At 68.1% G+C, this 47,262-nt stretch carries 44 protein-coding genes (1 of these 44 cut by a window edge); 14 read left to right on the forward strand and 30 right to left on the reverse strand.

Features of this window, described 5'->3' with window-relative positions; translation table 11 throughout:
- A protein-coding gene (locus ACMZPQ_RS10425) for a putative Ig domain-containing protein (RefSeq protein ID WP_312645548.1) crosses the window boundary here: on the reverse strand, positions 1–3,323 show its 5' portion. 2,233 nt of this gene lie to the left of the window's left edge; only the first 3,323 of its 5,556 coding nucleotides appear in the window; its start codon is at positions 3,321–3,323; the stop codon falls past the left edge of the window.
- 311 nt (positions 3,324–3,634) lie between these two features.
- Between ACMZPQ_RS10425 and ACMZPQ_RS10430 the strand changes: the two genes are divergently transcribed.
- From ACMZPQ_RS10430 to ACMZPQ_RS10445, 4 genes are read left to right on the forward strand one after another with little or no spacing between them, the layout of a single operon-like run.
- Positions 3,635–4,138: a tail fiber protein gene (locus ACMZPQ_RS10430; RefSeq protein WP_197580510.1), complete on the forward strand. Its 504-nt coding sequence runs from the start codon at positions 3,635–3,637 to the stop codon at positions 4,136–4,138.
- A 14-nt stretch (positions 4,139–4,152) separates the two neighbouring features.
- Complete coding sequence (locus ACMZPQ_RS10435; protein ID WP_197580509.1) at positions 4,153–4,683, forward strand: tail fiber protein; 531 nt, start codon at positions 4,153–4,155, stop codon at positions 4,681–4,683.
- A 30-nt stretch (positions 4,684–4,713) separates the two neighbouring features.
- Complete coding sequence (locus tag ACMZPQ_RS10440; RefSeq protein ID WP_197580508.1) at positions 4,714–5,247, forward strand: tail fiber protein; 534 nt, start codon at positions 4,714–4,716, stop codon at positions 5,245–5,247.
- Between the two features lie 14 nt (positions 5,248–5,261).
- Positions 5,262–5,801, forward strand: a complete 540-nt coding sequence (locus ACMZPQ_RS10445; protein ID WP_312645543.1) for a GNAT family N-acetyltransferase — start codon at positions 5,262–5,264, stop codon at positions 5,799–5,801.
- Here ACMZPQ_RS10445 and ACMZPQ_RS10450 read toward each other — a convergent pair.
- The gene (locus ACMZPQ_RS10450) at positions 5,794–6,087 is read right to left on the reverse strand and encodes a DUF6916 family protein (protein ID WP_197580506.1); all 294 of its coding nucleotides are present in this window, start codon (positions 6,085–6,087) and stop codon (positions 5,794–5,796) included. The two genes, ACMZPQ_RS10445 and ACMZPQ_RS10450, sit on opposite strands and share 8 nt — an antisense overlap.
- Positions 6,088–6,221: 134 nt before the next feature.
- Here ACMZPQ_RS10450 and ACMZPQ_RS10455 point away from each other — a divergent pair, with 134 nt between their 5' ends.
- Positions 6,222–6,683, forward strand: coding sequence for a YybH family protein (locus ACMZPQ_RS10455; protein ID WP_197580505.1), 462 nt, complete (start codon positions 6,222–6,224; stop codon positions 6,681–6,683).
- A 149-nt stretch (positions 6,684–6,832) separates the two neighbouring features.
- On the opposite strand, the gene ACMZPQ_RS10460 is transcribed toward ACMZPQ_RS10455, so the two are convergent.
- The 5 genes from ACMZPQ_RS10460 to ACMZPQ_RS10480 all read right to left on the reverse strand — a co-directional run bounded on the left by ACMZPQ_RS10460 (position 6,833) and on the right by ACMZPQ_RS10480 (position 9,917).
- On the reverse strand, positions 6,833–7,858 hold the full coding sequence (locus ACMZPQ_RS10460; RefSeq protein WP_005407597.1) for an NAD(P)H-dependent glycerol-3-phosphate dehydrogenase: 1,026 nt from the start codon (positions 7,856–7,858) through the stop codon (positions 6,833–6,835).
- Positions 7,859–7,878: 20 nt separating this feature from the next.
- Complete coding sequence (secB, locus tag ACMZPQ_RS10465; protein ID WP_004153553.1) at positions 7,879–8,397, reverse strand: protein-export chaperone SecB; 519 nt, start codon at positions 8,395–8,397, stop codon at positions 7,879–7,881.
- A 99-nt stretch (positions 8,398–8,496) separates the two neighbouring features.
- Positions 8,497–8,934 carry a rhodanese-like domain-containing protein gene (locus tag ACMZPQ_RS10470; RefSeq protein ID WP_019661923.1) on the reverse strand — a complete coding sequence of 146 codons (438 nt, stop codon included), beginning with the start codon at positions 8,932–8,934 and terminating at the stop codon, positions 8,497–8,499.
- Between the two features lie 57 nt (positions 8,935–8,991).
- Complete coding sequence (locus tag ACMZPQ_RS10475; protein WP_197580503.1) at positions 8,992–9,417, reverse strand: hypothetical protein; 426 nt, start codon at positions 9,415–9,417, stop codon at positions 8,992–8,994.
- A 32-nt stretch (positions 9,418–9,449) separates the two neighbouring features.
- Entirely contained in the window at positions 9,450–9,917 is a 468-nt protein-coding gene (locus ACMZPQ_RS10480; protein ID WP_100441133.1) for a YiiD C-terminal domain-containing protein, read from the reverse strand.
- Between the two features lie 35 nt (positions 9,918–9,952).
- On the opposite strand from ACMZPQ_RS10480, the gene ACMZPQ_RS10485 reads away from it, so the two are divergent.
- The 3 genes from ACMZPQ_RS10485 to ACMZPQ_RS10495 all read left to right on the forward strand — a co-directional run bounded on the left by ACMZPQ_RS10485 (position 9,953) and on the right by ACMZPQ_RS10495 (position 13,145).
- The gene (locus tag ACMZPQ_RS10485) at positions 9,953–10,762 is read left to right on the forward strand and encodes a uroporphyrinogen-III synthase (protein ID WP_197580502.1); all 810 of its coding nucleotides are present in this window, start codon (positions 9,953–9,955) and stop codon (positions 10,760–10,762) included.
- A gap of 103 nt (positions 10,763–10,865) precedes the next feature.
- Complete coding sequence (locus ACMZPQ_RS10490) at positions 10,866–11,843, forward strand: uroporphyrinogen-III C-methyltransferase (RefSeq protein ID WP_197580501.1); 978 nt, start codon at positions 10,866–10,868, stop codon at positions 11,841–11,843.
- 6 nt (positions 11,844–11,849) lie between these two features.
- Complete coding sequence (locus ACMZPQ_RS10495) at positions 11,850–13,145, forward strand: heme biosynthesis HemY N-terminal domain-containing protein (RefSeq protein ID WP_197580500.1); 1,296 nt, start codon at positions 11,850–11,852, stop codon at positions 13,143–13,145.
- Between the two features lie 106 nt (positions 13,146–13,251).
- Here the strand turns inward: ACMZPQ_RS10495 and ACMZPQ_RS10500 are convergent, their stop codons facing one another.
- Positions 13,252–14,547, reverse strand: coding sequence for an acetyl-CoA C-acetyltransferase (locus ACMZPQ_RS10500; protein ID WP_087944925.1), 1,296 nt, complete (start codon positions 14,545–14,547; stop codon positions 13,252–13,254).
- A gap of 93 nt (positions 14,548–14,640) precedes the next feature.
- Here ACMZPQ_RS10500 and ACMZPQ_RS10505 point away from each other — a divergent pair, with 93 nt between their 5' ends.
- Positions 14,641–15,528: a hypothetical protein gene (locus tag ACMZPQ_RS10505; protein WP_197580499.1), complete on the forward strand. Its 888-nt coding sequence runs from the start codon at positions 14,641–14,643 to the stop codon at positions 15,526–15,528.
- Between the two features lie 83 nt (positions 15,529–15,611).
- Here ACMZPQ_RS10505 and ACMZPQ_RS10510 read toward each other — a convergent pair whose 3' ends face one another.
- The 11 genes from ACMZPQ_RS10510 to glnA all read right to left on the reverse strand — a co-directional run bounded on the left by ACMZPQ_RS10510 (position 15,612) and on the right by glnA (position 28,004).
- Positions 15,612–16,238, reverse strand: coding sequence for a superoxide dismutase family protein (locus tag ACMZPQ_RS10510; protein ID WP_197580498.1), 627 nt, complete (start codon positions 16,236–16,238; stop codon positions 15,612–15,614).
- 31 nt (positions 16,239–16,269) lie between these two features.
- A complete protein-coding gene (locus tag ACMZPQ_RS10515) occupies positions 16,270–16,839 on the reverse strand; it encodes a superoxide dismutase family protein (protein ID WP_197580497.1) in 570 nt (189 codons plus the stop codon).
- A gap of 93 nt (positions 16,840–16,932) precedes the next feature.
- Positions 16,933–18,381, reverse strand: coding sequence for a nitrogen regulation protein NR(I) (gene ntrC, locus ACMZPQ_RS10520; protein WP_197580496.1), 1,449 nt, complete (start codon positions 18,379–18,381; stop codon positions 16,933–16,935).
- On the reverse strand, positions 18,374–19,435 hold the full coding sequence (locus tag ACMZPQ_RS10525) for an ATP-binding protein (protein WP_197580495.1): 1,062 nt from the start codon (positions 19,433–19,435) through the stop codon (positions 18,374–18,376). Before ACMZPQ_RS10525 ends, ntrC begins: the two co-directional genes overlap by 8 nt.
- A gap of 76 nt (positions 19,436–19,511) precedes the next feature.
- Positions 19,512–21,557: a TonB-dependent receptor domain-containing protein gene (locus ACMZPQ_RS10530; RefSeq protein WP_197580494.1), complete on the reverse strand. Its 2,046-nt coding sequence runs from the start codon at positions 21,555–21,557 to the stop codon at positions 19,512–19,514.
- Between the two features lie 138 nt (positions 21,558–21,695).
- A complete protein-coding gene (locus ACMZPQ_RS10535) occupies positions 21,696–21,989 on the reverse strand; it encodes a hypothetical protein (protein ID WP_197580493.1) in 294 nt (97 codons plus the stop codon).
- A gap of 108 nt (positions 21,990–22,097) precedes the next feature.
- Entirely contained in the window at positions 22,098–23,264 is a 1,167-nt protein-coding gene (gene mltA / locus ACMZPQ_RS10540) for an MltA domain-containing protein (protein WP_197580492.1), read from the reverse strand.
- 67 nt (positions 23,265–23,331) lie between these two features.
- Positions 23,332–24,078, reverse strand: coding sequence for an N-acetylmuramoyl-L-alanine amidase (locus tag ACMZPQ_RS10545; RefSeq protein WP_197580491.1), 747 nt, complete (start codon positions 24,076–24,078; stop codon positions 23,332–23,334).
- Positions 24,079–24,463: 385 nt separating this feature from the next.
- Complete coding sequence (locus ACMZPQ_RS10550) at positions 24,464–25,891, reverse strand: ammonium transporter (RefSeq protein ID WP_197580490.1); 1,428 nt, start codon at positions 25,889–25,891, stop codon at positions 24,464–24,466.
- A gap of 22 nt (positions 25,892–25,913) precedes the next feature.
- Complete coding sequence (locus tag ACMZPQ_RS10555; RefSeq protein ID WP_004134334.1) at positions 25,914–26,252, reverse strand: P-II family nitrogen regulator; 339 nt, start codon at positions 26,250–26,252, stop codon at positions 25,914–25,916.
- A gap of 342 nt (positions 26,253–26,594) precedes the next feature.
- The gene (glnA, locus tag ACMZPQ_RS10560; RefSeq protein WP_197580489.1) at positions 26,595–28,004 is read right to left on the reverse strand and encodes a type I glutamate--ammonia ligase; all 1,410 of its coding nucleotides are present in this window, start codon (positions 28,002–28,004) and stop codon (positions 26,595–26,597) included.
- 223 nt (positions 28,005–28,227) lie between these two features.
- On the opposite strand from glnA, the gene ACMZPQ_RS10565 reads away from it, so the two are divergent.
- The 3 genes from ACMZPQ_RS10565 to ACMZPQ_RS10575 all read left to right on the forward strand — a co-directional run bounded on the left by ACMZPQ_RS10565 (position 28,228) and on the right by ACMZPQ_RS10575 (position 30,551).
- The gene (locus tag ACMZPQ_RS10565; protein WP_197580488.1) at positions 28,228–29,022 is read left to right on the forward strand and encodes an undecaprenyl-diphosphate phosphatase; all 795 of its coding nucleotides are present in this window, start codon (positions 28,228–28,230) and stop codon (positions 29,020–29,022) included.
- Positions 29,023–29,095: 73 nt separating this feature from the next.
- A complete protein-coding gene (locus ACMZPQ_RS10570) occupies positions 29,096–29,920 on the forward strand; it encodes an META domain-containing protein (protein WP_197580487.1) in 825 nt (274 codons plus the stop codon).
- A 166-nt stretch (positions 29,921–30,086) separates the two neighbouring features.
- Positions 30,087–30,551, forward strand: coding sequence for an META domain-containing protein (locus ACMZPQ_RS10575; protein WP_197580486.1), 465 nt, complete (start codon positions 30,087–30,089; stop codon positions 30,549–30,551).
- 124 nt (positions 30,552–30,675) lie between these two features.
- On the opposite strand, the gene ACMZPQ_RS10580 is transcribed toward ACMZPQ_RS10575, so the two are convergent.
- The 9 genes from ACMZPQ_RS10580 to ACMZPQ_RS10620 form a co-directional block, all read right to left on the reverse strand.
- The gene (locus tag ACMZPQ_RS10580) at positions 30,676–31,287 is read right to left on the reverse strand and encodes a YbhB/YbcL family Raf kinase inhibitor-like protein (protein WP_197580485.1); all 612 of its coding nucleotides are present in this window, start codon (positions 31,285–31,287) and stop codon (positions 30,676–30,678) included.
- A gap of 10 nt (positions 31,288–31,297) precedes the next feature.
- Entirely contained in the window at positions 31,298–33,367 is a 2,070-nt protein-coding gene (locus ACMZPQ_RS10585) for a tetratricopeptide repeat protein (protein ID WP_197580484.1), read from the reverse strand.
- 56 nt (positions 33,368–33,423) lie between these two features.
- Entirely contained in the window at positions 33,424–34,413 is a 990-nt protein-coding gene (locus ACMZPQ_RS10590; RefSeq protein WP_197580531.1) for a YheT family hydrolase, read from the reverse strand.
- A gap of 52 nt (positions 34,414–34,465) precedes the next feature.
- Entirely contained in the window at positions 34,466–35,257 is a 792-nt protein-coding gene (locus ACMZPQ_RS10595; RefSeq protein WP_197580483.1) for a 1-acyl-sn-glycerol-3-phosphate acyltransferase, read from the reverse strand.
- Between the two features lie 120 nt (positions 35,258–35,377).
- Positions 35,378–35,812 (reverse strand): hotdog fold thioesterase, encoded by a 435-nt coding sequence (locus tag ACMZPQ_RS10600; protein WP_197580482.1) that lies wholly within the window; start codon positions 35,810–35,812, stop codon positions 35,378–35,380.
- Between the two features lie 10 nt (positions 35,813–35,822).
- The gene (locus ACMZPQ_RS10605) at positions 35,823–37,874 is read right to left on the reverse strand and encodes a phospholipase D-like domain-containing protein (protein WP_197580481.1); all 2,052 of its coding nucleotides are present in this window, start codon (positions 37,872–37,874) and stop codon (positions 35,823–35,825) included.
- Positions 37,871–38,488 (reverse strand): YceI family protein, encoded by a 618-nt coding sequence (locus tag ACMZPQ_RS10610; protein WP_197580480.1) that lies wholly within the window; start codon positions 38,486–38,488, stop codon positions 37,871–37,873. The genes ACMZPQ_RS10605 and ACMZPQ_RS10610 overlap by 4 nt, the downstream gene beginning before the upstream one ends.
- Positions 38,489–38,492: 4 nt before the next feature.
- Complete coding sequence (locus ACMZPQ_RS10615; RefSeq protein WP_197580479.1) at positions 38,493–38,969, reverse strand: SixA phosphatase family protein; 477 nt, start codon at positions 38,967–38,969, stop codon at positions 38,493–38,495.
- A gap of 48 nt (positions 38,970–39,017) precedes the next feature.
- The gene (locus ACMZPQ_RS10620; RefSeq protein WP_197580478.1) at positions 39,018–39,647 is read right to left on the reverse strand and encodes a nucleotide-binding protein; all 630 of its coding nucleotides are present in this window, start codon (positions 39,645–39,647) and stop codon (positions 39,018–39,020) included.
- Positions 39,648–39,770: 123 nt separating this feature from the next.
- Here ACMZPQ_RS10620 and ACMZPQ_RS10625 point away from each other — a divergent pair, with 123 nt between their 5' ends.
- The gene (locus ACMZPQ_RS10625; protein ID WP_197580477.1) at positions 39,771–41,255 is read left to right on the forward strand and encodes an AAA family ATPase; all 1,485 of its coding nucleotides are present in this window, start codon (positions 39,771–39,773) and stop codon (positions 41,253–41,255) included.
- Between the two features lie 566 nt (positions 41,256–41,821).
- On the opposite strand, the gene ACMZPQ_RS10630 is transcribed toward ACMZPQ_RS10625, so the two are convergent.
- Positions 41,822–42,457 (reverse strand): tetratricopeptide repeat protein, encoded by a 636-nt coding sequence (locus ACMZPQ_RS10630; protein ID WP_197582673.1) that lies wholly within the window; start codon positions 42,455–42,457, stop codon positions 41,822–41,824.
- A 172-nt stretch (positions 42,458–42,629) separates the two neighbouring features.
- Here ACMZPQ_RS10630 and ACMZPQ_RS10635 point away from each other — a divergent pair, with 172 nt between their 5' ends.
- Positions 42,630–46,316 carry an indolepyruvate ferredoxin oxidoreductase family protein gene (locus tag ACMZPQ_RS10635; protein WP_197582674.1) on the forward strand — a complete coding sequence of 1,229 codons (3,687 nt, stop codon included), beginning with the start codon at positions 42,630–42,632 and terminating at the stop codon, positions 46,314–46,316.
- A 36-nt stretch (positions 46,317–46,352) separates the two neighbouring features.
- Here the strand turns inward: ACMZPQ_RS10635 and ACMZPQ_RS10640 are convergent, their stop codons facing one another.
- Entirely contained in the window at positions 46,353–46,967 is a 615-nt protein-coding gene (locus ACMZPQ_RS10640; protein ID WP_197582675.1) for a DUF938 domain-containing protein, read from the reverse strand.
- Between the last annotated feature and the right edge of the window lie 295 nt (positions 46,968–47,262).

Below are 47,262 nucleotides of genomic sequence, written 5' to 3' on the forward strand. Positions count from 1 at the left end.
CTGCCGGTGAAGCTGAAGCCATCCGTCGCCAGCACGGTGAAGGCATAGCTGCCGGCCGTGGTGGGCGTACCGCTGATCACGCCGCTACTGCTCAGCGCGATGCCCGCGGGCAGCGTACCCGTGCTAAGGCTGAAGGTGTAGGCGCCATTGCCGCCGCTGGCAGTCAATGTCTGGGTGTAGGCGATGCTGCCGGTTGCAGCAGGCAGGGTGGCCGGCGTGATCGCGATCGTCGGCGCGTTGACGGTGAAGGTGTAGGGCTGGCTGCCGGTGAAGCCGAGGCTGTCGGTAGCCGTGATGGTAAAGGCAGAGCTGCCTGCGCCGGTCGGGGTGCCGGACAGGACGCCTGCACCGCTCAGGCTGATCCCCGGCGGCAGCGCGCCCGCGGACACGCTGAAGCTGTAGCTGCCGACACCGCCGCTGGCACTGACCGACTGCAGGTACGCCCCGCCACCGGTCGCCGCTGGCAGCGTCGACGGCGTCAGCGAGATGGTCGGCGCGTTGACGGTCAGCGAATACGACTGGCTTGCGCTGAACGGTGCGCCGGTACCCGTACTGCTGTCGGTCGCCCGCACGGTGAAGGTGAAGTTGCCGGCCTGGGTCGGCGTGCCGGACAGCACGCCGCCGCTGGACAGCGCCATGCCCACTGGCAGCGCACCACTCTGCAGCACGTAGGTGTAGCCGGGCGTACCGCCGCTTGCGGAGAAGCTGTGGCTGTACGCGGTGCCGGCACTGGCATTGGCCAGGCTCGCCGCAGGCAGCACCACGACAGCGCCACCGACGGTACCCGAGTAAGCCTGGCTGCCACTGAACCCGCCGTTGTCGGTCGCCCTGACGGTGAAGTTGTAGGAGCCCGCCTGGGTGGGCGTGCCACTGATCACCCCGCTCACCGTGTTCAAGGACACGCCTGCAGGCACTGCGCCTGCGACGATGGCGTAGCTGTAGGCCGGCTGCCCGCCGCTGGCCACCAGGGTCTGGTTGAAGGCAGTGCCCACTGACATCGCAGGCAGGCTCGCAGGTGTCAGCGTGATGGTCGGCGCCGCCACGGCCAGTGTGTAGCTGCCGGTGACGGAGAACGGGGCACCGGTACCACTGGAGCTATCGGTAGCGGTCACGCTGAAGTTGAAGGGGCCGGCCGCGGTCGGCGTGCCCGACAGGCTGCCGCTTGGCGCCAGGCTGACGCCGGGCGGCAATGCGCCCGAAGTGATCGCGTAACTGTAGGGCGCCGTGCCGTTGGCGGCGGTAAAGCCGATGCTGCCCAGCGCGGTGCCGGCCGTCGCATTGAGCGTGGCACCCGAGGCCGGTGACAGCGTCAACGTTGGCGCAGTCACGGTGAGGGAATAGGCCCGACTGCCGGTGTACGGGCCGGTGCCGGTACTGCTGTCGGTGGCGGTCAACGTGACGTTGTAGGTGCCACTGCCCGTAGCCGTGCCGGTGATCACGCCGGCACTCGACAGGCTCAGGCCGGGAGGCAGCGAACCGGCGGTCACTGCATAGCTGTAGCTGCCGGTACCGCCGGATGCAGTCACGGTCTGCGAGTAGACCGAGGCAACGGCTGCGTTGGGCAGCGTGGGCGGCGCGATCGAGATCGTCGGCGCGTTCACGGTCAGTGTCAGCGGCGTGCTGGTGGTACTGAAGGGACCGGAGCCACCGCTGCTGTCGGTAGCAGTAACCGTGAAGTTGAAGGTGCCGCCTGCGGTGGGCGTACCTGCCAGGCTGCCGTTGCTGGCCAGGGTGACACCGGCCGGCAGGCTGCCCGAGGCGATCGAATAGGCATAGGGCGCGGTGCCGCCCGTTGCGCTGGCCAACGAGCCACTGTACGCGGTACCGACCGTTGCGGCCGCCGGATTAGCCGGTGCATAGAGGAGCGTGGGGGCAGCGATGTTCAGCGTCAGCGTGCCGCTGGTGGCGCTGAACGGCCCGGCGCCGGTGCTGCTGTCGGTCGCCCGCACGGTGAAGTTGAAGGTGCCGTTGGCGGTCGGCGTGCCGGTCAGGGCGCCGTTGCTGGCCAGTGTCAGGCCGGCCGGCAAGCTGCCCGAGGCGAGCGCGTAGCTGTACGGCGTGGTGCCGCCACTGGCACCGGCCAGCGACTGGCTGTACGCCACGCCGACGGTGCCTGCGGGAGGGCTGGTAGGGGTGTAGGTAACGGTGGGCGGCGAGACGGTGATGGTCACGGTTGCCGGTGCCGATGTGCCGCCGGCATTCGTGGCGGTATAGGTGAAGCTGTCCGCCCCTGCGAAGCCGGGCGTGGGGGTGTAGGTGATCGATGTTCCCGATGCGGTCGCGGTACCGTGCGTGGCCTGCGTGCCGACCGCAACCGAGGCGGGAACGCCGCCGGTGATGTTCAGGGTGATGGGATTGTTGGTGCTGCCATAGGCAACTGTCGCGCTGACCGGATTGGCGACCGGCGGCACCACGTTCTGGACGTTGATCGACAGGCTGGTTGCCGAGAAGAACGGCGACGGCGTGCTGCTGTCGGTGACGCGCACGCTGAAGTTCTTGTTGCCGAGCACGGTCGGCGTACCACTGATCGTGCCATTGCTGGCCAGCGTCAGGCCGGTCGGCAGCGTCGTGCCGCCATCCAGCGCATAGGTATACGGCCCGTTGCCACCACTGGCGGCGAGGCTGAAGGAGTACGGCGTATTGATGACCGCGGCAGGCGGAACGTTGGTCACGCTGATGGTCGGTGCCGCGATGGAAATCGAATAGCTGGCGATGCCGGTGAGCGGCACGCCGGCACTGTCGGTGGCGGTGACCGAGAACGAGTACGCGCCCTGCGTGGTGGGCGTACCGGACAGGACGCCACCGGTACTCAACGTCACCCCGGCTGGTAGTGCGCCGGACGTGACGGCGTAGCTGTAAGGCGCGGTTCCGCCGGTGGCCACGAACGTGGTGGAGGGATACGGCGTGCCCACCGTTCCGCCGGGAACGGTGGCCGGTGAAATCGAGATCGGCGACGTGGCCGCCTGGATGTACAGGTTGACGATGACGTTGTTGCTGCCGGAGCCATCATCGAAGGCAAAGCTGTCGGTGGTGCTGCCATTGCCGCTGTGGGTGTAGCTGATTTTCGAGCCCGCGTGGTTGGTGACGGTGGCAGTACCGTTGCTGGCCTGCGTGGTCACGTTGCCGATGCCGAAGCCGGCCTGGCAGGAGGTGACATCGATGATGATCGACGTTCCTGCCGGCATGGGCGAGGCAGCGCTCGCGTTGGGGGGAATGAACGGTGTGCACGCTGCGCTGGCGATGCCAGGCAATGCCAGCATGACCAACCATAGCAACAGCACGCCCAGCGGACCGGGAATGCTGCGGCCGAGTCCAAGGCGCATCGCGCCGCGATGCATCGACTCTGCGTACCCCATGTTGTGCCCCCTGCAACCCGGCATCATGCCGGGCAATACGACGGTGATAGCCGCCGTGGCCCGTGAACGAGCAGCCCCGGTACCGGACTTTCCCCACCGGCAATTACCTGCCCATGCCTGGCGGTCCTGCCACCCTGAATCCTTCAGCCCCTTGGGGGCAGCAAGCGGCATATTCTGAAACAAATGCAGCACCACTTGTCAAGGCACCAGTTAATGCGCCAGAGTTAACCGGCCGGCCAGGGGCTGGGTGCCGGCGCCAAAAACCCAAGGGGATCCGTATGTCGCAGGCTTTTCTCGGGCAGATAATGCCCGTGGCATTCAGTTTTGCGCCCAAATACTTCGCCCTGTGCAATGGGCAGACACTCCCCATCGCACAGAACCAAGCGCTTTTCTCGTTGCTCACCACGATCTACGGCGGTGACGGCACGACCACGTTCCAGTTGCCCGACCTGCGCAGCCGGACCCCGATCGGTTCCAACAACGGCACCGACATGGGCCAGAAAGGGGGGGCGGAAACGGTGACCCTGCAGGTCAACCAGATTCCGCCGCATACGCATTCCTTCGCTGGCACGACCGCCACTGCAACCTCGCGCATTCCCACCGGCAACGTACTGCTCGGCGCAACCGGCACGCAGAACGTCTATGGCGCTTCGGGAGGCAGGCAGGTCGCGCTCAATGTGCTGGACAACGCCGGACAATCGCAGGCGCACGCGAACATGCAGCCCTACCTGGCGCTGAATTTCTGCATCGCGCTCAGCGGCATCTTCCCTTCGCGCAACTGACCGGAGCTCCTGCCATGTCGCAACCCTATGTTGGCGAAGTCCGCATGTTTCCCTACAACTTCGCTCCGCTGGGCTGGCTGGACTGCGATGGCAGCCTGCAGTCCATCGACGAGTACGACGTGTTGTACAACCTGATCGGCACCACCTACGGCGGCGATGGCGTCAACACGTTCGCATTGCCTGACTTGAGCGGCCGCATCCCGGTGCAGCAGGGCACAGGTACCGGGCTGGGCACTTACGTGCTTGGGCAGAAGGCCGGTACCGAGAAGGTCACCTTGGCCGCCGGACAGCTGCCCGCGCACAGCCACGCGTTCAACGCGGTGGACTCGGCCGCCAGTGCCGCAACGCCCGCCAACACGCTGCAGCTGGGTTCGGTCAGTGGTGACACGATCTACACCACCAGCACCACCGGCATCGCAAGCGGCACCCTGGCGCCGGCGGCAGTGGGTTCTGCCGGTGGCAACCAGCCGCATGACAACACGATGCCGACCCTGACCGTGCGCTACTGCATCTCCGTCTTCGGCATCTATCCCTCGCAGGGCTGACGATCATCGATCGTCCACAAGGAACCCATCATGAGCGATCCCTTTATTGGCGAGATCCAGATGTTCGGCTTCAACTTCGCGCCGGCGCGCTGGGCAATGTGCCAGGGACAGTTGGTGCCGCTCCAACAGAACGTCGCCCTGTTCTCGCTGCTCGGCACCACCTTTGGTGGAAATGGCACATCCAACTTCCAGCTGCCCAACTTCATCGGCAACACCCCGGGGGGCCAGGGCAGCGGCCCGGGGCTGTCACCGCGCGTGATGGGTGAAACCTACGGAAGCCCGAGCGTCACGCTGCTTCCCAACCAGATTCCTGCGCACAGCCATGCCGCCCGAATCTACAACCAGCCAGAGCCCACCCTGCGTACCGGCATCCCTGCCCAGGGCGATGCCCTGATCACACCGGAGTCGGCGACCATCCTGGCTGTCAACGCCACGGCCAACAGCCCCTATCCGCCGGTCACCGTCGGCACGGCCGGTAATGGAGACGCGCATGAGAACCGACAGCCCTATCTCACGCTGAACTTCTGCATCTGCCTGCAAGGCATTTTTCCTTCGCGGCCGTAGCAATGTTCGCGCAGTTGAGCTTTCCGCCTGCGCAGGCGACGTGGCTGCCGGCGGCGGAACAGCCGCTGCCGGCAGGTGTGTGCTGGCGTGAAGCCCGGCAGGATGACCTGCCGTTCTTCCGCCAGCTGTTTGCCGAAACACGCGCCGCGGACTTCGCGGCACTGCCGTGGCCGGATGTGCAGTTCCAGGCGTTCCTGGACAGCCAGTTCGCCCTGCAGCACCTGCACTACACCACGCACTACGCGCCCGCGCATTTCCTGCTGATCGAGCAGGCCGGCCTGCCCGCTGGCCGCCTGTACCTGCACGACGACGGGCACGAGATGACAATCATCGATATCGTGCTGGCCGATGCGGTACGCGGCCTTGGGATCGGTTCAAGCCTGCTGCGCGTGGTACAGGCCACCGCACGTCGCGATGGCCTGGCGGGCATCGTGCTGCACGTTGAAAAGCGCAATGCAGCGGCACAACGGCTTTACCAGCGCCTGCATTTCACTGTTGAAGCCGACACCGGCAGTCACCTGCGGATGCGCTGGGCGGCGGCGGCGGTCAGTTGAACAGCGCCTGGTAGATGAAGCCGGTCCGATCACGCGCGATCGGCACCAGGAAAATGCCGAACTCGCCGAGCCCGTGGTGGCGCATGGTGTAGGTGCGCTGCGGGAACAGCACTGCCGATTCATTGCGGAACAGCAACGAGAACGGCGCGCGCACCTGGCCCGTGATGCGCGGATCAGCCAGCGGCGCGGCCTCCACCAGCACGAAGGGCACGCCGGTGTTCTCGATGTCGGCGTTGAATGTTTCGTTGAGATGACCTGCGAACTGGTCCAGCTGGAAAAAGTGCATGTGTCCCCTCCCCCGGTTGCTGTCGAGCATGCCGAAGCGGACGCGCGCTTTCAACGGGGTCGGCGTCGATGCCTGCCGCGTGCCGATGGGAGATACTCGCCTTCCGCGCACCAGCGCGCCAAAGGACTGAGCCCATGCGTATCTGCCTGCTGCTTTTCGCACTGTCCGGCCCGCTGCTGGCAACCGCGAGCCCACCCCCGGTACCGGCCGCCACCCGCCTGCCCGATACCGACCTGCCCGCACCACTGGATCGCGTGCTGCGCGACTACGAGCAGGCGTGGCGCAGCGGGGATGCCAAGGCACTGGCCGCGCTCTTCGCCGAGGATGGCTTTGTACTGCAGAGCAACCAGCCAGCGGTGCGCGGGCGCAGTGCGATCCAGGCCGCGTATGCCGGCCAGGGCAGCAGCCCGTTGCGGTTGCGTGCGCTGGCCTACGCCGTTGAGGAAAACACGGGCTACATCATCGGTGCGTACCGCTACGGCAACAACGTGGGCGATACCGGCAAGTTCACGCTCACACTGAAACGCGCGGGCGATGGGCCGTGGATGATTTTCTCGGACATGGACAACGGCAACGCGCCGCCACGGGCGCGGTGATCGGGCGTTGCGGCACATCCACGCCATGCGTGGATATGCAGCGCGCGTGATGCCAAGCAAGCTTGGCACCCACCAGGGCCTGTCTCCGCCCGGCACCCGCAGGGTACTCCCTGATGCAAAAACCCCGGCGCGTGGCCGGGGTTTTCGATTCACTTGAACAGCGTGTCCGGATATTCCGGTTTCTGTTCCCGCGCCAGCAGCGCGCGCAGGCCTTCTTCCGGGGTCTGCTCACCGTGCAGCACGGCACGCACGCGGTCGGAGATCGGCAGGTCGATGCCATGGCGGCGTGCCTGTCGCATCACTTCGTCGGCGGTCTGCACCGACTCGACCACCTGGCCGATTTCGCGCACGGCATCCTGCAGCGTCTGGCCACGGCCCAGGGCCAGGCCCAGGCGGCGGTTGCGCGACAGGTCGCCGGTGCAGGTCAGCACCAGATCGCCGAGGCCAGCCAGGCCCATCAGCGTTTCCGGCTTGGCGCCGATCGCAGCGGCCAGGCGCAGCATCTCGTTGAGGCCCCGGGTGATCAGGCCGGCACGGGCGTTGAGGCCCAGCTGCATGCCATCGGCCACGCCGGTAGCCACGGCCAGCACGTTCTTCATCGCACCGCCCAGCTCGGCACCGACCATGTCGTCGCCGGTGTAGGCGCGGAACGCCGGGCCGTGCATGGCCTCGGCCACCGTCTGCGCGAACTCGGGCACGTCGCCGTGCACGGTGATCGCGGTCGGCAGGCCCTGGGTCACTTCCTTGGCGAACGACGGCCCGGTGACGACGGCCAGCGGCACGTCCTCACCCAGCACTTCGCGCGCCACTTCATGCAGGAAGCGGCCCGAACCGGGTTCGAAGCCCTTGGTGGCCCAGGCCACGCCGGCACCGGCCGGACGCAGCGGCGCCAGCGCACGCACGGTTTCACCGAATGCGTGCGACGGGGTCACCACCAGGATCCAGGCCGCGCCTTCCACCGCCGACGCGAGGTCGGTAGTGGCACGCAGGCTGTCCGGCAGCGGAATGCCCGGCAGGTAACGCGGGTTCTCGTGGCGCTGGTCGATGGCTTCGACCACGGCCGCGTCGCGCCCCCACAGCACGGTCGGGTGACCGTGCCGTGCGAGCAGGCTGGCCAGCGCGGTTCCCCAGGAACCGGCGCCGAGCACGGCGATCTTGTCAGCGGTAGTGCTCATCCGTGACGTCGCAGCAGGGATCAGGCGTTGCCGGCCGGCTCGGAGTCAGCCAGCGACGGTGCGTCGCCCTGCTCCTGGCGCTGGCGCAGGGTTTCCGCGTACAGGCCTTCGAAGTTGATCGGCTGCAGGAAGAACGGCGGGAAGCCGCCGGCCTGGATCAGGTCGCTGACCAGCTGGCGCACGTACGGGAACAGGATGTTCGGGCACTGGGTGCCGAGCAGCACGTCGATCGACTGCGGGTCCAGGCCAACCAGGCCGAACACGCCGGCCTGCTTCACTTCGGCCACGTAGGCGGTGCGCTCACCGGCCTGGCAGGTCAGGGTCACGGCCAGCACGACTTCGAAGGCGTTCTCACCCAGGCGCTGCACCTGCTGGTTCAGATTCAGCTGCAGCTCCGGCTGCACCTGGTCATTGAAGATGGTCGGTGCGTTCGGCGACTCGAAGGAGACGTCCTTGACGTAGATCTTCTCGACGGTGAAAGCGGGGCCGGTAGCGGCATCGACCGGCGCAGCGGCGCCGTTGGTGATCTCTTCGGACATTTCCAGTAACTCCAATGAATGCAATGAAAACGAGGGTCGAACTACTGCGATGGGGGCGGTATCAGGCCCATACAAGGCCAGATCCGCCACCTGCGACGATCAGTTGCGGCCCTTGACCAGCGGCAGCTCGGCCTGCTGCCAGGCAGGAATGCCGCCGTCGAGCACGTAGACCTTCTCGAAGCCGGCCTTCTTCAGCGCCTTGGCGGCGGTTTCGGAGGCATTGCCGCTGCGGCACACCAGCACCACCGGCGACTGCCTGGCGTTGGCCACCAGCTTGTTGTCCGGACCAAAGGCACTCGCCTGGGCGTTGCGGCTGCCGGCAATGTGGCCCTTCTCGAAGTCGCCGCTGGCCGACAGGTCGACCACCACCGTGCCACCCGCGTTGATCAGCTGGGTCAGTTCGGCGGGCTTGATGCCCTTGAAGCCCCGGAACAGGCGGCGGATCTCGGTGACGATGATGGCCACGGTCAGGCCGACCAGGGCCGCGGACAGCATCGGGTTTCGGCCTGCGAAGGCCAGCAACTCTTCGTAATTCACTCAGGTCACGGGTCGATTAAGCGGGCGCCGATTGTCGCACAAGCCGGACGCGGCCCGTCACTGCCCCTTCCACAGGTCCGGCAGGCCTGCGGTCTGCCACCAGCGCTTGGCCTCCGGGTCCCAGCGCCAGCGTTCGACCACCACCACGGTGCGCTCGGCCTGGGTGTTCTGGTTGATCACCCCGATTTCGACCCGGCGTTCGACCTGGCCGCCATCCAGCGCGGCGCTGCTGCGCTCGCGGTAGGACGACACGCGCAGCTGCGCGTAGCGGTTGAGCTCGAATTCGGTGGGCGGCTTTTCCTTGCGCTGCTTCGGGTCGAGATAGCCGATGGCATCGTCCATGCTGCCCCAACGGATGGTGGCGCCATACGCTATCTGGGTCTCTTCCAGCAGCTTGCGCTGCTTGCGGCTGAGGTCGTCAGCCGAGGCCACGGCGCTGGCCAGCAGCAGGGAGCAGATCAGGAACTGGATGAGGCGGCGCATCGGTGGTTTCCCCAGAACGTCAGCCTGCCATCCTACCCTTTGGCGAAGGCAACGAAGCGACCACTGAACTCGGCAGCGGGCTTGCCATCGGCACCGGGCTGGGTGGCGATGATGCTGATGCGGGCCTTGCGGCGCTGGCGGAAGGTATTCAGGAAGGCATCCCAGCCGCTGGCCTCGGCCGCTTCGGCATGGGCGTGCAGGTCTTCGTAGACCGGGGCCAGGTAGCGCAGGTTGCTGTCGGCCACGTAGACCTCGGCATCGTGGCCGGCCAGGCGCAGGCGCAGGCTGACCAGCGCCCAGCCGGACAGGGTCAGCACCGAGGCCAGGCTGCCGCCAAAGGCGTTGCCCTTGTCGTTGACGTTGGCCGCCAGCGGCGCGGTGATGCGCAGCACGCCGTCGGCATAGCCATCGAGGCGGATCTGCATGGCGCGCACCGCGGGCATGCAGTCCAGCACGTCCTGCAGGGCGGCCAGCGAGGAAGTCAGGGCATCAACGGACATCGGAGCAGCGACCACGACAACGAAGGGCCCGCATAATGCAGGCAATGGCCGACCATACGATACCCACTGGCGCCGCCGGTTCCGAAGCGGGCTGGACCTTCATTTCGCTGCGTCCGCAGGGCCAGCATGCGGCCTTGCGCCGCGCCGTTGCTGGGCTGGGCGGGCATCTGCTGGCGCTGTCGCCCTGGCGCCTGCAGCGCCTGCACGGCACGCCGGTGGTGCGCCAGCTGCAACGCGCGCTGAACTGCGATCGGGTGGTGTTCACCAGCCCCGCAGCGGTGGCGGCGGCGGCCTCCCTGCTGCCACTGGTGGCGGCCCAGCGCAGCCCGTGGCTGACCGTGGGCGAAGGCACCGCGCGTGCATTGCAGGCGCAGGGTGTCGTCGAGGTGCATGCGCCGCAACGGATGGACAGCGAAGGCCTGCTGGCGCTGCCGATACTGGCCGAGGTGCAGGGCCTGCGCATCGGGCTGGTCACCGCGCCCGGGGGCCGTGGCCTGATTGCCACGCAGCTGGAGGCGGCGGGTGCCACGATTGAACGTGCCGACGTCTACCGGCGCCGCCTGCTGCGCCTGCCGCCGCGCGCACTGGCACGGCTGCCGCATTCAGCGCATCCGTGGCTGCTGGCGGTGAGCAGTGGCGAGGCGCTGCAGCATTTCTGGCAGCAGTTGGCTCCGCCCCTGCAGCGGCGCCTGCAGGCACATGCCATCGCCGTGGTGGCCAGTGATCGGCTCGGCGAACAGGCACGCAGCCTGGGCCTGCAGCGCGTGGTACGTGCCGCCGGGCCGACCAGCGCACAACTGGTGGCCGCTGCACACGCCACGCTCACCGTCCCGGCAGCGACCTGAACAGGGACGGGCATCACGCTTGCCGCTGTCGTCGGCAGCAGTGATGCTGTGCATAACGCGGCCTGCCGGTACCGACTGGTGACACGGCCGACAAGGAAGCCTGATGAACGAGACCCCGCCCGTTTCCCCACCCCGCCGACCCGTGCGTTGGCTGCTGCCGCTTGCTGGCGTGGTCGTGCTGGGTGCGGGCGGCTATGCCGGCTGGTACCTCTGGCACCAGCAGCAGGATGAACAGCACGCGCAGGCGCAGACGACGGCCGTGCAGCTGCAGGGACTGCAGGCCACGCTGGACGCACTGCGCCGTGACCAGCGCGCGACCAGCCAGCGCCTGCAGGACGCGGCCACCACCAACCGGGTGCTGCGCGACGAGATGCTCGGCCTCTCGCAGCGCAGTGCGCTGCTGGAAGAGAACCTGGCCAAGCTGGCCGACAGTGCCAACCAGGGCCGGCAGGCGGTGCAGCGCGACGAGGCCGAATTGCTGCTGACCCAGGCCGCGCAGCGCCTGAACTACGCCGACGATGTGGACGGCGCGCGCCGCTTGTATGCGCAGGCCGCCACTGCGCTGGCCGACCTGCCCGACAGCGACGGCCTGAACCTGCGCCAGGCGCTGGTGCAGGAGCGCGATGCACTGGATGCGCTGGGCGCGGGCCCGCGCGCGCAGTCGCTGCAGCGCCTGGATGCATTGGCCAAGGCCTTGCAGGGGCTGCCTTCGCAGGTGACCGGCAGCGCCGTGGCCGGCACCGCCAAACCCTGGTGGCAGGCCACGCTGGCACCGTTCGTGGATATCACCCCGAGCCGCCAGAACGGCCCGCTGACCGCTGCCGAACGCCGCAACGCCGACGATGCATTGCAGCTGGAACTGACCCTGGCGCGCGCCGCGATCGAGCGTGGCGACCGCACGGGCCGCGATACCGCATTGGAACGCGTGGAGCATTGGGCACAGCGGCGCTGGCCGGATTCACCAGCCCTGCGCGCGCAACGTGCTGAACTGAAGGCCTTGCGCGAGCTTCCGCTGCAGGCCAGCAACAGCGTTCTTGGCAGCACCCTGCAGCAACTGCGCACCCAGACCGACCGGAGGTAATCCCGCATGAAACCCCTGCAATCCCTGGTCGTACTGTTGCTGGCCGTGGCCATCGGCGTGGTCGCCGCGCAATGGCTTGGCACCGATGACCTCAACCGCTACGGCGAAGTGACCCTGCGCTATGGCGGCTACGACTACCACAGCAATCTGCCGAAGGTGGCACTGCTGACGGTGATCACGGTGTTGGTGCTGTGGCTGCTGTGGAGCCTGATTGCCGCACCGTTCCGTGCCTGGGGCCGCTATCGCCGCAAGCAGGGCCGGGTGCGCCTGATCGACGGCCTGCAGGCCTACGAGCACGGTCAGTGGCAGCGTGCCGAGAAGCTGCTGGACGGTGCCGCCAAGGACCCGGAAGTGAGTGGCGTGGCGCTGGCCAACGCGGTGCGCAGTGCGCAGGCGCGCGCCGATGGCCCCGCCGGTGAAGCGCTACTGCAGCGCCTGGGCGAAAGCGATGCCACGCTGCAGGCGCTGCTGCGCGCCGAACAACTGCTGGCCCGCGATCTGCCGGTGGATGCGATCAACGTGCTGGACGCGGCGGCCATCCAGCCGCTGCCACCACGCGGCCTGTGGCTGCGCACCGAAGCGCTGGCACAGGCCGGGCGCGCCCACGAGGCCTACGGCCAGCTGGGCGCACTGCGCCAGAGCAAGGTGCTGCCGGCCGACGCCAACAGTGAACTGGAAGCGCGCCTGGCCGCACAGGCGCTGCTGGAAGCGGCCGACGTCAATGCGTTGGCCGCGCAGTGGGAGGCCACCCCGAAGGCGCTGCGGCCGACCCCGGATGTGGTCGGCGCGTATGCCAGCCGCGCCGTGGTGCTGAACTGGGATGAGCCGGCACTGCTGGCGCTGGAACAGGCGCTGGACCATCGCTGGGACGACGAACTGGTGGCGCTGTATGGCCGCCTGCCGGCCGAGCGCCTGGCCACCCGCCAGGCCAACCTGGCCCGTTGGCGCAACGTACATGACGGCTCGGCCGCGCTGCGCCTCGCACAGGGCCGCGTGGCGCTGGCCCAGCAGCAGTGGGATGCCGCCGATACGTTCCTGCACGAGGCCATCGCTGCTGGCGCCGGGGCACCGGCGTGGGAAGCGCTCGGTGAACTGTTCGCGCAGCGTGGCGAACACGCGCTGGCTGCGCAGTGCCTGGCCAATGCCCTGCGCCTGCAGCGCGGCGAGAACAGCCTGGAACTGGTGCGCGGCATCGAAGCGCCGCCGCGGGCGACGGTGGAAGAGCAGCCGATCGTGGCGCAGCCACCGGTCTATGACGCCAACGAAGAACGAGACGAATTCGGCAACCCGCGCTTGCCCTGATCGCCGATGACGCGTGCCGACCAACGGTCGGCACCCACCGAAGCAAAAAAACGCCGCCCATCGGGCGGCTTTTTTTTAGGTAGATCCACGCCATGCGTGGATGCGATCAGCGTTCGACGATCGCCACCACGCCCATGCCGCCAGCGGTGCAGATCGAGACCAGCGCGCGGCCACCGCCGCGTTCGGCCAGCTGCTTGGCGGCGGTGGCGATCACGCGTGCGCCGGTGGCGGCGAACGGGTGGCCGGTGGCCAGCGATGAACCCAGCAGGTTGATCTTGTCCGGGTCGATGCGGCCCAGCGGTGCATCCAGGCCCAGGCGGTTGCGGCAGTAATCCTCGCTCTCCCACGCACGCAGCGTACACAGCACCTGGGCGGCGAAGGCTTCGTGGATCTCGTAGATGTCGAAGTCCTGCAGGGTCAGGCCATTGCGCTTGAGCATTTCCGGCACGGCGATGGTCGGCGCCATCAGCAGGCCCTCGCCATGCACGAAGTCCACCGCCGCCACGTGCGCATCGCGCAGGTAGGCCTGCGGCTCGTGGCCGTGCGCGCGCGCCCACTCTTCGCTGGCCAGCAGCACCGCAGCGGCACCGTCGGTCAGCGGGGTGGAATTGGCCGCAGTCAGGGTGCCACGGCCGGACACCTTGTCGAACGCCGGCTTCAGCGTGGCCAGCTTTTCCAGCGAGGTATCCGGGCGCAGGATGTTGTCACGCTCGACGCCACGGAACGGTGCGATCAGGTCGTTGAAGAAGCCACGCTCATAGGCGGCAGCCAGCTTCTTGTGCGAGGACACCGCCCATTCGTCCTGCGAGTCGCGCGAGATGTTCCATTCCTTGGCCATGTCCTCGCAGTGGTCGCCCATGCTCTTGCCGGTACGCGGCTCGGCCACGCCCGGGAATTCAGGCTTCAGTTCGGACAACTTGAAGCCGGAGGTGAGCGCGCGGATCTTGTCGCCGGTGCTCTTGGCGCGGTTGGCAGCCAGCAGGCGTGCGCGCAGCTTCTTGCCGTAGACGATCGGCACGTCGGAGGTGGTGTCCGAACCACCGCCGATGCCCGATTCGATCTGGCCCAGCGCGATCTTGTTGGCGACGGTGATGATGCTGTCCAGCGAGGTGCCGCAGGCGCGCTGCAGGGTGATGCCCGGCGTCAGCGGCGACAGGCCGGAGGACAGCGTGGCTTCGCGGCCCAGGTTCCAGTCGCTGGAGTGCTTGATCACCGCACCCATCGCCACTTCACCCAGCTGCTGGCCGTGCAGGCCGAAACGTTCGACCAGCGCACCCAGCGTACGGACCGACATGCCGAGGTTGCCGACATCCGAATACGCGGTGTTCTGGCGGCAGAACGGAATGCGGACGCCACCGAGGATGGCGACGGGACGAGCGTTGGGCATGGAGATACCTGGCATGGATGAGGGTGTCTGCAACATGGCCTGCACGACGGAGCAGGCATAATGGAGCCAAGTGTAGCTGCCGCCCTGTGATGGGCCAACCGTGGAACCATGAGCAAACCCGACCCTGCGATGAATGCCCTTGGCGTGCTGGCCCTGGAACTGGCCGGCGGCGAAATCCCCCGCCAGGGGGTACTCAGCGCCGAACAGGCCGGTGAACTGGCCGAACGCGTCGGCCGCGACCTGTCCAAGCTGGTGCCGCAGGTGGCCGAGCTGGACCTGGTGTTCGCCGGCGCCCATTTCGACCCGGCCGAAGTGCTGCGCCCGGGCTGGCCGATCCATCGCCGCCTGGAAGAACTGCAGATGCGTGCGCCGGGCCGCAACCAGGGCCCGCGCCTGCTGGCGTTCGGCACCGATGCCAACGGCGACGTACCGCTGCCGTTCCAGGCCGATGCCAGCCTGGTGGGCGGTGGCCTGCGCGTGGTGCCGTTCCTGCTGACCGGCAGCGACGTGGCCACCACCAACGCAGTCGCCAATGCGCTGGAAGAAACGCTGCTGGCCAACGGCATGGCGCATGCCGACACCGCACTGATGGCGCAGAACACCTTCGGTGCGCGCATCGAGCACGCGCGCTATTTCACCGTGAACGACCTGGCCGCGATGATGTCGATGCAGTACGACAACCAGGGCCTGGCCGCGCTGTGGCCGCTGATCGAAACCGCGATCATGGCCCCGGGCGAGGACGAGTGGCTCAATGCCGCGCCCGAGCCGCTGCTGCGCTACACCCATGGCGAGGCACGCATGGCGCTGTTCGACCCGGCCGGCTGGTGCGCGCACTACGACCACGGCAAGAACGATTGTGACCGCCTGAAGGGCATCTACGAGCAGTTCCTGATGCGCCAGCGACAGATGGCCGCGGTGCTGGAAGCACACGGCGTGCCGGTGCTGTTCGTGCACTGCGAGGCCGGGCAGGACGCGCGCGAGCTGCTGGCGCGCTGATCCGGGGGGCCTGTTGGTAGTGCCGGCCGCTCAGGAAAAACGCCGGCAAACGCCGGCGTTTTCCATTTCCGGCAAGGCTGTCCTTACGGCGCCTTCTTGATCACCGCACACGCCAGGCGTGCACCGGCATTGCCGGTCGGCTGGGTCTTGTAGTCGTCCGCATCGGCGTGGACGATCAGGCCGCGGCCGATGATGTCGAAGTCATCACCCTTGCCGATGTTGACGTTGCTCGACACCGGGCCGTCGACGGTGGCCACGCCCTTGTCGTCGGCCTTGATGTTGGGCATGTCGCCGCCGTGGTGCGGATCGGTGGCCACATTGCCGTGATCCTGGTGGCCCGGGTTGAAGTGGCCGCCGGCGCTCATGCCATCCGGCGCGCTGCAGTCGCCCTTCTCATGGATATGGAAGCCGTGCTCGCTGCCCGGCTTCAGGCCGGTGATCTGGCCGGTCACGTGGACCTTGCCGTCGACCACCTTGAAAGTGACGCTGCCCTTGGCCTCGTTGCCCTGGGTCGGTGCCAGTTCAGCGGTGGCCGAGGCCTCGGCCGCGGGTGCAGCTGCCGGTGCCGGGGTGGCCGCCGGTTCGGTGGTAGCGCCCTCGGCCGGAGCGGCCGGCGGGGTTTCAGCCTGCGGCGCGGCGGGCTGCTGGCCGCAGGCCGCCAGGCCCAGCGCGGTGATGGCGGCGAACAGCGAAGTGTGGATCAGACGCATGCAATCTCTCCCTGGATGAAGCCTGCAGTGATCAGCGGACAACCCGGATCACGCCACAGGCAATGCGGACGCCGGCATTGCCGGCGGGCTGGCTGCGATAGTCGTCGGCGTTGGCATGCACGACCAGTGCACGTCCGGCGATATCGGTGGCGGCGCCTCCGCCAAGGGTAACGCCCTTGAGGTGGATATCGACGTTGGCGCGGCCCTGGGCGTCGGCACGCAGGTTATCCATGTCGCCCAGATGGTGCTTGCCGGTGCCGGCGCGGCCATGCGCGGCGCCACCGGGGTTGAAGTGGTTGCCGGCGCTGCTCGCATCCACGGCACTGCAGTCGCCGCGCTCGTGGATGTGGAAACCGGCCTGCTGCATCGGCTGCAGGCCACCGATCAGGCCAGTGATGTGGATGCCACCGGGCTCCACCATCAGCGCGATGCGGCCACTGACGATGCTGGCCGAGGCCGGCGACAGATTGGCCTCGGCCTGCTTGGCGGCGCTGACCACGTTCGGCGGCGGCGGCGTGGGTTCGGCCTTCTTGGGTGAGCTGCCACAGGCAGACAGCAGCACGGCGGCGGACAACGGCAGGATGGCAAAGGACAGGCGCATCGAAGACTCCTTGCAGATAACACTAAGGACGGCATCGTCCATGACGGATCAACAGTTCGGCAAGCGCGCGCGAGGGCCGCGTGCAGGGCACGTTCAATGCCCCCCGCGGCGGCGACCGGCGCCCAGCTTGCGGGTCAGCGTATTGCGACCCAGGCCCAGGCGGGCAGCGGCTTCGGCGCGGCGGCCATGGGTGATCTGCAGGGCGGCCTCCAGCAGCGCATGGTCGACCCGCTCGCGTACCTGCGCATGCAGCCCTTCCACGCCTTCGGCCAGCTGACGGCGCGCCCATTCGGCCAGCAGCGTTTCCCACTGCCCCGGATCGGCCGCGCTGGCGCTGCTGCGGCGGCCCCGCGTGCGGTTGAGTGCAGTATCGACGTCGGCCACGCCGATGGTGTCGGCAGCGGCCAGCGCGGCCATCCGCCAGCACACGTTCTCCAGCTCGCGCACGTTGCCCGGCCAATCGTGCTCGCGCAGCGCCTGCAGCGCGGCGGCGGTGAGCCGCTTCGGCGGCGTATCCAGCTTGCGCGCGGCCGCAGCCAGGAAGGTGCTGGCCAGCTGCGCGATGTCCTCGCGGCGTTCGCGCAACGGCGGCAGCTGCAGGCGTACCACGTCCAGGCGATGCAGCAGGTCGGCGCGGAACTTCCCCTGCGCGACCAGGCCTTCCAGATCCTGGTGGGTGGCGGCGACCACGCGTACATCGACGCGGATCAGCTCGCGGCCACCGACGCGGAAGAACTCGCCCTGGGCCAGCACCCGCAGCAGCCGGGTCTGCAACGGCAGCGGCATGTCACCGATCTCGTCGAGGAACAGCGTGCCGCCGTTGGCCTGCTCGAAGCGACCGATGTGGCGGCGCTGCGCACCGGTGAAGGCGCCGGCTTCGTGGCCGAACAACTCGCTTTCCAGCAGTTCGGCCGGAATCGCGGCGGTATTGAGCGCGACGAACGGCCCGTGCGCACGCGGCGACTCGCGATGCAGTGCATTGGCCACCAGCTCCTTGCCGGTGCCGGTTTCGCCGGTGATCAGCACCGCCAGCGGAGCCTGTGCCAGGCGACCGATGGCGCGGAACAGCGCGCGCATCGGCGGGGTATCGCCCACCAGTTGCGGCGGCTGGTCGCTCGGGGTTTCGGCCGCGGACGTGGGCGCTGCCATGGCCGGTGCCACCGCCGGTAGCACGCGCTGCGCCAGCGCCACCGCATCATCCAGGTCGAATGGCTTGGACAGGAATTCATGCGCGCCACCACGGAACGCACCAGCGGTGCTGGCCACATCGGTGTAGGCCGACATCACCACCACCGGCAGCTGCGGCAGCGCGGCCTTGAGCTTGTCCAGCAGCACCAGGCCGTCGTCGCCCGGCATGCGCACGTCGGTGAACAGCAGCGCCGGCGGCGGACCCTCGCCCAGCGCCTGCAACGCCGGGGCGGCGCTGTCGAAATCAACGACCTGGTAGCCCGCTTCGCGCAGCGCGGTGCACAGCACGAAGCGCACGGCGCGGTCATCGTCGACCACCCAGATGCGCTGCGCGGCGGTGGAACGTTCAGACATCGCGCGAGGCCTCCTCGGCCGGGGCGGCGCCGCTGGCGATCGGCAGCAGCAGGGTGAATACGGTATGGCCCGGACGCGAGCGATAGGTCAGCGTGCCGCGATGCTCGCGCGCCACCTGCTGGGCCAGCGCCAGGCCCAGGCCAGTGCCTTCGGCGCGGCCACTGACCAGCGGCAGGAACAGGTGTTCGGCCAGTTCCTCCGGCACGCCCCGGCCGTCGTCGGCGATTTCCAGGCGCAGTGCCAGCGTATGCAACTGTTCGGCAACACGCACGCCATGCTCCACCCGCGTGCGCAGGGTGATGTTGCCAGCACCGGCCTGGATCGCATTGCGCACCAGGTTCCACACTGCCTGGGTCAGGCGGTCGGCGTCGCCGTGGAATTCGGGAATGCTCGGGTCGTAGTCGCGCTGCAGGCGTACCGCCCAGCCGGCCTCGTTCTCGGCCAGGCGCAGCACGCGTTCCAGCGCAGCATGGATGTTCAGTTCGGCATGCGGTGCGGCCGGGGCCGGCGACAGCAGCTGATCGAGCAGGCCGTTGAGGCGCTCGATCTCCGAGCCGATCAGCTCGATCAGTTCACGTTCGCTGGCATCGCGCTGGGCCGCGCGGCGGGCCAGCAGCTGGGCCGCGCCCTTCAGGCCCGCCAGTGGGTTGCGCAGCTCATGGGCCAGCCCCTTCAGCGCCGCGCTGAGCGCGCTGGGCAGGGCCTGGGTGGGGTCCAACCCGGGGAATTCATCGACCGGATGCGCCTCCAGCAGCCAGCCGCCATCATCGCGGCGGCTCATCCAGCCCTCGGCGAAGCGCGGCGCCTCACCGGGCACCGCCAGCGCCAGCCGGTGCAGGCGCAGGCTGTCGCGCTCATCGCGGGCCAGGAAATGGGCCAGTGCCTCGCCCTGCACTTCCAGCGCGGCCAGCGGCCGACCCAGCAGGCGCCGCGCACTGACGCCCAGCCAGCGGGCGAAGGCCGGATTGCAGCCAGCAATGCAGCCATCGGCGCCGGCCCAGGCCAGCGGCGTGCCCAAGGCATCGAGGGACGGCGGGGGTGCGGGGTCGGACATTGCACCAATGTAGTGCAAAACGGGGGGTTGGGGTCAGAGCCCTTTCCTTGCGGAAAGGGCTCTGACCCCACGGCAGCTACAGCTTCATGTTCAGGCCGACGAACACGCTGCGGCCCGGGGCGGGCGAGAACATCGGGCGGGCGCTGTCCCAGAAGAAGCTGTCGTACCAGGCATAGGCGTACTCGCGGCCGGTGACGTTCTTCAGCTGCAGGTCCACGCTCCAACGCGGGTTGATCTGGTACGCGGCGCTGAGGTCGAGCACGGCGAAGCCACCGAACTTGCCGGCCTCGTTGCGCTCTTCCAGGTAGTAATCGCCCTGCGCACGCGCCTGCAGGCCTAGGCGCAACGCATCACTGGCGCGATAGTCCACGCCCAGGTTGCTGATGTGGCGCGGGGTGGCCGCCACTTCCCTGCCCTGCAGCGAAATGCTGGCGTCGCGGTCGTCGCGGGTGATCTTCGCTTCCTGGTAGGCGTGCGAGCCCCACACCGTCCAGTCATCGCCCAGCTGCAGGCTCAGCTGCGCATCCACGCCGCGGCGGCGGGTCTTGCCCAGGGTGACCGTGGTGCCGGTGGCCGGCATGTTCGACACCTCGTTTTCCGCGTCCTGCTGCCACACCGCCAGGCGCGCCTGGCTGCCATGGAACGGCTGGAACTTCAGGCCCAGCTCCATGCCGGTGTTGGTGGACGGCTGCATCGGCGCCTGCCCCGGGGTGAGGTAGGCCGGCGCGGTGGAGCCGGTGAGCACCTGGAAGGTGCGGCCCCAGTTGGCGTAGACGTGGGTGGTGTCGCCCAGGCTGTGGATGACGCTCAGCTTCGGCTGGCCGATGGTGCCGTAGTCCTGCAGGCGGCCGCTGACGCCGTTCATCAGGTGCGTGCTGCCACTGAAGCGGTCGATACGGTAAGCCGGCACGATCTTCCACGCCTCGGCGGGCTGGTAGATGGCCTGCACGTAGGCGCCCCAGTTGTCGAAGCTGTGGCGGTCGTCGTTCTGCACGCGCGCCGGTGCCTGGCTGAAATCGGTGGGTTCGGCGTAGGCGTAGCGCTCGCGGAGGTAGCCGTTGTCCTGCTGCTCGTAATTGAGGCCGCCTTCGACGGTAAGCGCGGGGCTGGCCTGCCACGTGAGCGTGCTGAGCAGGCCGGCCTGGCGTTCATCCCAGACGCGACGCTGGCGCGGCAGGTTGCCGGTGGGAAGGTCGCTGAAGGTCACGCGGCGGTCGTCTTCATAGCGGTTGTAGTACAGCCGCGTGCCGAAGGTGAGCGCGTCGGACAGCTTCAGGTCGACGTGCGCGGCGATCTGCCGCATGTCGCGGTCATCGCCATCGTTGCCGTTGCGCAGGTCGCTGCCACGGCGATGCGCGTGCAGTTCGTCAGCGGTCATGAAACCGGGTTCGTCGGCTTCGTGGTGGTACGCGCGCGCGGTCAGGCCCACGCGCAGGCCGTCGTCCAGCGAGCCGTAGAACCATTTGCCGCCCAGCGAGTACTTCTTCGAGGTGTCGTGGTCGCGGTAGCCATCGCTGGCCTGGGTGCCGACGAAGTAGTTCTGCGCGAAGCCATCCGCTTCGCGGCCCACCGCCAGCTGCGCGTCGCGGGTGTTGTAGCTGCCGTAGGCCAGCCGCGCATCGGTGTAGTTGCCGCCCTGGCGCGTACCGAAGTTCACGTTGCCACCGATGTTGTGCAGGCCGTAGCGCGGATCGTTGGTCCCGCGCACCACTTCGATGTAGCTGATTTCCAGCGGGAACAGCATGTCGATGAAGCGTTGGTTGCCGCTGTTGACGTTGCTGGGGATGCCGTCGATGAGGGTCTTGATGGCGTTGAGGTAGCCCTCGCCGTTGAAGGCACGGAAGCTGACCTTGCCCGATTCGGCACCCTGCCGCGTTTCGGTGAGCTGGATGCCGGGCATCTGCCCCAGCAGCTCCCAGCTGTGCGAGACATTGCGGTCTTCGATCTGGTCCGCGCCCAGCACGTCCACCGAGGTCAGGACCTGGTGGGCGCTCAACGGGCCTTCGCCATGCTGGTGCACCTGCACCTTGCCGAGGGTGAGCGCGGCATCGGCCGACTGTGCGAAGGCTTCAGGGGCGAACGGGGCGGTCGCGAGGGCGGCAACCAGCGTGGAGATCTTCATGGGGGATGGAAGGACGCGGATGAAATGTAATTATATAACATTGCATGCACGAGACCCGTAGAGTCGAGTTTGCTCGACTGCTCCTGGCAAACAGCAGTCGAGCAAGCTCGACTCTACAAAAGCGGGGTGGAGCTGTGTTTACACCGGGTAGCCGGTGGCTTCCCGGGCCTTCTTCCAGGCGCTTTCGAATTCGCGCGCGGTGATCTCGTCGTCCTCGTCGAAATCGAGGAACGACACCGGCTGGTCAGCCAGCAGGAAGCGGTCATCGCTGTGGGCATGCTCATCGGCCCAGACCATCTTGGTGCCGTAGATTTCCACCTGGCGCACGATCTTCTCGCCACGCGCTTCCATCAGCACGTTGCCTTTGCCCACGCCCGATTCGGCCCAGTGCTTGTAATACTTCTTGGCGGTATTGTTCTTGATGTTCTTCATTGCAGGGGTCCTGGCCGCGGCGGCGGCCGGAGAGTTCGGAATGGCGCCATTATCAGACATTTGGGGTCATAGCCCTTTGCCGCGCAAAGGGATCTGACCCCAGCCGACCTACTGCGGCAACGCCACGCCCTTCGGCCACAGCATCCAGATGTTGCCCTTCTGCTTCATGTCACCGGCCAGCTTGCCGGCAGCATCGCCGCTGCCCCAGTACAGGTCCGCGCGCACTTCACCGGCAATGGCGCCGCCGGTGTCCTGTGCAGCCACCGGGCGCACCACGGGCGTGCCGTCCGGGCGGGTGGTGGACAGCCACAGCAGGCTGCCCAGCGGCACCACGGTGCGGTCCACGGCCACGCTGTAGCCGGCGGTGAGCGGCACGTTCAGCGAGCCACGCGGTCCTTCCGGGCTGTCGGGGTTGCGCACGAAGAACACGTAGCTGGGATTGCTGCGCAGCAGTTCCGGCACGCGCGCGGGATTGGCCCGGGCCCAGGCACGGATCGCGTCCATGGTGACGTCTTCCTTCTTCAGCTGGCCCTGGTCGACCAGCCAGCGCCCGATCGCACGGTAGGGATGACCATTCTGCTCGGCGTAGGCCAACCGCACCTGCGTGCCGTCAGCCAGGCGCACCCGGCCGGAGCCCTGGATCTGCAGCAGCTGCAGGTCCATCGGGTCGGTCAGCCAGGCCAAGACTGGCGCCTTGGCCCCTTTGCTGGCAATCGTGCCGGCGTCGTCGTACGGCTTGAGCACCTTGCCCTCAACGCGACCACGCAGGCGCTTGCCCTTCAGTTCCGGGTAGACGCTGTCCAGCTGCACCACGATCAGATCATCCGGCGTGCCGTACACAGGCACCGTGGCAGTGGCCGTGCGGGTGAGGCTGCCGGGGTAGATCGGTTCGTAGTAGCCGGTGATCAGGCCATCGGCCTGGTGGCCCCCGGCGCGCAGCGCGTAGACATCGAGGTCGCGCTGCAGGAACTGGCGGATCGCGGCCGGGTCCTTGTCTGAAACCGCCGCTGCGGTGGCGCAGGGTTTTGACCAGACCGCATCGTTCTTCAGGCGGGTGCAGCTGCTGCGCCAGGCAACGAAGCCGGCCTGCAGATCGCTGTCGGAGACCGGCGGCAGCGCGCTCCATACCGCCTTGGCATAGGTGGCCGCAGGCGGGGTGGGCGGCGTTGGGGCGTCGGAGACCGTGCGGGGAGCGGTGGTGGAGCAGCCGGCGAGCACGGCCGCGGCCAACAGGACACAGTGCTTGCGCTTGAAGAAGGTGGCGGAATCGATCATGCCGCCATGGTGGCGGGCCGGCCGCTGGGCGGCAACCCAGCGCGGGGTCAAGTGTTCATGCGCCGGGTCACGGCGTCTGCAGCAGCAGCGAATGCAGGATGCGGGCGTCTTCGGCATCCAGCGTCTTCGGCAGGTCGTCGCGGCCACGGAAGCGGCGGTGGAAGGCGGCGACGGTGGCGTCACGGTTGTCCAGCGGATAGCCGAAGCGGGCCAGCGCATTCCACGCGTCGAAGCCTTCCGGTGCGGCACCGTCGGCCGCGCGCGGCCAGACACCGAAACCGGCCTCGGCCAGCTGCTGCCAGGGGAAGAAGCGGCTCGGATCCTGCTTGCGCGTCGGCGCCAGGTCGGCATGGCCGATCACCTGACGCGGCGGAATGTTCAGGCGAGTGGTGAGATCGCGCAGCAGCACGATCAGCGATTCGATCTGTGCTGCACTGAACGGGCTGCGGCCATCGTTGTCGAGCTCAATGCCAATCGAGGCTGAGTTGAGATCGGTGATGGTGCCCCAGCGCCCGGCCCCTGCATGCCAGGCGCGGCGCTCATCGGCCACCAGCTGGTAGCGATGGCCATCGGCGCCGATCAGGTAATGCGCGCTGACCGGCCCGCCGCTGTTGGCGGTACGCAGCGTATGCAGGCTCTGCTGCACCGATTTCTGCTCGGTGTGGTGGATGACGATGATGACCGGCGTGCGCGCATTCTGGTTGGGCGATGGCACCCAGGTGGCAAGCGGGTTGTGGGTTTCCTGCGGCGTGGAGGCGCAGGCGGCCAGCAGCAGGCAGGCCGAGAGCATCAGGGGCGTGCGGATCGGGTGCATGGCCGGATTGTGCGCGATCAGGCGCGATGATGCATGCAGCCGTGCCGAGCAAGCTTGGGACCTACCAGAGAGGATGCGGTAGATCCACGCCGTGCGTGGATGGGCTACCCGCTGTGCCGACCAACGGTCGGCACCCACCAGAGCAGGAGCAGTGCCAGGCAAGCCTGGCTCCCACCAGAGCAGCCCCAGACCCTGTGCCAATCAAACTCGGAACCCACCAGAAAGGATGCGGTAGATCCACGCCGTGCGTGGATGGGCTATCGGCCGTGCCAAGCAAGCTTGGCACCCACCAGAGCAGGAGCAGTGCCAGGCAAGCCTGGCACCCACCAGAGCAGTGGAAGTGCCGGCCAACGGTCGGCACCCACCACGTCAGTGCACCGCTACCTCAGGCCTCGTAGGCCGATTCACCATGCGATGTGACATCCAGGCCGGTGCGCTCCGCTTCTTCGGTCACGCGCAGGCCGACCACGCTGCGCACCACCAGCAGGATCAGCGTGGTCACCACCGCCGACCAGACCACGGTAAGGCCGACGCTGACCACCTGCACCCACACCTGATGGGCAATATCCAGATCGGCCTTGGTGCCGCCCAGCGATTGCGCGCTGAACACGCCGGTGAGTATCGCGCCGACGATGCCGCCGACGCCGTGTACGCCGAACACGTCGGCGGTGTCATCTACCTTCAGCAGGCGCTTCAGGCCAGTGACACCCCACACGCAGACCACGCCGGCGACGAAACCGATCACGATCGCGCCAAGCGGACCGACGGTGCCGCACGCCGGGGTGATACCCACCAGGCCGGCCACCGCACCCGAGGCGGCGCCCAGTGCCGACGGCTTGCCCTTGCCGATGGCTTCCACCAGCGTCCAGCCCAACACGGCAGCGGCGGTGGCCAGCACGGTGTTGAGGAAGGCCAGCGAGGCGACGGTGTCGGCGGCAGCCGCGGAGCCGGCGTTGAAGCCGAACCAGCCCACCCACAGCAGCATCGCGCCGATATAGGTGAACGGCACGTTGTGCGGCTTCAATGCGGTCTGGCCATAGCCCAGGCGCTTGCCGACGAACCACGCAGCGACCAGGCCGGCCACACCGGCATTGATGTGGACCACGGTGCCACCGGCGAAATCGATCGCGCCCAGTTCACCGAGGTAGCCGCCACCCCACACGATGTGCGCCATCGGGATGTAGCTGAGGGTGAACCACAGCGCCGAGAACAGCAGCACCGCGCGGAACTTGATGCGCTCGGCGAAGGCACCGACGATCAGCGCGGTGGTGATGCCGGCGAACGTCGACTGGAAGGCCACGAACAGATAGTCCGGCAGGCCCTTGATCGGCGTGTTGCCGACCGAGTCGGGGGTGAAGCCCTTGAGGAAGGCGAATTCGGTGAACGAGCCGAAGAACGGATTGCCGGCACTGAACACCGCGCTGTAGCCATACGCCACCCACAGCAGCAGCACCAGCGAGAACACCACCAGGATCTGGCTGAGGATCGACAGCACGTTCTTCGAACGCACCAGGCCGCCATAGAACAGCGCCAGCCCGGGTACCACCATCAGCAGCACCAGCAGGGTGGAAGTGAGCATCCAGGCCACGTCGCCGTGGTCGAAGGCCGGCGCGGCAGCTTCGGCGGCGACCGGTGCCGCAGCCACCGGGTCCTGAAGCGGCTCGACCGCCACGCTTTCGCTGGGCAGCGGCGAGACCTGGGCCTGGGCATGGGCGTTGCCCGGCCAGGCCCCGGCCGCCAGCGCGCTGAGCAGCATCAACAGGCACACGATATGGAAGCGGGCTTGCCACCCGGTGAGAAGGCGCATCTTCATGGGGGAATCTCCGGAAGGGGGATTACAGCGCGTCGGCACCGATCTCGCCGGTGCGGATGCGGATGACCTGTTCGACGGCGGTGACGAAGATCTTGCCGTCACCGATCTTGCCGGTGCCTGCCGACGACTGGATCGCCTCGATCACCGCATCGGCACGCTCGTCGGTGACCACGGTTTCGATCTTGATCTTGGGCAGGAAGTCGACGACGTACTCGGCGCCGCGATACAGCTCGGTGTGGCCCTTCTGGCGGCCGAAGCCTTTCACTTCGGTCACGGTGATGCCCGACACGCCTGCGTCGGAGAGGGCCTCGCGGACCTCGTCGAGCTTGAACGGCCGGATGATGGCGGAGATCAGTTTCATGCGCATGTCCCGAGGGTGGATGGGGCCAGCGCGCCAGCGCGCGTTGGCTTCAGGCAACCACGGGCCATCAGGGTGATGGCCGTGGCTGTTGCACCGGACACGTACAGGGCCGGGACGGCCGTGCCTCTCTCCTTGCACGACCGACGCGGGAGGGAGGGCGGCCCTGGTCGCGTATCCGGTCTCTCTTGCCCCTGTTTCAGCGGACTGACAGTCCGCTCTACCACAGCGGGCCAGCGGCCCGCTCTACCACGGCGGGCCGGGCCCGCCGCGCGGCTCCCCAGCCGCGAAAACGGAGGCGATGGCGGCGGGTGGGAGGGGGAAGCCCACCGCCATCGCATCCGGTCAGCTGGCGTAGTACAGCTGGTATTCCAGCGGGTGGGTGGCCGCGCGGAACTTGGTCACTTCCTGCATCTTCAGCGCGATGTAGCCGTCGATGAAGTCATCGCTCATCACGCCGCCGGCCTTGAGGAACTCGCGGTCCTTGTCCAGCGCTTCCAGTGCCTGGTCCAGCGAGGAACAGACCTGCGGGATCAGCTTCTCTTCTTCCGGCGGCAGGTCGTACAGGTCCTTGTCGCTCGGCGCGCCCGGGTCGATCTGGTTCTTGATGCCGTCCAGGCCGGCCATCATCAGCGCGGTGAAGGTGAGGTAGCCGGACTGGATCGGGTCCGGGAAGCGCATTTCGATGCGGCGCGCCTTCGGGTTGGACACCCACGGAATGCGGCACGAGGCCGAACGGTTACGCGCCGAGTAGGCCAGCATCACCGGCGCTTCGTAGCCCGGCACCAGGCGCTTGTAGCTGTTGGTGCCCGAGTTGGCGAAGGCGTTGATGGCCTTGGCGTGCTTGAAGATGCCGCCGATGTACCACAGCGCCAGCTGGCTCAGGCCGCCGTAGCCGTCGCCGGAGAACAGGTTGGCGCCGCCCTTGGACAGCGACTGGTGCACGTGCATGCCGCTGCCGTTGTCGCCGACGATCGGCTTGGGCATGAAGGTGACGGTCTTGCCGTTGCGGTGCGCGACGTTCTTGATCACGTACTTCATGCGCAGCAGTTCGTCGGCCTTCTGCACCAGGGTGCTGAACTTGGTGCCGATCTCGCACTGGCCGGCGGTGGCCACTTCGTGGTGCTGCACTTCCACTTCGATGCCGACCTGTTCCAGCGTCTTGCACATTTCAGCGCGCAGGTCGTGCAGGGTGTCGGTCGGCGGCACCGGGAAGTAACCGCCCTTCACGCCCGGGCGGTAGCCGCTGTTGGCGCCGTCGTACTTGGCGCCGCTGTTCCACGCCGCTTCTTCCGAATCGACCTGGAAGAAGGTGTGGCCCATTTCATTGGCGAAGCGGACCGAATCGAAGATGAAGAATTCCGGCTCCGGGCCGAAGAACGCGGTTTCGGCGATGCCGGAGGACTTCAGGTAGGCCTCGGCACGCTTGGCGATGCCGCGCGGGCAGCGGCCGTACGGCTGCATGGTGGCCGGGTCGAGGATGTCGCAGCTGATCACGATGGTCGGATCGGCGTAGAACGGATCGACGTACGCGCTGGCCGGGTCCGGCAGCAGCACCATGTCCGACTCGTTGATGCCCTTCCAGCCGGCGATCGAGCTGCCATCGAACATCTTGCCTTCTTCGAACAGCGACGGCTCGACGATGCTGATCGGGAAGGTCACGTGCTGCTCGACACCACGCATGTCGACAAAGCGCAGATCGACGAATTCGATCTGGTTGTCCTTGATCAGCTTCTCAACGTTTTCCACGGACATCGGTACGACCTCGGATGGGGATGAATGCCTGCTGAGGTACAGCAATGACCGTGCCAACTTTTCGCCGATCGCAAGTGATTGATTTCAAAAAGGCTGCCCCCGGCCGGTGCGCAGCCTCGCGCACCAATCGGGTGCATGCGTCACCAGACGCACCCGTTTGGTGCAGCACGGATCGTCTATCCTCTCGACCTTCTTCCTTCCGCCGCGCGTGCACGCACCGTCCATGTCCGACCTGCTCTCCGCCCTGCTGCTGGGCATCCTCGAAGGCCTCACCGAATTCCTGCCGATCTCCAGCACCGGCCACCTGCTCATCGCCCAGCACTGGCTGGGTGCCCGTTCGGACTTCTTCAACATCGTCATCCAGGCCGGCGCGATCGTGGCCGTGGTGCTGGTGTTCCGCCAGCGCCTGCTGCAGCTGGCCACCGGCTTCAACCAGCGCGAGAACCGCGAGTACGTGTTCAAGCTGGGCGCCGCCTTCCTGGTCACCGCCGTGGTCGGCCTGGTGGTGCGCAAGGCGGGCTGGTCGCTGCCGGAAACCGTGACCCCGGTGGCCTGGGCGCTGATCATCGGCGGCGTCTGGATGCTGCTGGTGGAGGCCTACACCGCGCGCCTGCCCGACCGCGACCAGGTGACCTGGACGGTGGCGATCGGCGTGGGCCTGGCGCAGGTGGTGGCCGGTGTGTTCCCGGGCACTTCGCGTTCGGCCTCGGCGATCTTCCTGGCCATGCTGCTGGGCCTGAGCCGCCGCGCAGCCGCCGCCGAATTCGTGTTCCTGGTCGGCATTCCCACCATGTTCGCCGCCAGCGCCTACACGTTCCTGGAAATGGCCAAGGACGGGAAGCTGGGCAGCGAGAACTGGACCGACGTGGGCGTGGCGTTCCTTGCCGCAGCCGTCACCGGCTTCGTCGTAGTGAAGTGGCTGATGGGCTACATCAAGTCGCACAAGTTCACCGCCTTCGCGGTTTACCGCATCGCGCTGGGCGCCGCGCTGCTGCTGTGGTTGCCGTCCGGCAGCTGAACAGTGCCGGGGCGCGGCAACCCCGTCGCCGGCCCCACCCCGTTTCCCCCACGGTTCCCCAAGGAGAATCACCATGAACCGCAAGCTCACCCTGCTCCTCCCGCTGGCCCTGATGGCCGCCTGCAGCCAGACCCCGGCCCCGGCCGGCACCGGCGGCGACGACGTGGCCCCGGCCGCAGCGAAGGCGGCGGACCAGCAGACGCTGGCGCACCTGGATGCGCAGCGCCTGCAGAGCCAGCACTGGCTGCTGCAGCAGGCCACCGGCGCCGACGGCAAGCGCATCGATGCGCTGTTCGCCCGCGAAGACAAGCCGGTCACCCTGGACTTCGCTGATGGCCGCCTGTCGGTCAGCAACGCCTGCAACCACATGGGCGGCAGCTACACCCTGGCCGATGGCAAGCTGACCGTGGGCGCCATGGCGTCGACCATGATGGCCTGCACCGACAAGGCGCTGATGGCGCTGGACGAGGCCGTGTCGAGCCGCCTGCAGGGCGAACTGAAGGCCACGCAGGATGCCGACGGCAAGCTGACCCTGACCACCGCCAAGGGCGACGTGCTGGTGTTCAACCCGGAACCGACCGCTGAAACCCGCTACGGCGGCGCCGGCGAAACCGTGTTCCTGGAAGTGGCGGCCAAGACCGAGAAGTGCTCGCACCCGCTGATCCCGGACTACCAGTGCCTGCAGGTGCGCGAGGTGAAGTTCGACGACAAGGGCCTGAAGCAGGGCGAGCCGGGCAAGTTCGAGAACTTCTACGGCAACATCGAGGGTTACACCCACGAAAACGGCGTGCGCAACGTGGTGCGCGTGAAGCGCTACGAAGTGAAGAACCCGCCGGCCGATGCGCCGTCGCAGGCGTACGTGCTGGACATGGTGGTCGAGTCGGCCATCGAGAAGTGATGTAGAGCCGACCGTTGGTCGGCTGGCTCTTGAAGGGCGGCCGAGAGGCCGCCCTTCTTCGTGGTGGGTAGAGCCGGCCGCTGGCCGGCTGCCCTGCGCGGCACCGCCAACACACGGATGGTGCCGGCCAGCGGCCGGCACTACCCGGATGCATCGGGAGATCGGCATGAAGCACGTCCCCGCCCTCATCGCTGCTGCGCTGCTGGCCATGTCCGCGGATGCGGCCGTTGCCAGCACGCCCGGCAGCGATCAGCTCGAAGCACACCTGTGGCAACTGGCGCGCGCCACGGATGCGCAGGGCCGGCGCGTCGATGCCTTGTTCGTCCGTGGCCACGCGCCCTATACGCTGCGCTTCCGGTCCGGTTTCATGAGCGAGTTGAACCTGTGCAACCAGGTCAGCAACGCGTACCGGCTGCAGGGCAACCTGCTGATCCTGCGCAACGGCGTGCAGACCGCGGCCCAGTGCATCGACCCGAGGATGACCGTGCAGCAGGAACGCGCGGGAATGCTGATGCGCGGTGGACATTCGGCACCGACGCTTGCGTTGGATGACCACGGCGCCCTGGTGCTGCGCAATGCGCAGGGCGACACCGCAGTGTTCGAACCGGTGGCGCTGCAAGCGGATGAATGAAAAGGGCGGCCGGCTGGCCGCCCTTCTCGTCTGGGGTAGAGCCGGCCGCTGGCCGGCTGCCATGAGCGAATGCGGCAACACACGGACGTTGCCGGCCAGCGGCCGGCTCTACCCAGTGTGCCGCTCAGCCCAGCGCCGGGTTCAGCGTGTAGGTGCCGTGCAGCGCGGCTTCGGCCAGCACGTGGCCGTGCATGGCCCGATACGCGTCGGCGGCGGTGAAGCGCTGCGGCAGCTCCAGCGTGGCCACGTCCAGCGCGAACACGCGGAAGAAGTAGCGGTGCACGCGCTCGTCGTTGAACGGCGGGTACGGGCCGTCGTAGCCCAGGTAATCGCCGGCCATGTCCGGGTTGCCGGCGAACCAGCCGGTGAAGTCATTCAGGCCCTGGCGGCTGCCGGCCGGGCCAGCCGGTGCGGGCTTGCCCTTGACCACGAAGCCATCGCTGCAGCTGCCCGCGGCAATCTCCTGCACCGTGGCCGGGATGTCGGCCATCACCCAGTGCACGAAGTCGCACCGCGGCTGGTCGCGCGGCACGCTCATGTCGCTGCGGCCGACCGTCTCCGGCACGGTCGGCACGTCCGGGTCCACGCACACCAGCAGGAACGAACGGGTGCCGGCCGGCGCCCCGCTCCAGGCCAGGTGTGGGTTGCGGTCAGGCGCGAAGCCGTTGGCATCGCCGGCGGCGAACGCACGGTCGATCGGCGCGCCAGGGGTCAGGCTGTTGCTGCTCAGCTGCATGGGACTCTCCTCACTCTCCCGGGTAACCCAGGCGCACCGCAACCGGGGTGAGCTGGGCGAAGGCGGCGCTCATCACGTCGCGGTAGTTGCGCCAGTGGCCCGGCGGCAGGCGCGGTGCACCCAGCTGCGCGGCCGGCGGCATCGGCCGCTCGAACAGGCGGCCCAGCAGTTCGGCCATCGCGCGCGGATCGTTGCCGATCTGGTCGATGCGCAGCAGCACGTGCGGGTACAGGTCATCCTCGTGCAGCGTGGCGATCTGGGTCAGCGCGCGCGTCAGCCACTCACTGGCTTCGGCCAGCGAGGTCATCGCCAGCGGCGCGGCGGCACCGTAGGCCACCCAGTCCAGCAGCATGTCGCGCGGGTCACGCAGCACCAGCAGCAGGCGGCCCTGCGGCAGCTGCGGGCGCAGCGACCACAGCAGGGCGTTGTCCCACCACAGCAGCCAGTCGATCACGGTGTCGCTCTGCAGGCCACGGGCCGGCAACTGCTCGCGCCAACGCTGCACCAGCCGTTCCGGGGTCAGCACGCCCGACGCCAGGTCCTGCAACGTGTGGTAGTTCTGGAAGGCATCATCGGGCGGGGTGTCGGTGTAGCGGTCGCTGCGCAGCACCGGGCTGGCGGCGGCCAGGCCGGTCGCCACGCGCTCCACGCCCGAACCCGGCGGGCCCCACAGGAAGATCGGCGCGGAGCTGGTATCGCCCTCCAGGCTGCCCTTGTCCGGCCAGCTTGGCGGCGATTTGGCCTGCGGCGGCAACGGCAGGCGCTGCGGAGCCTGGTCGGCCTGCAGCGACATCCAGGTGCGCAGGGCCTCCTGCGGCTGGCCGGCACGGTCCTGGATTTCACCCAGCCAGGTGCGCAGGTCGGCGCGATGGCCTTCCGGTGCCAGCTCGATCAGCGCCTGCACGCGCGCTACGGCCGCAGCCGGATCGCGCTGCAGCAGGCCCTCGACCAGGCGTGTTTCACCACTGACGCGGCCCGGCTCCAGGCTGACGATGCGCTCGGCGACCGCTTCGGCCTGTGCGTGTTCGCCCACCATGTCGTGCAGGCGCAGGCGCGCCTCCAGGGGCGGCAGATGCGCCGGCATCGCCGCCATCCAGCGTTCGACCGTGGCCACTGCACTTTCACTGCCAACCTGCTCGATGGCCAGGCGCGCCAGCCATACGTCGTGCAGCTGGTCCTGGGTTTCCAGCACCGCATCCAGGCGCGCACGGGCTTCGTCTTCGCGGCCCAGGCGCTGCCACGACATCAGCAGCAGCTGCAGCACCTGGCGGTCGTCCGGCTGCGTTTCCAGCAGCGGCAGCAGGTAATCCAGCGCCTGCAGCGGCTGGCCATTGCGCAGTGACAGCTCACCGGCCAGGCGGCGCATCGACGGCACGTCCATCTCCGGCTGCTGCAGGGCTACCTGCATCGCTTCGGCGGCGGCCGCCACGTTGTCCTGGCGCAGCGCCAGCTGCACCACCAGGCCGTGCAGCGAGGACAGCGACGGGTTCAGTTCGAGCACGCGGCGGAACGACTGCTCGGCGAACGCCAGCATGTCCTTGCCCAGATAGGCGAAGCCGAGCGCGTACAGCACGCGGGGGTCGTCCGGCAGCGCCTTGCTGGCGGCCGACAGCAGCGCCAGCGCGCGGTCGGCATCGCCGCGGCGCAGGGCGACCATGCCGTCGATGGTCAGCAGTTCCGGATGGTCCGGCTCCACGCGCGCGGCCAGCGTCGACACGCGCTGCGCTTCGTCGAAGTCGTTGCGGCCGATCGCCAGGTGCGCCTGCATCAGGTAGGCGGAGAAAGAATTCGGATCGAGGCCGGTGGTCCGCACCAGGGCGTCGTCGGCCCCTTCGAACTGGCGCAGCGCCAGCAACAGGCCCGCGTGCTGCAGGTGCAGCTGGGCATCGTCCGGGGCCAGCCGCAGCGCCTGCTGCAGGGCGTCCATCGCGTCCTCGGCCTTGCCCTGCTGCTGCAGCGCAAGCGCCAGCCAGCGGTGGGCATCGGCCAGGCCGGGTTCGTCATGGGTCCACGCCTGGGCCAGCTGCACGGCCTGGTCGGCCTGGTTCTGGCGCAACGCCTGGATGATCTGGTCTTGCATGGCAGTCCGGTTCAAGTGCAAACCCGCATTGTAGCGGGCTGAAAGCCGGTGCCGGTTCAGGCCTGCAGAACCCGCCGCAGGCGCTGCGCCACCCAGCGTTCGGAGAAGCCGTCGCCCCGCCAGTTCTCGATGAAGCCGCAGTGGCCGCCCCAGCAGGCGGTTTCCAGGTGCGCCTGGCGCGGCAGCTGCCAGTTGCTGAAGGTCGCATACGGAATCACCGGGTCATCCTGTGCCATCAGGATGTCGGCCGGTACCTGCAGGTTGGACAGGCGGTCGCCGGCAATCGAGTAACCATCGAAATAGGCCTGCAGCGAGCCGAAGCTGGTGTGGCGCTCGACCAGCCAGGCGGTCAGCGCGCGGATGTCCAGCTTCAGCACGCGGTCGTCGCAGTCGCTCAGCTCGGGGAACAGGTCGCGCTTGCGGCGCAGCGAGCCGGCCCATTTGCGGCGGAAGTACCAGTCGTACATCGCCGGGCCGTTCTCGATGCTCTCCATGGTCAGCGCCGGGTCCAGCACCGGGCAGACCGAGGCCACGCGCTGCAGTGGCACGCCGGCGGCCGGTGCGCGCAGGGCCAGGCGCAGCACGAAGTTGCCGCCCAGCGAGTAGCCGGCGGCCACCAGCGGCAGCTGCGGCCAACGCTGGGCGATATCGCCCGCGGCGTGCACCACTTCGTCGATCAGGTTGGAGTGGAAGATGCCGCGATTGAGATGATGGGTGTTGCCGTGGTCGCGGAAGTTCAGCCGCACCACGTCGAAGCCCTGCTCCAGCATGCGCGCGGCGGCCATGCGCATGTAGCTCGATTCGGAACTGCCTTCCCAGCCATGCAGCAGCAGCGCCATGCCCTGCGGTTCGCGGCCTTCGACATGGCTGTACCAGCCCTGCAGGCGCACGCCGTCGCCACCGTCGAGGATCAGTTCCTCGCTGACCGCACCCGTGGCCGCCAGCAACAGCAGGCCGCGCTGCAGGCGCATGCGGCTGGAGCTGAGCATCGACTGCAGATGCGGGTTGCGCAGCCAGCGCGGCGGCTGATAGTCAGCCGCATGCAACGTCGGCGTGCCGGCGTCCAGGACAGGTGGCGGGATCAGGGCCACCGTGCGCTCACCCGGTGCTCATGGCCGCCACGATGCGCGCGCGCGAAGTTTCCGCGATGCGCCGACGGCCTTCCAGGTCCTGCGCACCGATCGGTGCCAGGAAGTGCACTTCCGCACGTCGCGCCGGCTCACCGAGCAGGCGCAGGAAATTGGCGAAGAAACTCTCGCCCGGGCCGAACGCGACAATGGTCTGCGCATCGCCCTTCTCGCCGTACACCAGTGCCACCGGCTGCACCGGCACGCCGGTTTCAACGGCGGCCTGGAAGATGCGGGCATGGAACGGGCCCACTTCGTGGCCGCCGCGGGTGCGGCCTTCCGGGAACACGCCCACGGCCTTGCCGTCGCGCAGGCGATCGGCCATCACCTGCATCACGCCACCGAGCGATTCGGTGTTGCCACGCTGGTGGAAAATGGTCTGGCCGCGCGCGGCCAGCCAACCGACCAGTGGCCAGCTGGCGATCTCGCGCTTGGCGACGAAGCCCATCATGCGCTGGCTGTGCAGGATGCAGATATCAACCCAGCTGACGTGGTTGGCCACGAACAGCACGGCGCCGGGCAGCGGCCTGCCGATCTGCGCCAGGCGGAAGCCGAAGATCCACATCAGCCCGCCCTGCCACCAGTTGACCACCTTGGCGCCAAAGGTGGCCTCGCCCACGCGCAGTTCGCCCCACGGCGGAAGCATGCCGATCAGGATCAGCGGCAGGAACACGGTGATGTGGACCAACAGCAGCGGTACGCGGTACAGGTAACGGCACACACGCGCCACGCCGCCACGGGGGGCCGGAGTGGGGGAAGTCATCCGCGCACGATACCGGAGGGCCGTCATCGCTGCCAGCCGATTTAGGCCATAACGCCCATCGACAGGGGCAATCGGCGGGGAACGCTGGGTTCTGAAGCCGTCGACCTGCCCGCGCGGGGCTCAGCCGTGGCCGGCGGCCACCACCGCCAGGGTGAGCCGCGAGATGCACACCAGGCGGCCCTGTTCGTCCTCGATGCGGATTTCCCACAGCTGGGTGCTGCGGCCCACGTGCAGCGCGCGGGCGGTGCCGATGACCGTGCCCGAGCGCACTGCACGCACGTGGTTGGCGTTGATCTCCAGGCCCACGCAGATCTGCTTGGCAGTATCCACGCACAGGTTGCCGGCACTGCTGCCCAGGGTCTCGGCCAGCACCACCGAGGCGCCGCCGTGGAGGATGCCGTAGGGCTGGCGGGTACGCTCGTCCACCGGCATCGTGGCCTGCAGCCAGTCCTCGCCGGCGGCGCTGAAGACGATGCCCAGGGAATGGATGGCCGTGTTGTGGCTGAGCGCGTTGAGCTGCTCGATGGAAACGGCTTGGCGGAACACCTGGGTCATGCGGGCACCTTCAGAGGATGGGAACGAGGCCGGCGCCGAATGCAGTCAGCATGCGCACCAGCAGCCACTTCGGGCCGACGTTGACTTCCGGGAAGTCGCCGACGGCGACGTAGCAGGTGTGGAACGCCGGGTCCTGCCGCGGCAGCGGCTGCGGGCAGTCCGGGCCGGGCTTGAACTCGTAGTCGGTGGCGTAGCGCCACGGCCAGAAATCGAGGATCGGCAGCGCTTCGGAGGCTTTGCCAACGCTGTAGTTCAGCCCCGACAGCACCGGCGGCTTGGCCCGCGGCGCCACCGTCCAGGAGTTCTGCGGGTGGGTGTCACGGAGGATGCTCTCGGCCAGCTGCTCGGCAAAGACCGGGTCGTCGATGATCACCGCGCCTTCGGTGTTGTAGTTCTCGCTGCGCGGATCGAAGTTGTGGGTGCCGACCACGCCGATGCGGCGGTCGACCACCAGCGACTTGGCATGCAGGCCCATGCGCGCGCCCTTGCGGGTGACCGGCAACGGCTTGTTGACCGCCTTGCTGCCGAGGAACGAGGGCCGTGTCTCGGTACGCAGCAGGCGCGTTTCCACTTCGCTGCCGGCGGCGCGGCGGCGCGCACGCGCGTTGTCGTAGGCACCGTCGCTGTGGCGATGGTTCAGCGAGCCCTGGGGGCTGCCCGCGCTGGAGCCGCTGCCACCGCTGCCGCGTGCGTTGCTGCCGGCCGCACTGCCACCGATCCAGGAACTGCGGTCGCCGCCGCTGTCGCCTTCGGGGGGCGCGATCGGGTCGGGCAGCAGGTTGCGGTAATCGACCGGCGCATCCAGCGGGAACGGCTTGTATTCAAAGATGTTGAAGCCCAGTTCGCGCATGTTGCGCCGCTTGTACTTGTAGGACAGCGCATACACGATCGGATTGTCGGTGGCCGCCAGGCTGTTGCTGGACACCACCACGCGTGGCGGCTGCGGCCGCTTGCGCAGCTCGCGGAACAGCGCCTGCGCCGGCTTGGACAGCACCAGGTACGGCGTCTGCAGGATCACTTCCTTCTGTGCACTGGCAATCAGCGCATCCAGCTGCGGCTCGGTCACGTGCTGGCCGGCCAGTGGTGCATCGGCCTGCTCACGGCGGTGCTTGCGCGGCAGGTCGGCCACGTAGCGCACCGAGGCTACCGGCAACGCGGTATCGACGAAGGAACGGGTGACGAAGTCCATGTCGTTGGCTTCGGCGCTGACCCGCTGCACCCTTTCCGGGCGGCGGAAGCTGGCCGGCGGCAGGATCGGCACGCCCTCGCGCAACAGCGTGCGGCCCACGTCGTTCAGGCGCTCGGCCGGCACGCTGCGGTGGGCACGCCAGAACGCATCGAAGTTGGCCGCCATCGCGCGTGCTTCCGGGCCGGCGATCAGCACGTCACGGTCGCGGAAGTTGTACTCGCGGTCCCAGTCGTAATAGTCGTCCTGGTAGTTGCGGCCACCGACCACGCCGATCGCATCGTCGATCACCAGCAGCTTGTTGTGCATGCGCTGGTTGAACCGGCGGAAGCAGCACAGCACGCTGCCGGCGTAGTCGAAGTAGTTCAGCCGGGCCTTGCCGAAGGTCGGGTTGTAGACCCGCAGCTGGAAATTCTGGTGGGCCCCGGACAGGGCGCCGAGGATCTGCAGGTCGGAGATCGCCGAGAGCTGGTCGATCAGCAGCCGCACCTTCACCCCGCGCCGCGAGGCGGCCAGCAGCTCGTCGATGACCAGCCGCGCGCTGTCGTCCTTGTCGAAGATGTAGGTCTGCAGGTCGATGCTGCGGGTGGCGCTGCGCAGCAGGTTCAGGCGTGCGACCAGGGCACCCTCGCCCTCGTCGAGCAGGGTGGCGTAATGCCGCGGCCGCTCCGGGGTGGATTCGGTGAATGCGCGGCCGGCCAGCGCCCGCAACGGCGAGTCCTGCGCGCAACGGTCGGCGCGCTGGCAGTCAACCTCGGTCGAACGCGCCTGCACGGCGATCGCTTCGGCACGGTCGCGCTCGGCATGGGAGAGCGATGCACAACCGCTGCCCAGCAACACGGTTGCCAGCGCCAGTACGCGCAGCAGGAGATTCACGGTTTCGGCGCCTCACTCAGGCGCGCACGCAGTACGAAGGTCACTCGATCACTCAAGGCAAGCTGCCAGCTGTCCATGCCATACCGGCCCCGCTGTACGGTACCGCGGCTGACGACGTCGCAATCATAGCCGGGTCGGGCGCAGTCCGCCTTCTCGACCTTCAGCAGTTCGGGGTGGCTGATCCCGCGCAGCGTCAGCCGGCCATTGATGTCGCCGCCGTTTTCCACGGTTTCCGGCCAGTACGGCAACGAGTCGAACTCGACCACCGGATGGCGGCCTGCGTCAAAGAACTCTTCGCCGCGCATCCAGCCGGTGTAGCGCGACTTGCCGGGAATCTCGACCGAACGGGTGAACATCTTCAGGTGCACCTGGTGGCGGCCATCGGAGAGGACTTCGATGCGGCCCTCGAAATGCGGGAACACCCCTTCGATGCGCTGGCCGAAGCGGGTGCGTACCTCGAAACCGATCTGCGAGCGCTGGGTATCCAGGCGAAGTACCCGGTGCGCTTCGGCAACCACCGGTGGCAAGGTGGTCGGCGTGGGCACGGTGGCCCAGGCCGGGCCGATCGCCAGCAGCGCGGGCAGCAGGAAGCGGCTGCGCCGCGCCAGGCTCATCGGATCACGGCCACCAGAACGCGTTCAGGCTGGCCACGCCCGGCTCGATCGCGGCCTCGCGCGGGAACCCGAGCACGGCGATGCCGGCCGGCGGCATGCCGCGGTAGTCGCTGCTGGTGCCCTCGGTCATCAGCGCCACCAGGCGCTCCAGGCCGGGGTTGTGGCCGACGACCAGCACGCGGTCGAGATCGCGGCGGTCATCCACCAGCGCCGCCAGGGTGCCGGGGGTGGCCTCGTAGATACGGTCTTCCAGGCGCTTTTCCACGTAACCGATGGTGCCCAGCACGGCTTCCAGGGTTTCGCGGGTGCGCCGCGCCGGCGAGCACAGCACGCAATCCGGCAGCAGGTTGTTTTCCTTCAGCCACCTGCCGGCGGCTTCGGCTTCGGCCAGCCCCACCGGCGACAACGGCCGGTCGAGGTCGGCCTGGCCGGGGGTGGCCGGTTCGGCATGGGCATGGCGCAGCAGGATCAGTTCACGCATCGCGGTTTTCCATGGAGAGAGGGTGCAACAGGCAGAGTGATGCACGCGTCACAGCTTCAGCCAGGACAGCAGGGGTTCCCAGTCGGCCTGGTGCTCGCGCACCTGCGCCGAGCGGTAGTCGAACAGGCTGCGGCCCAGGCCGGTCATCACCACGTAGCTCTGGCTGTCACGCAGCTGCGCGACTACCGGGTAGGGCCACTCGGCCAGCATCTGCAGCGCCTGCTGCGAGGTCTGGGTCCAGGGCTTGGTGCGGTTCAGGACCAGCCCCACCGGCAGCTTGCGGCTGTGGACCCGCGGGTTCTGGGCCAGGCTGTTGAGGAAGCCGACGATGGCTTCGATATCCAGCGCCGAGGGCAGCACCGGCACCACCACCGCGTCGGCGGCATCGAGGAAATGGGGGATATCGTCGGCCAACGCGCCGGCCGGTGCGTCGATGATGACGGTCTGGGTGCCGTCGGGCAGCTTCTGTGCCCACTGCTTCTTCCGATACACATCGATGGGGAGCACCGCGCTTTCCAGCCCGGCACGGCGTTGTGCCCAGCGGGTGCTGGAGCCCTGCGGGTCGGCATCGGCGATCACCGTGGCCTTGCCCTGCAATGCCGCGTACGCGGCCAGGTGGGTGGCGATGGTGGTTTTGCCCACCCCGCCCTTGGAACCGGCCACCAGGATCGTCTTCATGCCAGCCTCGCTTCCGGGTACGTGCCCCGAGCGTACACCGGCGGTGGTGACGGGAGGTAGCACCGCGCTGAACCCGTCGCCATCGCCTTTGCTATCGTGGCGCCCCCGAAGGATCGAACCGGCATGAGCGAACTGCAGGACCTGAGCGCACTGATCCGCGCCAATACCCCCCTGATCGTGATCGAGACCCAGGATGAGGGCCGCATCGTCGAGCTGTTCCGGCAGACGCTGATGCATGTCTGGCGGGCGCTGCACCGCTGGTCGATCACCGAGGGCCTGCGCCGCATCGACCTGGACAGCGAGGACCCGCCGGTCGGGCCGCCCGATGCCAGCGCGGCGCTGCAGATGATCCGCCAGGCCGACCAGCGCGGGGTCTACCTGCTGCTCGATTTCCACCCCTACCTGGGCTACGCCAGCCACCAGCGTGCCCTGCGCGACCTGATCCAGCGCCGCCACAGCGAACCGCACGTGCTGGTGCTGATCGGCGCCAAGGTCGAGCTGCCGGCCGAGCTGGAAGCGCTGGCGGTGCGCTTCAACCCGCGCCTGCCCGACGCCAATGCCCTGCTGAAGATGCTGCGCGAAGAGGCCGACGCGTACGCGCGCGAGCATGGTGGCCGCCGCGTCGAGGTGGACAGCGAGGCGGTGAAGAAGATCCTGAAGAACCTGCAGGGCCTGAGCCTGGTCGATGCCCGCCGCATCGCGCGCCAGCTGATCTACGCCGACGGCGCGCTGCGCGACGACGATCTGCCGCAGCTGGCGCGGCTGAAGTTCGAGCTGCTCAACCGCAGTGGCCATCTGTTCTTCGAGCACGACAGCGCGCGCTTCGGCGACGTGGCCGGTGCCAACCGCCTCAAGCGCTGGATCAACCAGCGCCGCGTGGCGTTCATTGCCGGCTCGGCGCCGGCCGGGCTGGACCCGCCGCGCGGCATGCTGCTGCTGGGCGTGCAGGGCTGCGGCAAGTCGATGCTGGCCAAGGCCACCGCCGCCGGCTTCGGCGTGCCGCTGCTGCGCCTGGACGTGGGTGCGCTGTACAACAAGTACCACGGCGAGACCGAGGCCAACCTGCGCCAGGCGCTGGCCTCGGCCGAACAGCTGGCACCGTGCGTGCTGTGGATGGACGAGATCGAGAAGGGCCTGGCAACCGGCGGCGAGGATGGCGGCGTGTCGCGCCGGGTGCTCGGCCACCTGCTGACCTGGATGGCCGAGCGCAAGGCACCGGTATTCATCGTCGCCACCGCCAACCAGGTACATGAGCTGCCGGCCGAACTGCTGCGCAAGGGCCGCTTCGACGAGATCTTCTTCGTCGACCTGCCCACGCCGGACGTGCGCGTGGAACTGCTGCGGCTGCACCTGGGCCGGCGCCAGCTCAACGCCGACGACTTCGCACTGCCGGCGCTGGCTGCTGCTGCCAACGGCTTCTCCGGTGCCGAGATCGAGCAGGCGATCGTGGCCGGGCTGTATGCCGCGCACGCGGAAAGCCGGCCGCTGGACACCGAGCTGCTGATGACCGAGATCCGCGCTACGCGGCCGCTGTCGGTGCTGATGGCCGAACAGGTGGAGGCACTGCGGGCGTGGGCGTCGGGGCGGACGGTGTCTGCGGACGACTGAGGGGTTTCCCGCGAACGGCGCAGCCCCTCGTGGCGGGTTGGCCGCGAACATCAAAAGCCGCGCCTGGCCGGGCGGGGTGGATTCGCGGGGGACGCCGTGAACCCATCCCTGGGGGCTTGGCCGCGGCATCCATGCCGCGGACACCCCCGCGAACCCACCCCGCCCGGCCTCTGACAATTTCCGAATGCGTCCGCCACGGAAAAGAAAAAAGAAGATCAAAAGCAGAAGCCGGTTGGCTGGCCGCCTTTTGTAGAGCCGAGCCCACGCTCGGCTGCATTTCGATCAGATATCGAAAAATCGATTCCGATGTGGATTCATCCACGCATGGCGTGGATACCGTGTCGACCAAGGTCGACACCTACCAGCAACAGGGAACTGTCAGAGGCGGGGCGGTGTGGGCAGGCAGGACCGTTGGCGCCATGGATGGCGCCATCGAGCCCCCATGGATGGGTTTACGGCGTGTCCTGCCTGCCTACACCGCCCCGCTCCCTCGGTAAGTCCGCTGTTGCTGTTGCTTCGGCTGTTGCCTCTGCGGGTGCCGGGTGCAACCCGGCCGAACCCCTTCCTCAGGGCCAGGCAGGCGGCGCGGCCACCCAGGCCTGCTGCACTTCGGCCAACGACGCACGCTCGTCCTCGCGCCAGTGCGGCAGCAACTGCGCAAACTGGGCACTGCTGCTCCACTGCGACGGCTCGGTACGTACCGCAGCCGCATACCACCGCACCGCCTCCTGCTTCTGCCCAGAGCGCCACAGCGCCAGCGCATAGGTGGGCGGTACCCAGCTGGGCTTGCTGCGGGCATTGCCGGCCGAGGCCACCCACTGTTCCAGCGCCGCCTCCGGCTTGCCCTGGCGCAGCAGATCCCAGCCATAGTTCCAGCGTACATTGCGGCCAGCGCTGCTCTGCGCCGGCGCCTCCCTCAGCGCCTCGCCGTACAACTGCTCGGCCAGCTCGGTGCGGCCCTGGCTGCTGGCAACCGAAGCCAGCTGCACCGTGGCTTCCAGCGCACGCCGCCCGCGTTCACGCAGCCTGACCAGCTGGGTCACCAGCTCATCGCCCTCGCCCTGCATGGCCACCATCGGCGCCGCGGCCAGGTCGCTGTCGAAATAGAACTCCTGCGGTGCCGGCACCGCCGGCGCGGCCCACGCGCTGAGCGCTCCCGAGGCCAGCAGCACGCTGGCCAGGATCTTTCCTGCAACTGACATTCCTTCTCCCCAGGCTGCACAACCGCAGCCTCCCTCTCTCCCGCCGATCCTAACCCCAGCGGCGGCGCGGGCGCGAGTGCCGGGGCCGCTACGGCCCCGCTGCTACAATTCGCGCCTTTCCCGCCGTGTGCCTGCACGCGGCCGGTGCCAGCCGATCCTGACCAGGCCAGCCATGACCAGTACCGCGCAACTCACTTCGCCGTCTTCCGCCGACCTGCTCGATCGTGATTACACGCTCGATCACAAGTACACCCGCAACGAGGGGCGGATCTACCTCAGTGGTGTGCAGGCGCTGGTACGGCTGCCGTTGATGCAGCGCCTGCGCGATGCCGCCGAAGGCATCGACAGCGCCGGTTTCGTCAGTGGTTACCGCGGCAGCCCTCTGGGCGGCTTCGACCTGGAGCTCTGGCGCGCACGCAAGCACCTGGACGCGGCCAAGGTGAAGTTCACCCCGGGCCTGAACGAAGACCTGGGCGCCACCATGGTGTGGGGCACGCAGCAGACCAACCTGTTCCCCGGCGCCAACGTGCAGGGCGTGTTCGGCATGTGGTACGGCAAGGGCCCCGGCGTGGACCGCTGCGGCGACGTGTTCAAGCACGCCAATGCCGCCGGCACCTCGCGCTACGGTGGCGTGCTGGCACTGGCCGCCGATGACCATGCCTGCCGCAGCTCGACCCTGCCGCATGGCAGCGAGGACGAGTTCGTCAGCGCGATGATGCCGGTGCTGAACCCGGCCGGTGTGCAGGACATCCTCGACATGGGCCTGCTCGGCTGGGCGATGAGCCGCTATACCGGCCGCTGGGTCGGCTTCAAGACCATCGCCGAGACGGTGGAATCGTCGGCTTCGGTCGAGGTCGATCCGCTGGCGCGCCGCATCGTGTTGCCGGACGACTTCGACATGCCCGGCGGCGGCCTCAACATCCGCTGGCCGGACCCGCCGCTGGACCAGGAAATGCGCCTGCACCGCTATGCGGTGAAGGCGGCCCAGGCCTTTGCCCGCGCCAACCGCATCGACAAGGTGGTGATGGACGCACCGCGCGCGCGGCTGGGCATCGTCACCACCGGCAAGAGCTACCTGGACGTGCTGCAGGCGCTGGAATACCTGGGCCTGGACGAGGCGGCGTGCGCCGACATCGGCATCCGCGTGTACAAGGTCGGCATGACCTGGCCGCTGGAACCGGAAGGCATCGCGCGCTTCGCGCAGGGCCTGGAAGACATCATCGTGGTCGAGGAGAAGCGTGCCTTCATCGAGCGCCAGATGAAGGAACAGTTCTTCAACTGGCCGGCCAGCTGGGGCCAGCGCCCGTCCATCGTCGGCAAGTACGACGAGAGCGGTGAATGGATCCTGCCGTCCACCGGCGAACTGACCCCGGCCACCATCGCCGGCGTGATCGGCCGCCGCATCCAGAAGTTCTTCAACAACGACTCGATCGAGCAGCGACTGCAGTGGATGCAGGAAAAGGAAGCCGAGCTTGCGTTGCCGCGCGCCAGCTTCCCGCGCGTGCCGCACTACTGCTCGGGCTGCCCGCACAACACCTCCACCCAGGTGCCGGAAGGCTCGCGTGCGCTGGCCGGCATCGGTTGCCATTACATGGTCACCTGGATGGACCGCAGCACCGACACCTTCACCCACATGGGCGGCGAAGGCGTGACCTGGGCCGGGCAGGCGCCGTTCACCGATACGCCGCACGTGTTCCAGAACCTCGGTGATGGCACCTACTTCCACAGCGGTTCGCTGGCGATCCGCCAGGCGGTCGCGGCCGGCGTCAACATCACCTACAAGATCCTCTACAACGATGCGGTGGCGATGACCGGCGGCCAGCCGGTGGACGGTCCGCTGAGCGTGCCCGACATCGCCAAGCAGATGCGTGCCGAAGGCATCCACACCATCGTGGTGCTGTCGGACAACATCGGCAAGTGGACCGGCCAGCGCGAGCACTTCCCCAGCGACGTCGAGTTCCACGACCGCAGCGAACTGGATGCGGTGCAGAAGCGCCTGCGCGAAGTGAAGGGTGTTTCGATCCTGATCTACGAGCAGACCTGCGCCACCGAGAAGCGCCGCCGCCGCAAGCGCGGCAAGCTGGAAGACCCGCAGAAGCGCGTGCTGATCAATTCGCTGGTCTGCGAAGGCTGCGGTGACTGTGGCAAGAAGAGCTTCTGCGTGTCGGTGCTGCCGAAGGAAACCGAGTTCGGGCGCAAGCGCGAAATCGACCAGTCCAACTGCAACAAGGACTATTCCTGCGTGAACGGCTTCTGCCCGAGCTTCGTCACCGTGCACGGCGGCCAGCCGCGCAAGGGCAGCAAGCGCGATGCCTCCACGCTGCTGGACAACCTGCCGGCACCGACCCTCCGCGGCACGCTGGAACAGCCCTGGAACATCCTGATCACCGGCGTCGGCGGTACCGGCGTGGTGACCATCGGCGCACTGCTGGGCATGGCCGGCCACCTGGAAGGCAAGGGCGCGAGCGTGCTTGACCAGACCGGCCTGGCACAGAAGGGTGGCGCGGTGACCACGCACATCCGCATTGCACGCCGGCCCGAGGACATCCACGCCGTGCGCATCGCCGCCGGTGAGGCCGACCTGGTGCTGGGCTGCGACATGGTGGTGGTCAACGACTACTGGGCACTGTCGAAGGTACGCGCCGGCCGCTCGCAGGTGGTGTTGAACACCTACGAAGCGATGCCGGGTACCTTCACCACCCGCCCGGACATGCAGTTCCCCGCCGCCGACATCATCGCCGGCGTCCGCGTGGCACTGGGCGGCCAGGAACCGCTGCTGCTCGATGCCACCCAGCTGGCCACCGCGCTGCTTGGCGATGCCATCGCCGCCAACCTGTTCATCCTCGGCTATGCGTGGCAGCAGGGCCTGGTGCCGCTGTCGTTCGAATCACTGATGCGCGCCATCGAACTCAACGGTGCAGCCGTGGCGATGAACCAGCAGGCCTTCGCCTGGGGCCGCCTGGCCGTGGTTGACCCGCAGGCCGTGCAGCAGGCGGCCGGCCTGGTGCGCAACCGCCATACCGATACCGAATCCACCCCGGGCCCGCTGCATCCGCTGCCGCCGGGCGAGTGGGAGGGCAACGAATGGGGCGCCACCGCCGCGCCGCGCAACACCGGCGACGAGCGCGAACTGCGGGGCCTGCCCTCGCACGGCGGTGACGTAGCGTTCCTGCCGCTGGACGACGCGCGCCTGTCGCGCTCGCTGGATGAAATGATCGAGCGCCGCGCCGCGTTCCTGGTCGAGTACCAGGATGCCGCCTATGCCAACCGCTACCGCGACCTGGTGGCGCGCGTGCGCGCGGCCGAAGCCGACCGCATCGGCGGTTCCACCGCGCTGACCGAGACAGTGGCGCGCTACCTGTTCAAGCTGATGGCGTACAAGGACGAGTACGAAGTGGCCCGCTTGTACACCAGTGGCGACTTCCAGCGCCGCCTGCAGCAGCAGTTCGAGGGCGACTACCAGCTGCGCTTCCACCTGGCGCCGCCGCTGTTCGCGAAGAAGGACGAGCAGGGCCGGCTGCTGAAGAAGGAATATGGCCCGTGGATGTTCAAGGCGTTCGGCCTGCTGGCGAAGCTGAAATTCCTGCGTGGCGGCCGCTTCGATGTGTTCGGGCGCACTGAAGAGCGCCGCATGGAGCGCAGGCTGATCGGCGACTACGAGGCAACCGTGCAGGTGCTGCTGGACGGCCTGGATGACGACCGCCTGGCGCTGGCGGTGGAGATCGCCAGCATTCCCGAGCACATCCGCGGCTATGGCCACGTCAAGGAAGCCCATTTCGAACAGGCCAAGGCACGGGAAGCGGTGCTGCTGGCGCAGTGGCGCAATCCGAAGGCGCTGCACATCGTGCAGGTGGCCTGAAGCGGGTGCCGGCCAGCGGCCGGCACTACCGGCGATTCAGCCCAACCGCCACAGCAGCAGGCGGTTGTTGGCCGGCATCGCCACATCGCCCAGTCGGGTGAATCCGTTGTCGGCGGCCAGCGCCTGCACCGCTTCACTATCGCGGATGCCGCTACGCGGATCACGCGCCTTCAGCCAGGCATCGAACTGCGCGTTGCTGTCGCTGGTGTAACGGCCGCCGTAGTTGAAGGGGCCATACACCGCCAGCAGCGCGCCGTGGCGCAGTACCGGCGGCAGCGCGGCGAACAGCGCCTGCACGTGTTCCCAGCTCATGATGTGCAGCGTGTTGGCGCTGAATGTGGCGTCGAACGTACTGCCCTGCGGCAGGCTGAGGCCAGGCGCCGGCGGCAGCTCTACCTGCAGGGCGAGCGGCGGCAGCAGATTCAGCAGCGCAGCCTCCGCGCGCCAGTCCTCGATGCCAGGCAGATGGTCCGGATGATCGCTGGGCTGCCAGCGCAGCCACGGCCAGCGCTCGGCAAAGAAGGCGGCGTGCTGGCCGGTGCCGCTGCCGATTTCCAGCAGGCGATGACGGTCGCCCATCCAGGGGTCGAGTGCGGCGGCGATCGGTTCGCGGTTGCGCGCGCAGGCTTCTGAATACGGCTTGCTCGACATCAGGACGGTGTCCAGGCGGGGTCGGCCCCATTGTGCACGAGGGGGGATGACTGAGCAGGGCTGCGCCCTGCACCTGCCGAAGCAACCGCAAAAGCCGAAGCAACGTCAAAAGCTGGCTTTCTGTGGGATGGCGAGGCGGGTCCGGTGGCACGGGACGCCGTAAACCCATCCATGGGGGCTTGGTCGCGGCATCCATGCCGCTCACACCCCTGCCACCGGACCCACCTCGCCTTCGACAGATTTCCGCGATCTGTTGGAAGTACTCTTGGGGTCAGATCCGTTTTCCACAGGAAAA

The organism is Stenotrophomonas maltophilia (assembly GCF_047497515.2).
GTDB lineage: Bacteria > Pseudomonadota > Gammaproteobacteria > Xanthomonadales > Xanthomonadaceae > Stenotrophomonas.

Bases quoted from the DNA above. Each gene is read 5' to 3' on its own strand.
- ACMZPQ_RS10430 (WP_197580510.1), top strand. From the start codon at position 3,635: ATGTCGCAGGCTTTTCTCGGGCAGATAATGCCCGTGGCATTCAGTTTT.
- ACMZPQ_RS10435 (WP_197580509.1), top strand. From the start codon at position 4,153: ATGTCGCAACCCTATGTTGGCGAAGTCCGCATGTTTCCCTACAACTTC.
- ACMZPQ_RS10440 (WP_197580508.1), top strand. From the start codon at position 4,714: ATGAGCGATCCCTTTATTGGCGAGATCCAGATGTTCGGCTTCAACTTC.
- ACMZPQ_RS10450 (WP_197580506.1), bottom strand. From the start codon at position 6,087: ATGCACTTTTTCCAGCTGGACCAGTTCGCAGGTCATCTCAACGAAACA.
- ACMZPQ_RS10455 (WP_197580505.1), top strand. From the start codon at position 6,222: ATGCGTATCTGCCTGCTGCTTTTCGCACTGTCCGGCCCGCTGCTGGCA.
- ACMZPQ_RS10460 (WP_005407597.1), bottom strand. From the start codon at position 7,858: ATGAGCACTACCGCTGACAAGATCGCCGTGCTCGGCGCCGGTTCCTGG.
- secB (WP_004153553.1), bottom strand. From the start codon at position 8,397: ATGTCCGAAGAGATCACCAACGGCGCCGCTGCGCCGGTCGATGCCGCT.
- ACMZPQ_RS10475 (WP_197580503.1), bottom strand. From the start codon at position 9,417: ATGCGCCGCCTCATCCAGTTCCTGATCTGCTCCCTGCTGCTGGCCAGC.
- ACMZPQ_RS10480 (WP_100441133.1), bottom strand. From the start codon at position 9,917: ATGTCCGTTGATGCCCTGACTTCCTCGCTGGCCGCCCTGCAGGACGTG.
- ACMZPQ_RS10485 (WP_197580502.1), top strand. From the start codon at position 9,953: ATGCAGGCAATGGCCGACCATACGATACCCACTGGCGCCGCCGGTTCC.
- ACMZPQ_RS10490 (WP_197580501.1), top strand. From the start codon at position 10,866: ATGAACGAGACCCCGCCCGTTTCCCCACCCCGCCGACCCGTGCGTTGG.
- ACMZPQ_RS10495 (WP_197580500.1), top strand. From the start codon at position 11,850: ATGAAACCCCTGCAATCCCTGGTCGTACTGTTGCTGGCCGTGGCCATC.
- ACMZPQ_RS10500 (WP_087944925.1), bottom strand. From the start codon at position 14,547: ATGCCAGGTATCTCCATGCCCAACGCTCGTCCCGTCGCCATCCTCGGT.
- ACMZPQ_RS10505 (WP_197580499.1), top strand. From the start codon at position 14,641: ATGAGCAAACCCGACCCTGCGATGAATGCCCTTGGCGTGCTGGCCCTG.
- ACMZPQ_RS10510 (WP_197580498.1), bottom strand. From the start codon at position 16,238: ATGCGTCTGATCCACACTTCGCTGTTCGCCGCCATCACCGCGCTGGGC.
- ACMZPQ_RS10515 (WP_197580497.1), bottom strand. From the start codon at position 16,839: ATGCGCCTGTCCTTTGCCATCCTGCCGTTGTCCGCCGCCGTGCTGCTG.
- ntrC (WP_197580496.1), bottom strand. From the start codon at position 18,381: ATGTCTGAACGTTCCACCGCCGCGCAGCGCATCTGGGTGGTCGACGAT.
- ACMZPQ_RS10525 (WP_197580495.1), bottom strand. From the start codon at position 19,435: ATGTCCGACCCCGCACCCCCGCCGTCCCTCGATGCCTTGGGCACGCCG.
- ACMZPQ_RS10530 (WP_197580494.1), bottom strand. From the start codon at position 21,557: ATGAAGATCTCCACGCTGGTTGCCGCCCTCGCGACCGCCCCGTTCGCC.
- ACMZPQ_RS10535 (WP_197580493.1), bottom strand. From the start codon at position 21,989: ATGAAGAACATCAAGAACAATACCGCCAAGAAGTATTACAAGCACTGG.
- mltA (WP_197580492.1), bottom strand. From the start codon at position 23,264: ATGATCGATTCCGCCACCTTCTTCAAGCGCAAGCACTGTGTCCTGTTG.
- ACMZPQ_RS10545 (WP_197580491.1), bottom strand. From the start codon at position 24,078: ATGCACCCGATCCGCACGCCCCTGATGCTCTCGGCCTGCCTGCTGCTG.
- ACMZPQ_RS10550 (WP_197580490.1), bottom strand. From the start codon at position 25,891: ATGAAGATGCGCCTTCTCACCGGGTGGCAAGCCCGCTTCCATATCGTG.
- ACMZPQ_RS10555 (WP_004134334.1), bottom strand. From the start codon at position 26,252: ATGAAACTGATCTCCGCCATCATCCGGCCGTTCAAGCTCGACGAGGTC.
- glnA (WP_197580489.1), bottom strand. From the start codon at position 28,004: ATGTCCGTGGAAAACGTTGAGAAGCTGATCAAGGACAACCAGATCGAA.
- ACMZPQ_RS10565 (WP_197580488.1), top strand. From the start codon at position 28,228: ATGTCCGACCTGCTCTCCGCCCTGCTGCTGGGCATCCTCGAAGGCCTC.
- ACMZPQ_RS10570 (WP_197580487.1), top strand. From the start codon at position 29,096: ATGAACCGCAAGCTCACCCTGCTCCTCCCGCTGGCCCTGATGGCCGCC.
- ACMZPQ_RS10575 (WP_197580486.1), top strand. From the start codon at position 30,087: ATGAAGCACGTCCCCGCCCTCATCGCTGCTGCGCTGCTGGCCATGTCC.
- ACMZPQ_RS10580 (WP_197580485.1), bottom strand. From the start codon at position 31,287: ATGCAGCTGAGCAGCAACAGCCTGACCCCTGGCGCGCCGATCGACCGT.
- ACMZPQ_RS10585 (WP_197580484.1), bottom strand. From the start codon at position 33,367: ATGCAAGACCAGATCATCCAGGCGTTGCGCCAGAACCAGGCCGACCAG.
- ACMZPQ_RS10595 (WP_197580483.1), bottom strand. From the start codon at position 35,257: ATGACTTCCCCCACTCCGGCCCCCCGTGGCGGCGTGGCGCGTGTGTGC.
- ACMZPQ_RS10600 (WP_197580482.1), bottom strand. From the start codon at position 35,812: ATGACCCAGGTGTTCCGCCAAGCCGTTTCCATCGAGCAGCTCAACGCG.
- ACMZPQ_RS10610 (WP_197580480.1), bottom strand. From the start codon at position 38,488: ATGAGCCTGGCGCGGCGCAGCCGCTTCCTGCTGCCCGCGCTGCTGGCG.
- ACMZPQ_RS10615 (WP_197580479.1), bottom strand. From the start codon at position 38,969: ATGCGTGAACTGATCCTGCTGCGCCATGCCCATGCCGAACCGGCCACC.
- ACMZPQ_RS10620 (WP_197580478.1), bottom strand. From the start codon at position 39,647: ATGAAGACGATCCTGGTGGCCGGTTCCAAGGGCGGGGTGGGCAAAACC.
- ACMZPQ_RS10625 (WP_197580477.1), top strand. From the start codon at position 39,771: ATGAGCGAACTGCAGGACCTGAGCGCACTGATCCGCGCCAATACCCCC.
- ACMZPQ_RS10630 (WP_197582673.1), bottom strand. From the start codon at position 42,457: ATGTCAGTTGCAGGAAAGATCCTGGCCAGCGTGCTGCTGGCCTCGGGA.
- ACMZPQ_RS10635 (WP_197582674.1), top strand. From the start codon at position 42,630: ATGACCAGTACCGCGCAACTCACTTCGCCGTCTTCCGCCGACCTGCTC.
- ACMZPQ_RS10640 (WP_197582675.1), bottom strand. From the start codon at position 46,967: ATGTCGAGCAAGCCGTATTCAGAAGCCTGCGCGCGCAACCGCGAACCG.